45 protein-coding genes and 2 pseudogenes (1 of these 47 running past the window's edge) are annotated in these 57,671 nt (G+C 72.3%); 19 read left to right on the top strand and 28 right to left on the bottom strand.

Annotation, left to right across the window (positions count from 1 at the left end):
• The 6 genes from ACWD0J_RS24715 to ACWD0J_RS24690 form a co-directional block, all read right to left on the bottom strand.
• Positions 1–928: the 5' portion of a sugar ABC transporter ATP-binding protein gene (locus tag ACWD0J_RS24715; RefSeq protein ID WP_451498007.1), read on the bottom strand. Its footprint begins 590 nt before the window's first position; the window shows 928 of its 1,518 coding nt (coding positions 1–928); its start codon is at positions 926–928; its stop codon lies beyond the left edge, outside the window.
• A gap of 224 nt (positions 929–1,152) precedes the next feature.
• Complete coding sequence (locus ACWD0J_RS24710) at positions 1,153–2,334, bottom strand: ROK family transcriptional regulator (RefSeq protein WP_451498006.1); 1,182 nt, start codon at positions 2,332–2,334, stop codon at positions 1,153–1,155.
• 339 nt (positions 2,335–2,673) lie between these two features.
• Positions 2,674–3,351, bottom strand: a complete 678-nt coding sequence (locus tag ACWD0J_RS24705) for a GntR family transcriptional regulator (protein WP_451498005.1) — start codon at positions 3,349–3,351, stop codon at positions 2,674–2,676.
• A 161-nt stretch (positions 3,352–3,512) separates the two neighbouring features.
• Positions 3,513–4,460 (bottom strand): beta-ketoacyl-ACP synthase III, encoded by a 948-nt coding sequence (locus ACWD0J_RS24700; protein ID WP_451498004.1) that lies wholly within the window; start codon positions 4,458–4,460, stop codon positions 3,513–3,515.
• Between the two features lie 148 nt (positions 4,461–4,608).
• On the bottom strand, positions 4,609–4,743 hold the full coding sequence (locus ACWD0J_RS24695; RefSeq protein WP_286065688.1) for an MFS transporter small subunit: 135 nt from the start codon (positions 4,741–4,743) through the stop codon (positions 4,609–4,611).
• Positions 4,712–6,046, bottom strand: coding sequence for an OFA family MFS transporter (locus ACWD0J_RS24690; RefSeq protein WP_451498003.1), 1,335 nt, complete (start codon positions 6,044–6,046; stop codon positions 4,712–4,714). The genes ACWD0J_RS24695 and ACWD0J_RS24690 overlap by 32 nt, the downstream gene beginning before the upstream one ends.
• A gap of 231 nt (positions 6,047–6,277) precedes the next feature.
• Between ACWD0J_RS24690 and ACWD0J_RS24685 the strand changes: the two genes are divergently transcribed.
• Genes ACWD0J_RS24685 through fdhD form a run of 5 tightly spaced genes read left to right on the top strand, consistent with a single transcriptional unit; the run spans position 6,278 to position 12,774 of the window.
• Complete coding sequence (locus ACWD0J_RS24685; protein ID WP_451498002.1) at positions 6,278–7,249, top strand: 2-dehydropantoate 2-reductase; 972 nt, start codon at positions 6,278–6,280, stop codon at positions 7,247–7,249.
• A 24-nt stretch (positions 7,250–7,273) separates the two neighbouring features.
• Positions 7,274–9,199, top strand: coding sequence for a molybdopterin oxidoreductase family protein (locus tag ACWD0J_RS24680; RefSeq protein ID WP_451498001.1), 1,926 nt, complete (start codon positions 7,274–7,276; stop codon positions 9,197–9,199).
• Positions 9,200–9,237: 38 nt separating this feature from the next.
• Positions 9,238–11,061, top strand: coding sequence for an NAD(P)H-dependent oxidoreductase subunit E (locus tag ACWD0J_RS24675; RefSeq protein WP_451498000.1), 1,824 nt, complete (start codon positions 9,238–9,240; stop codon positions 11,059–11,061).
• Positions 11,058–11,918, top strand: a complete 861-nt coding sequence (locus tag ACWD0J_RS24670; RefSeq protein ID WP_451497999.1) for a 2Fe-2S iron-sulfur cluster-binding protein — start codon at positions 11,058–11,060, stop codon at positions 11,916–11,918. Before ACWD0J_RS24675 ends, ACWD0J_RS24670 begins: the two co-directional genes overlap by 4 nt.
• 7 nt (positions 11,919–11,925) lie before the next feature.
• A complete protein-coding gene (fdhD, locus tag ACWD0J_RS24665; protein ID WP_451497998.1) occupies positions 11,926–12,774 on the top strand; it encodes a formate dehydrogenase accessory sulfurtransferase FdhD in 849 nt (282 codons plus the stop codon).
• 72 nt (positions 12,775–12,846) lie between these two features.
• Here the strand turns inward: fdhD and ACWD0J_RS24660 are convergent, their stop codons facing one another.
• Positions 12,847–13,407, bottom strand: a complete 561-nt coding sequence (locus tag ACWD0J_RS24660) for an isochorismatase family protein (protein WP_451497997.1) — start codon at positions 13,405–13,407, stop codon at positions 12,847–12,849.
• A 467-nt stretch (positions 13,408–13,874) separates the two neighbouring features.
• Here ACWD0J_RS24660 and ACWD0J_RS24655 point away from each other — a divergent pair, with 467 nt between their 5' ends.
• A complete protein-coding gene (locus ACWD0J_RS24655; RefSeq protein ID WP_451497996.1) occupies positions 13,875–15,734 on the top strand; it encodes an exo-alpha-sialidase in 1,860 nt (619 codons plus the stop codon).
• Between the two features lie 11 nt (positions 15,735–15,745).
• The gene (locus ACWD0J_RS24650; protein WP_451497995.1) at positions 15,746–16,975 is read left to right on the top strand and encodes a DUF4185 domain-containing protein; all 1,230 of its coding nucleotides are present in this window, start codon (positions 15,746–15,748) and stop codon (positions 16,973–16,975) included.
• On the opposite strand, the gene ACWD0J_RS24645 is transcribed toward ACWD0J_RS24650, so the two are convergent.
• Positions 16,911–17,924, bottom strand: coding sequence for a bile acid:sodium symporter family protein (locus ACWD0J_RS24645; RefSeq protein ID WP_451498020.1), 1,014 nt, complete (start codon positions 17,922–17,924; stop codon positions 16,911–16,913). The genes ACWD0J_RS24650 and ACWD0J_RS24645 overlap by 65 nt on opposite strands.
• Before the next feature lie 211 nt (positions 17,925–18,135).
• Here ACWD0J_RS24645 and ACWD0J_RS24640 point away from each other — a divergent pair, with 211 nt between their 5' ends.
• The 4 genes from ACWD0J_RS24640 to ACWD0J_RS24625 all read left to right on the top strand — a co-directional run bounded on the left by ACWD0J_RS24640 (position 18,136) and on the right by ACWD0J_RS24625 (position 23,077).
• Positions 18,136–18,999 carry a LysR substrate-binding domain-containing protein gene (locus ACWD0J_RS24640; protein ID WP_451497994.1) on the top strand — a complete coding sequence of 288 codons (864 nt, stop codon included), beginning with the start codon at positions 18,136–18,138 and terminating at the stop codon, positions 18,997–18,999.
• A 457-nt stretch (positions 19,000–19,456) separates the two neighbouring features.
• Entirely contained in the window at positions 19,457–21,283 is a 1,827-nt protein-coding gene (locus ACWD0J_RS24635) for an AMP-dependent synthetase/ligase (RefSeq protein WP_451497993.1), read from the top strand.
• Between the two features lie 100 nt (positions 21,284–21,383).
• A complete protein-coding gene (locus ACWD0J_RS24630) occupies positions 21,384–22,220 on the top strand; it encodes an aldo/keto reductase (RefSeq protein WP_451497992.1) in 837 nt (278 codons plus the stop codon).
• A gap of 161 nt (positions 22,221–22,381) precedes the next feature.
• Entirely contained in the window at positions 22,382–23,077 is a 696-nt protein-coding gene (locus ACWD0J_RS24625) for a glycoside hydrolase family 75 protein (RefSeq protein WP_451497991.1), read from the top strand.
• Between the two features lie 13 nt (positions 23,078–23,090).
• Here the strand turns inward: ACWD0J_RS24625 and ACWD0J_RS24620 are convergent, their stop codons facing one another.
• From ACWD0J_RS24620 to ACWD0J_RS24610, 3 genes are all read right to left on the bottom strand, one after another.
• Positions 23,091–23,792, bottom strand: coding sequence for an SDR family oxidoreductase (locus ACWD0J_RS24620; RefSeq protein ID WP_451497990.1), 702 nt, complete (start codon positions 23,790–23,792; stop codon positions 23,091–23,093).
• A 206-nt stretch (positions 23,793–23,998) separates the two neighbouring features.
• Positions 23,999–24,892 carry a class I SAM-dependent methyltransferase gene (locus ACWD0J_RS24615; protein ID WP_451497989.1) on the bottom strand — a complete coding sequence of 298 codons (894 nt, stop codon included), beginning with the start codon at positions 24,890–24,892 and terminating at the stop codon, positions 23,999–24,001.
• Between the two features lie 312 nt (positions 24,893–25,204).
• Positions 25,205–26,923 carry a glycoside hydrolase family 6 protein gene (locus ACWD0J_RS24610; RefSeq protein WP_451497988.1) on the bottom strand — a complete coding sequence of 573 codons (1,719 nt, stop codon included), beginning with the start codon at positions 26,921–26,923 and terminating at the stop codon, positions 25,205–25,207.
• Positions 26,924–27,737: 814 nt separating this feature from the next.
• Between ACWD0J_RS24610 and ACWD0J_RS24605 the strand changes: the two genes are divergently transcribed.
• Positions 27,738–30,656 carry a glycoside hydrolase family 48 protein gene (locus ACWD0J_RS24605; protein WP_451497987.1) on the top strand — a complete coding sequence of 973 codons (2,919 nt, stop codon included), beginning with the start codon at positions 27,738–27,740 and terminating at the stop codon, positions 30,654–30,656.
• Between the two features lie 245 nt (positions 30,657–30,901).
• A complete protein-coding gene (locus tag ACWD0J_RS24600) occupies positions 30,902–33,559 on the top strand; it encodes a cellulose binding domain-containing protein (protein ID WP_451497986.1) in 2,658 nt (885 codons plus the stop codon).
• 51 nt (positions 33,560–33,610) lie between these two features.
• On the opposite strand, the gene ACWD0J_RS24595 is transcribed toward ACWD0J_RS24600, so the two are convergent.
• The 5 genes from ACWD0J_RS24595 to ACWD0J_RS24575 form a co-directional block, all read right to left on the bottom strand.
• On the bottom strand, positions 33,611–34,279 hold the full coding sequence (locus ACWD0J_RS24595) for a hypothetical protein (protein ID WP_451497985.1): 669 nt from the start codon (positions 34,277–34,279) through the stop codon (positions 33,611–33,613).
• Positions 34,280–34,454: 175 nt separating this feature from the next.
• Positions 34,455–36,347: a rhamnogalacturonan lyase gene (locus tag ACWD0J_RS24590; protein WP_451497984.1), complete on the bottom strand. Its 1,893-nt coding sequence runs from the start codon at positions 36,345–36,347 to the stop codon at positions 34,455–34,457.
• A 133-nt stretch (positions 36,348–36,480) separates the two neighbouring features.
• Positions 36,481–37,236, bottom strand: a complete 756-nt coding sequence (locus ACWD0J_RS24585; protein WP_451497983.1) for a class I SAM-dependent methyltransferase — start codon at positions 37,234–37,236, stop codon at positions 36,481–36,483.
• Positions 37,237–37,240: 4 nt separating this feature from the next.
• Positions 37,241–37,546 carry a 4a-hydroxytetrahydrobiopterin dehydratase gene (locus tag ACWD0J_RS24580; protein ID WP_451497982.1) on the bottom strand — a complete coding sequence of 102 codons (306 nt, stop codon included), beginning with the start codon at positions 37,544–37,546 and terminating at the stop codon, positions 37,241–37,243.
• 86 nt (positions 37,547–37,632) lie between these two features.
• Positions 37,633–38,778: an ADP-ribosylglycohydrolase family protein gene (locus ACWD0J_RS24575; protein WP_451497981.1), complete on the bottom strand. Its 1,146-nt coding sequence runs from the start codon at positions 38,776–38,778 to the stop codon at positions 37,633–37,635.
• A gap of 50 nt (positions 38,779–38,828) precedes the next feature.
• Here ACWD0J_RS24575 and ACWD0J_RS24570 point away from each other — a divergent pair, with 50 nt between their 5' ends.
• Complete coding sequence (locus ACWD0J_RS24570; RefSeq protein ID WP_451497980.1) at positions 38,829–39,662, top strand: helix-turn-helix domain-containing protein; 834 nt, start codon at positions 38,829–38,831, stop codon at positions 39,660–39,662.
• On the opposite strand, the gene ACWD0J_RS24565 is transcribed toward ACWD0J_RS24570, so the two are convergent.
• Positions 39,644–40,069 carry a hypothetical protein gene (locus ACWD0J_RS24565; RefSeq protein WP_451497979.1) on the bottom strand — a complete coding sequence of 142 codons (426 nt, stop codon included), beginning with the start codon at positions 40,067–40,069 and terminating at the stop codon, positions 39,644–39,646. The two genes, ACWD0J_RS24570 and ACWD0J_RS24565, sit on opposite strands and share 19 nt — an antisense overlap.
• Positions 40,070–40,366: 297 nt before the next feature.
• On the opposite strand from ACWD0J_RS24565, the gene ACWD0J_RS24560 reads away from it, so the two are divergent.
• From ACWD0J_RS24560 to narJ, 3 genes and pseudogenes are all read left to right on the top strand, one after another.
• Positions 40,367–41,230 (top strand): helix-turn-helix domain-containing protein, encoded by an 864-nt coding sequence (locus tag ACWD0J_RS24560; RefSeq protein ID WP_451497978.1) that lies wholly within the window; start codon positions 40,367–40,369, stop codon positions 41,228–41,230.
• A 215-nt stretch (positions 41,231–41,445) separates the two neighbouring features.
• A pseudogene (locus ACWD0J_RS24555) lies at positions 41,446–41,574 on the top strand (SAM-dependent methyltransferase); the annotation flags it as partial.
• Positions 41,575–41,693: 119 nt separating this feature from the next.
• Positions 41,694–42,191 (top strand): nitrate reductase molybdenum cofactor assembly chaperone, encoded by a 498-nt coding sequence (gene narJ, locus ACWD0J_RS24550; RefSeq protein ID WP_451497977.1) that lies wholly within the window; start codon positions 41,694–41,696, stop codon positions 42,189–42,191.
• 28 nt (positions 42,192–42,219) lie between these two features.
• Here the strand turns inward: narJ and dnaK are convergent, their stop codons facing one another.
• The 8 genes and pseudogenes from dnaK to ACWD0J_RS24510 all read right to left on the bottom strand — a co-directional run bounded on the left by dnaK (position 42,220) and on the right by ACWD0J_RS24510 (position 52,795).
• Positions 42,220–44,109 (bottom strand): molecular chaperone DnaK, encoded by a 1,890-nt coding sequence (gene dnaK, locus ACWD0J_RS24545; RefSeq protein WP_451497976.1) that lies wholly within the window; start codon positions 44,107–44,109, stop codon positions 42,220–42,222.
• Positions 44,110–44,251: 142 nt separating this feature from the next.
• The gene (locus ACWD0J_RS24540; protein ID WP_451497975.1) at positions 44,252–45,010 is read right to left on the bottom strand and encodes a glycerophosphodiester phosphodiesterase family protein; all 759 of its coding nucleotides are present in this window, start codon (positions 45,008–45,010) and stop codon (positions 44,252–44,254) included.
• A gap of 7 nt (positions 45,011–45,017) precedes the next feature.
• Positions 45,018–46,406 carry a hypothetical protein gene (locus ACWD0J_RS24535; RefSeq protein ID WP_451497974.1) on the bottom strand — a complete coding sequence of 463 codons (1,389 nt, stop codon included), beginning with the start codon at positions 46,404–46,406 and terminating at the stop codon, positions 45,018–45,020.
• Between the two features lie 142 nt (positions 46,407–46,548).
• Positions 46,549–46,977, bottom strand: coding sequence for an OsmC family protein (locus ACWD0J_RS24530; RefSeq protein ID WP_451497973.1), 429 nt, complete (start codon positions 46,975–46,977; stop codon positions 46,549–46,551).
• Positions 46,978–47,041: 64 nt separating this feature from the next.
• Positions 47,042–48,845, bottom strand: a pseudogene (locus tag ACWD0J_RS24525) (vWA domain-containing protein).
• A complete protein-coding gene (locus ACWD0J_RS24520; RefSeq protein ID WP_451497972.1) occupies positions 48,842–49,903 on the bottom strand; it encodes an ATP-binding protein in 1,062 nt (353 codons plus the stop codon). Before ACWD0J_RS24520 ends, ACWD0J_RS24525 begins: the two are co-directional and overlap by 4 nt.
• Before the next feature lie 258 nt (positions 49,904–50,161).
• Positions 50,162–52,282: a phage holin family protein gene (locus ACWD0J_RS24515; protein ID WP_451497971.1), complete on the bottom strand. Its 2,121-nt coding sequence runs from the start codon at positions 52,280–52,282 to the stop codon at positions 50,162–50,164.
• Positions 52,283–52,363: 81 nt separating this feature from the next.
• Positions 52,364–52,795: a hypothetical protein gene (locus ACWD0J_RS24510; RefSeq protein WP_451497970.1), complete on the bottom strand. Its 432-nt coding sequence runs from the start codon at positions 52,793–52,795 to the stop codon at positions 52,364–52,366.
• An 83-nt stretch (positions 52,796–52,878) separates the two neighbouring features.
• On the opposite strand from ACWD0J_RS24510, the gene ACWD0J_RS24505 reads away from it, so the two are divergent.
• Together ACWD0J_RS24505 and ACWD0J_RS24500 are read left to right on the top strand one after the other, a co-directional pair.
• Positions 52,879–53,652 carry an MBL fold metallo-hydrolase gene (locus ACWD0J_RS24505; protein WP_451497969.1) on the top strand — a complete coding sequence of 258 codons (774 nt, stop codon included), beginning with the start codon at positions 52,879–52,881 and terminating at the stop codon, positions 53,650–53,652.
• Complete coding sequence (locus tag ACWD0J_RS24500; RefSeq protein WP_451497968.1) at positions 53,649–54,275, top strand: DedA family protein; 627 nt, start codon at positions 53,649–53,651, stop codon at positions 54,273–54,275. The genes ACWD0J_RS24505 and ACWD0J_RS24500 overlap by 4 nt, the downstream gene beginning before the upstream one ends.
• A 164-nt stretch (positions 54,276–54,439) precedes the next feature.
• Here the strand turns inward: ACWD0J_RS24500 and ACWD0J_RS24495 are convergent, their stop codons facing one another.
• From ACWD0J_RS24495 to ACWD0J_RS24485, 3 genes are all read right to left on the bottom strand, one after another.
• Positions 54,440–55,504: an MBL fold metallo-hydrolase gene (locus ACWD0J_RS24495; protein ID WP_451497967.1), complete on the bottom strand. Its 1,065-nt coding sequence runs from the start codon at positions 55,502–55,504 to the stop codon at positions 54,440–54,442.
• Positions 55,501–56,745, bottom strand: a complete 1,245-nt coding sequence (locus ACWD0J_RS24490; RefSeq protein WP_451497966.1) for an aminotransferase class I/II-fold pyridoxal phosphate-dependent enzyme — start codon at positions 56,743–56,745, stop codon at positions 55,501–55,503. The genes ACWD0J_RS24495 and ACWD0J_RS24490 overlap by 4 nt, the downstream gene beginning before the upstream one ends.
• A 251-nt stretch (positions 56,746–56,996) precedes the next feature.
• Positions 56,997–57,671, bottom strand: a 675-nt coding sequence (locus tag ACWD0J_RS24485) for a hypothetical protein (protein WP_451497965.1), incomplete at its 5' end; no start/stop codon positions are given.

Below are 57,671 nucleotides of genomic sequence, written 5' to 3'. Positions count from 1 at the left end.
GGGCTCCGTAGATCGTCTCCAGGATCTCGGAGCGTCCCGAGCCGACGAGTCCGGCGAGGCCGACGATCTCGCCGGGACGGATGCTCAGGTCGACAGGCTCGAACTCGCCCTCGCGGGCCAGCCCTCGCACCTCAAGGACCGGTGTGCCGCCGGGCTCGGACGCCGGCCGGTCGGGGAAGACGTACTCGACGTTGCGTCCCGTCATCAGCGCGACGACCTCGCGGGTCGGCGTCGACTTGGCGGGCAGTCCGCCGGCGACGGCCCGCCCGTCCTTCAGGACGGTCACCCGGTCGCCGATCCGGCGGATCTCCTCCAGCCGGTGGGAGATGTAGACGACCGCGACGCCGTCGGCGGTGAGGTCGCCGACGATCCGGAACAGGTTGTCGACCTCGTCCGGGTCGAGGGCGGCGGAGGGTTCGTCCATCACGATGAGCCGTACGTCGTGCGAGAGCGCCCGCGCCATCGACACGATCTGCTGCTGCGCGGCCGACAACTCCCCTACCAGCCGCGTGGCTTCGATCTCGGCGTGCCCAAGTCGCCCGAGCAGCGCTGCGGTCGACGCCCGCGCGGTCTTGCCCCGGACGACGAACCCGGCAGCCGTGGGTTCGTGGCCGAGGTGGACGTTCTCGGCCACCGACAGGTGTTCCACCAGGTCGAGTTCCTGGTAGATGGTGGCGATGCCGAGGCGCATGGCGGCGATCGGCGAGCGGAGCGTGACGTCCTCGCCGCGCCAGCGGATGGTGCCGGTGTCGGGCTGGTGGGCGCCGGCCAGCACCTTGATGAGGGTGGACTTGCCGGCCCCGTTCTGGCCGAGCAGGCAGTGCACCTCGCCGGCCTGGACGTCGAGGTCGACGCCGTCGAGGGCCCGGACTCCGGGGAACGACTTGGTGATGCCGGACATGCTGAGCAGCGGTGGTTCTGATGCCATGTGTGGTTCCCCTCGGCTGGCGTGCGGGCCGTTTCAGGGCAGGGCGGAGCGAGCTGCCGTACTGGTGAGCCGTACGAGGTCGGTGCGGTGGGTCGTGGCGGGACGGGGCCGGGTGCCGTGTGCGGACGGTCTGGCGGGCCGTGCGAGGACGGTGCGGGGTGAGCCGTGCGAAGAGGGTGTCGTCGGGCCGTACGGATGTGCCGGATGCCGTACGAGGCCGGCGGCTACGCGGGTGAGAAGAGGTGGTCGCTGATGAGGCGGGCCGCGCCGATGACTCCGGCGGTGGGACCCAACTCCCCCAGAACGATGGGCAGGTTGCCGGTCGCCAGCGGCAGCGACTGACGGTAGACCTGGGTGCGGATCGCGGCGAGCAGGGTGTGGCCGAGGCCGGTCACCCCGCCGCCGATCACCACCAGGCCGGGGTTGAAGAAGCTGACCAGGCCGGCGATGACCTGGCCGACGCGGTCGCCGCCCTCCCGGATCAGGTCGAGCGAGGTGGCGTCGCCCGCGGCGGCCGCGGCGGCGACGTCGACGGCGGTGAGGCCGCCGCTCGCCTCCAGCCGGGTCGCGAGCTCTGCCGAGCGTCCCTGCTGGGCCGCGTCCGTGGCGTCCCGGGCGAGGGCCGCCCCGCTGAAGTGGGCTTCCAGACAACCCCGGTTGCCGCAGGCGCACGGACGTCCGCCGGGCACGGCCTGGATGTGCCCGATGTCGCCCGCGCTGCCCGTCGTCCCGCGGTGGACCTCACCGCCGGCGACGATGCCGCAGCCGATGCCGGTACCGATCTTGACGCAGAGGAAGTCGCCCACGGAGCGCGCGACGCCCGCGTGCATCTCCCCCATCGCCATCAGGTTCACGTCGTTGTCGACCATGACCGGGCAGCCGAGGTCCTGGCTGAGGGCCTCCCGTACGGGGAAGCCGTCCCAGCCCGGCATGATCGGCGGAGCCACCGGGACGCCCTCGGGGAAGCGGACCGGTCCCGGGACGCCGATACCGGCGCCGTCGTAGCCCTCCGCGAGCCCGGTGGCCCTCAACTTCTCGGCCATGGACAGGACTTGTTCGAAGACCGCGACCGGGCCCTCGCGTACGTCCATGGGCTGGTTGAGATGCCCGAGGATCTCCAGCTCGGCGTTGGTGACCGCGACGTCGACCGAGGTCGCGCCGATGTCCACGCCGAGGAACCGCAGGCGCGGCGCCAGCCGGATGTTGTGGGAGCGGCGCCCGCCGCGCGAGGCGGCGAGTCCGTCGGCCACGACCAGACCGGTCTCCAGCAGCCGGTCCACCTCCACGGCCAGCTTGGACCGTGAGAGGTCGACCTGATCACCCAGCTGCGCGCGGGAGTTGGGACCGCCGTCACGCAACAGCTTGAGCAGCTTGGCCTGATGGGCGTTCGCGGGTCGTGCCGTCATGCGTCTCACGAGCCCCTCCCCGCCTCAGTCGGCCGCCTGCTGTCGTGCTTTCGAGGGGAACGTAGCAGCGGCTGCCGGGACTGGGAAGAAGCTGTGCAGAGATTGCCGCCAACTTTCTCCACTCACAGGACAAAGACCCGACGGACTCTGGCGCCCCCGCCCCGGCACCGCAGGATGGGCATGACGCCCGGGCCGGCCGTGGCCGGGGGGCGACAGCGCCTTGGACGAGTCGGTGATACCGCCGGCGGCCGAGGGGATCGCCGGCCGGGCGTCGCGCACCTTCGCCGCGTGGGCGCGGGCCCACGCGGACGCGTCCTGAACGGCGGACTCCCGGCGGGCCTACGCCCCTTGGCGGGCGTGGTAGGAGCGACGCGTGTGCTCGGTGTGCTCGCGCATCAGCCGGGTGGCGCCCTGCTCGTCACGGTCGGCGATGGCGGCGATCAGGTCCCGGTGTTCGATCCAGGACTGGCTGCCGCGCTGCCGAGCGACCGGCGTGTAGTACCAGCGCACCCGCCGGTCGACCTGCGCGGCGAGTTCGGCGAGGACTGCGTTGCCGGCGAGTTCCATGATCTTCGCGTGGAAGCGGGCGTTGAGGGCGACGGCGGCGTCCACGTCGTCGGCGGCGACCGCCAGCATGCCCTGCGCGAGCAGTTCGTCGAGGGCCTCGATGCCGGCCTTGTCCGCGTTCGCGGCGGCCAGCCGGGCCGCCTCGGCCTCCAAGAGCGTCCGTACGGTGAGGAGTTGGTCGGCCTCTTCCTCCGTGGGCTCGTGCACGAAGGCGCCCTGGGCGGGCCGCAGATCGACCCAGCCCTCGGTGTTCAGCCGCTGCAGCGCCTCGCGCACCGGCTGCCGGGAGACCCCGAGGTGCCCGGCGAGTTCGCTCTCGACCAGGTGCTGGCCGGGCTGCAGGGCGCGGGTGGTGATGAGTTCGAGCAGCGCCTCGTAGACACGGTCGCGCAGCGGACCCGGGCGTTCGAGCCTCGGCACCGCCCCCTGCGGCAGTCCTGTCGACAACATCGCGCTCCCCCTCCTCGGCGGGCCGTGCACCACAGCCGTGCAGCGGTGCCACCGGACACCCAGTATCGATTGTCTTTCGTCTACAGTCTACGGCGCACAGTAGCCAGGCAATCGGGGAGTCGGCCTCGTCACATCACGTTGTAGCGGACCGTCGGGGCACGTCAGGGGCAGCGGACGACCTGTCCGGCGTACGAGAGGTTCCCGCCGAAGCCGAACAGCAACACCGGATCGCCCGTGGCGACCGCGCCCTGCTCCAGCAGCTTGGAGAAGGCGAGCGGGATGCTGGCGGCGGACGTGTTACCTGATTCGGTGACGTCGCGGGCGATCACGGCGTTGACGGCGCCCAGCTTCTCGGCGAGGGGTTCGATGATGCGCAGGTTCGCCTGGTGCAGGACGACCGCGGCGAGGTCCGCGGGGGCCAGTCCGGCGCGCTCGCAGGCCCGGCGGGCGATGGGCGGCAGCTGGGTGGTGGCCCAGCGGTAGACGCTCTGCCCCTCCTGCGCGAACCGCGCGGGCTGTCCCTCGATCCGCACCGCGTGCCCCATCTCGGGCACCGAGCCCCACAGCACCGGTCCGATCCCGGGCTCCTCACCGTCCGCGCACGCCTCCACGACGGCGGCGCCCGCCCCGTCGCCGACGAGCACACAGGTCGTGCGGTCGGTCCAGTCGGTCACGTCGGACATCTTGTCGGCGCCGATGACCAGGGCCCTGGTCGCGGCGCCCGCGCGGAGGGTGTGGTCGGCGGTGGCCAGGGCGTGGGTGAAGCCGGCGCACACCACGTTGATGTCCATCGCGGCGGGCGACGGGACACCGAGCCGCGCGGCGACGCGGGCCGCCATGTTCGGGGAGCGGTCGACGGCGGTCGACGTGGCCACCAGCACGAGGTCGATGTCGCCGGGCGTGAGGCCGGCCGCCGCGAGTGCCTTGGCGGCGGCGTGGGCGGCGAGGTCGTCGACGGGTTCGTCGGGGCCGGCGATGCGGCGCGTACGGATGCCCACCCGGCTCCTGATCCACTCGTCGCTGGTGTCGACCAGGCCCGCCAGTTCCTCGTTGGTGAGCACCTTGGCGGGCTGGTAGTGGCCGACGGCGGTGATGCGCGAGCCGATCATGGGTGGATCCCCTCATTGCCTCAGGTAGCGGGATCCACCAGTCTGATCAGTGACTCGCGGGTACGGCGGCAGGTGATGCCACAGGAATCGGGCGCCCCGGTTGTCAGCTTCCGTCAGACTCCCGGACGCCCGAACACGTCCCGCGCCCTCACCCGGTGAACAGTTGTGTCGCCTTTCGTACGAGTTCGTAGACGCCGTAGGCGAGCGGTGCCCCCACCCACAGCCACGCCAGGGCGATCAGCCCGCGCCGGCTAGGCGGACTCTGACTGCTGTCGCTGGACATCGACGGCCTCCTCCCTCGGTGCGGGGATGTGGTGACGGGCGTGGACGGGCCGGACGAACTCGTTGGCGACGAAGCCGACGACGAGCAGCCCGATCATGATGACGAAGGACAGACCGTACAGGGACGCGCCGTGCTTGCCCGCCTCCTCCTGCCGGTCGGCGATCCAGTTGACGATCAGCGGGCCGAGGACACCCGCCGTGGACCAGGCGGTGAGCAGCCGGCCGTGGATCGCGCCGACCTGGTAGGTCCCGAAGAGGTCCTTGAGGTAGGCGGGGACGGTGGCGAAGCCGCCGCCGTAGAAGGACAGGATCACCAGCGCGGACAGGATGAACAGCGGCTTCGACGAGTCGCCGAACAGGGCGATCAGCGCGTACATCATCGCGCCCACGCCCAGGTAGACGCGGTAGATGTTCTTGCGGCCGATCAGGTCGGAGGTGGACGACCAGCCGATCCGGCCGGCCATGTTGGCCGCCGACAGCAGGGCGACGAAGCCGGCCGCGGCGGACACCGACACGGGTGTGGAGGTGTCCGCGAAGAAGTCCCTGATCATCGGCGCGGCCTTCTCCAGGATGCCGATGCCGGCGGTGACGTTCATGCAGAGCACGACCCACAGGCACCAGAACTGCGGCGTGCGCACGGCACTCCGGGCGGAGACCTGCGGGCCCGCGAGGACGCCCGGCGCCCCCTCGACCGGCTTCTCCGTGCGCGGCACCCGCACCAGCAGCACACCCAGCGTCATGAAGACCGCATACGAAAGACCGTGGACCAGGAACGCGAGCGCGATCCCCGAACTGTCGCCGCCGAACGACTCCAGCATCTGCGCCGACCAGGGCGAGGCAATGAGCGCGCCGCCGCCGAAACCCATGATGGCGATGCCGGTGGCCATGCCGGGCCGGTCCGGGAACCACTTGATCAGCGTCGAGACGGGTGAGATGTAGCCGATGCCCAGGCCGATCCCGCCGACGAACCCGTAGCCGAAGACGATCAGCCAGAACTGCTCGGTGGCCGCGCCCAGCGCGGAGAGCAGGAAGCCGGACGAGAAGCAGACCAGCGCCACGGTCATCGCCCAGCGGGGCCCGTTGCGCTCCACGAGCGTGCCGCCGAACGCGGCCGACAGGCCGAGCATCACGATGCCCAGCTGGAAGGGGAGCGCGCTCTGGGTACCGCTGAGTCCGAGGGCGGACTCCAGGGGCGGCTTGAACACGCTCCAGGCGTACGCCTGGCCGATGGAGAGGTGGACCGAGAGCGCGGCGGGCGGGATCAGCCAGCGGCTCCAGCCCGGGGGTGCGACGGGGGGACTCATGATCCCGAACGGTAAGAACGAAGACGGGAGTTGAGAAGGCGGCACGTCGACGGTATTCGATGAACGGTATCCAGCACGCGCCGAACGGTCGTACCGGCCGGCTTCCGGGACCGCTGCCCCCAGCCTCCGCTGCGCGAACCCTTGCTGCCCGAACTTCCATACTGTAGACAATATTTCGTCGACAGAGTTCGACAGTTCCTCGGTACCCTCGACCGAACGGAGCTCCCTCGCATGAAAGTCGCAGTACTCGGCGCCGGTGCCATCGGTGCCTATGTCGGTGCCGCGCTCCACCGCGCGGGCGCCGACGTGCACCTCGTCGCCCGTGGACCCCATCTGGCGGCCATGAGGCAGCACGGCGTACAGGTGCTCAGCCCGCGCGGCGACTTCACCGCCCGCGCCCACGTCACCGACGACCCGGCCGAGATCGGCCCGGTCGACTTCGTCTTCCTGGGCCTGAAGGCCAACTCGTACGCGGCGTGCGGGCCGCTGATCGAGCCCCTGCTGCACGGCTCCACGGCGGTGATCGCCGCCCAGAACGGCATTCCCTGGTGGTACTTCCACCGGCACGGCGGCCCCTACGACGGCCACCGCGTCGAGAGCGTCGACCCGGACGGGGCGGTCAGTGCGGTGCTCGCGCCCGAACGGGCCCTCGGGTGCGTGGTCTACGCGGCCACCGAACTCGAAGGACCGGGTGTCGTACGGCACCTGGAAGGCACCCGGTTCTCCGTCGGCGAGCCCGACCGCACCGAATCGGCGCGCTGTCTCGCCTTCAGCGAGGCCATGCGGGCCGGCGGGCTGAAGTGCCCGGTCGAGCCTGATCTGCGCAACGACATCTGGCTCAAGCTGCTGGGCAACATCTCCTTCAACCCGATCAGCGCGCTCGCCCGCGCCACCATGCGGCAGATGTGCCTGCACGGCGGCACCCGCGAGGTCATCGCGATCATGATGACCGAGACGCTGGCGGTCGCCGAGGCCCTCGGCTGCGAGGTCGGCGTCTCCATCGAACGCCGGCTCGCGGGCGCCGAACGGGTCGGCGACCACCGCACCTCCACGCTCCAGGACCTGGAGCGCGGCAAGCCGCTGGAACTCGACGTGCTGCTCGCGGCCGTGGTCGAGCTGGCGGAGATCACCGGCGTCCCGGTGCCCACCCTGCGCACCGTGCACGCCATCTCGGACCTGCTCGCGCTGCGAAGCGCCGCATGAGGAACGCAGTATGAGGAGCGCCGTATGAGGAAACGCGATCGGACCCCGAAGACCTACACCCGGCTCACCCACCCCCTCGTCCGGGACGCGCGCGACGAGCCGTTCCGGCAGGCGAGTTGGGAGGAGGCCCTGGACCGCGCGGCCCGGGGCCTTGAGACGGCGCGCGGCGCGTTCGGCATGTTCTCCTGCGCCCGCGCCACCAACGAGATGAACTACGTGGCGCAGAAGTTCGCGCGGGTCGTCATGGGCACCAACAACGTCGACTCCTGCAACCGGACCTGTCACGCCCCGAGCGTGGCCGGTCTGTCCGCCGCGTTCGGCTCGGGCGGCGGGACGTCGTCGTACGAGGAGATCGAGCAGACCGACGTCATCGTGATGTGGGGCTCCAACGCCCGTTTCGCACACCCGATCTTCTTCCAGCACGTATTGAAGGGCGTGCACAACGGCGCTCGACTGTATGCGGTCGACCCGCGACGGACGTCCACCGCCGAGTGGGCGGAGAGCTGGCTCGGCCTCGACGTCGGCACGGACATCCCGATGGCGCACGCGATCGGCCGCGAGATCATCCGTGCGGGGCTGGCGAACGAGGCGTTCATCGAGCGGGCGACCAGCGACTTCGAGGAGTACCGGAAACTCGTCGAGCCGTGGACCCTGTCGCTCGCCCAGAAGGTGACGGGTGTACCGGCCGCGGCCATACGGGAGTTGGCGCACGCCTACGCGCGTGCCGAGCGCGCCCAGCTGTGCTGGACCCTCGGCATCACCGAGCACCACAACGGCACGGACAACGTCCGCGCACTGATCAACCTCTCGCTGCTCACCGGCCATGTGGGGCGCTACGGCTCCGGGCTGCAGCCCCTGCGCGGGCAGAACAACGTGCAGGGCGGCGGCGACATGGGAGCCATACCCAACCGGCTGCCCGGGTTCCAGGACATCCTCGACCCCGGCACCCGGCGGAAGTTCGAGTCGGCGTGGGACACCGTCATCCAGCCGCACTACGGAATGAACCTCACGGAGATGTTCGAGGCGATGGAGGACGGCACGCTGAAGGCGGTCTACTGCATCGGCGAGAACCCGGCACAGTCCGAGGCGGACGGCGAACAGGCCGTACGGCGCCTTGAGGCCCTGGACTTCCTCGTCGTGCAGGACATCTTCCTCACCAAGACGGCCGAGTTGGCGGACGTCGTGCTGCCCGCGACCGCCGGCTGGGCGGAGACCGAGGGCACCACCACCAACAGCGAGCGACGGGTCCAGCGGGTACGGCGGGCCCTCACCCCGCCCGGTGAGGCGCGCGAGGACATCGACATCATCTGCGAACTGGCGGCGCGGCTGGGCCACGAGTGGAAGTACGCCGACTCGGAGTCCGTGTGGAACGAACTGCGCTCGGTCTCGCCGGACCACTACGGGATGACGTACGAACGCCTGGAGGAGCATCAGGGCATCCAGTGGCCGTGCCCCGACACCGACGGGATCGAACCCGCCTATCTGCACGGCCGGTTGTGGCAGACGGACCCCGTACGGCGTGGCAGGCCCGCCCCGTTCGGGCTGGTGCGGCACGATCCGCCGGTCGACCTCACCGACGAGGAGTATCCGATTCGGCTCACCACCGGGCGACGGCTCGACTCCTACAACACCGGTGTGCAGAGCGGGAGTTTCGCGTCCCCGTTGCGGCGCGGCGAGTTCATCGAGCTGTGCCCGGAGGACGCCGAACGGTACGGGGTCGTGGTCGGCGAGGAGGTACAGGTGGCCTCGCGGCGCGGAGCGGTCGTGGCGCCGGTGTGGATCGACACCGCCCTGCGGCCCGGGCTGGCCTTCATGACCATGCACTTTCCCGACGAGGTGGACACCAACCGGCTGACGATCGAGGCGAACTGTCCGATCGCGGGGACGGCGGAGTTCAAGGCGTCGGCGATCCGGATCGAGAAGCTGCCGATCACGACGACCGTCGGCTGACGTCAACGGCCCAGTCCGCTCAAGAGTGAGGTGACCTGGTGGATCTGCACTTCGGTGACAGCAAGCCGACGGACGAGGAACGGGCGGCGGTCGACGCGCTGCTGGGTCTGCCCGAGTCCTCCTGGGAGGGGGCCGACCGGTCCGACGCCGACCTGCGGTGGGCGCGCGGCGGGCGCGCGGCCCGGGACCGGCGCGACCTGCTGTTGCCGGGGCTGCACGCGATCAACGACCGGGTCGGCTGGATCAGCGAGGGCGCCCTGGACTACCTGTGCCGGCGGCTGACGGTGCCGCCGGCGGAGGCGTACGGGGTGGCCACCTTCTATGCGATGTTCTCCGTCAAGCCGCGTCCCGCGACCGTGCTGCACGTGTGCACGGATCTCGCGTGCGCGGCGGCCGGGGCGGCCGAGCTGTGCGCCGGGATCGAGTCCCGGCTGGGACTCGGCAGCGGGGTCTCGGTGGAGCGCGGCCCCTGTCTCGGCCTGTGCGAACGGGCTCCGGCCGCGCTCGCGGTCAAGGCCGGCGATCCGGTGCGTACGGCGGTCTCGGCGCCGGCGACCGTGCGCGACGCCGTACTCGCCGCGAGCGCGCCCGACTCCGCCCCGCAGGAGCCGCCGGCGCAGACGGCGGTGCCGCAGGCGGGGGACCCGGCGTTGACGCTGCTGCGCCGGGTCGGTGTGGTGGATCCGGCCGGTCTCGACGACTACCGGGCGAACGGCGGCTACACCGCGCTCCGGCGGGCCTTCGAGCTGGGTCCCGCCGGGGTGATCCGTGAGGTGACGGACTCCGGCCTGGTCGGGCGGGGTGGCGCCGCCTTCCCCACCGGCCGCAAATGGCAGGCGACGGCGTCCCAGCCCGACCGTCCGCACTACCTGGTGTGCAACGCGGACGAGTCCGAGCCGGGCACCTTCAAGGACCGCGTACTCATGGAGGGCGATCCGTACGCGCTCGTGGAGGCGATGACGATCGCCGCGTATGCGACCGGGGCGCACCGCGGATACCTGTACCTGCGCGGTGAATACCCGCGGGCGTTACACCGTATGCACTATGCCGTCGACCAGGCACGGGCCCGTGGGCTGCTCGGTGACGACATCCTCGGCCAGGGCTACGCCTTCGACATCGAGATCCGGCGAGGCGCGGGCGCCTACATCTGCGGCGAGGAGACGGCCCTGTTCAACTCCATCGAGGGCTACCGGGGCGAGCCGCGCTCGAAGCCGCCCTTCCCCGTGGAGAAGGGCCTGTTCGGCAAGCCGACGGTGGAGAACAACGTGGAGACCCTGGTCAACGTGCTGCCGATCCTGACCATGGGCGCCCCCGCGTACGCGGCGATCGGCACGGGGAAATCCACCGGACCCAAGCTGTTCTGCGTGTCGGGCAGTGTGCACCGGCCGGGGGTCTACGAGCTGCCGTTCGGCGCCACGCTGGGCGAACTGCTGGAGCTCGCGGGTGTCCGCGGGCCCTTGCGCGCCGTCCTCCTCGGCGGGGCGGCCGGCGGCTTCGTCAGGCCGGACGAACTGGACATCCCGCTCACCTTCGAAGGCACCCGGGAGGCGGGCACCACGCTCGGCTCGGGGGTCGTGATGGCCTTCGACGACACGGTCCCGCTGCCCCGGCTCCTGCTGCGCATCGCCGAGTTCTTCCGGGACGAGTCGTGCGGGCAGTGCGTGCCGTGCCGGGTCGGGACGGTGCGGCAGGAGGAGGCGCTGCACCGGATCTCGGAGCGTACGGGCGCCGCAGCGGCCGATGACATCGCCCTGCTCAGGGAGGTCGGCCGCGCGATGCGGGACGCCTCGATCTGCGGTCTGGGGCAGACCGCGTGGAACGCCGTGGAATCCGCCATCGACCGTCTGGGGGCGTACGAATGACCGTGACACCGCTGGGGATACCGCGCCGTCTGCTGGAGTTCACGGTCGACGGGGAGGCCGTCAGGGTTCCGGAGGGGTCGACGATCCTCGACGCCTGCCGGGCGGCCGGGAAGGACGTCCCGACGCTCTGCCAGGGCGACACCCTCGCCCCGAAGAACGCCTGCCGTCTGTGCGTCGTCGAGGTGGAGGGCGCGCGCACCCTGGTCCCGGCCTGCTCCCGCAGGGCCGAGCCCGGCATGCAGGTGCGCACCGACACCGAGCGGGCCCGGCACAGCCGCAAGATCGTCCTGGAGCTGCTGGCCTCCTCGGTCGACCTGTCGACGACACCGGAGGTCGCGGGGTGGCTCAAGGAGTACGAGGCGAAGCCGGACCGCTTCGGCCCGGACGCGGCCCGCCTGGAGGAGGCACCGAGGATCGACAACGAGCTGTACGTGCGGGACTACGGCAAGTGCATCCTCTGCTACAAGTGCGTCGACGCCTGCGGCGACCAGTGGCAGAACACCTTCGCGATCTCCGTCGTGGGGCGCGGTTTCGATGCCCGGATCGCGGTGGAGCACGACGGGCCGCTCACCGAGTCGGCGTGCGTGTACTGCGGCAACTGCATCGAGGTGTGCCCGACGGGGGCGCTGTCGTTCACGTCGGAGTTCGACATGCGGGCGGCGGGTACCTGGGACGAGTCGGCGCAGTCGGAGACGACCACGGTGTGCGCGTACTGCGGAGTGGGCTGCAACCTGACGCTGCACGTGCAGGACAATGAGATCGTCAAGGTCACCTCGCCGCACGACAACCCGGTGACCCACGGCAATCTCTGCATCAAGGGCCGTTTCGGCTACCAGCACGTACAGAACCGGGGCTGATCAGGACATGGGACGAGTCACGGAACGACGCAAGGTGATCCGCATCCGGGACGGGGTGGTCTCCAGCCGCCCGGACACGCTCGTCGCCGAGGAACCGCTGGAGATCAGACTCAACGGCAAGCCACTCGCGATCACCATGCGCACACCGGGTGACGACTTCGCGCTGGCCGCCGGTTTCCTGGTGAGCGAGGGTGTCCTGGCCACCGCATCCGATCTGCTGAACATCGTCTACTGCGCGGGGGCGACCGCGGACGGTGTGAACACGTACAACGTGGTGGACGTGAAGACGGCTCCGGACGTCGTGATGCCGGACATCACCCTGGAGCGGAACGTCTACACCACCTCGTCCTGCGGCCTGTGCGGGAAGGCGAGCCTCGACGCGGTGCGCACGACAGCCCGCTGGCCCATCGCCGACACTCCCCCGGTCCGCGTCGGCCCGGAGCTGCTCGCGGGCCTCCCCGACCGGCTGCGCGCCGCCCAGCGCGTCTTCGACCGGACGGGGGGCCTGCACGCGGCGGCCCTGTTCACCGAGGAAGGCGAGCTGGTCGACGTACGGGAGGACGTGGGCCGGCACAACGCGGTCGACAAGCTCGTCGGCCGTGCCCTGCAGAACGGGGACCTGCCGCTGTCCCGCTCGATCCTGCTGGTGTCGGGCCGGGCGTCCTTCGAGCTGGCGCAGAAGGCCGTGATGGCCGGTATCCCGGTGCTGGCGGCCGTCTCGGCGCCGTCGTCGCTGGCCGTGGACCTGGCCGCGGAGACCGGGCTGACCTTGGTGGGCTTCCTGCGGGGCAGCTCCATGAACGTGTACGCGGGCGAGGACCGTGTCGCCCTGCGGGCCGCGGCCTCCCGGGGCTGACCCGGTTCCCCGCGACACGGCGGCGGGGCCCCGACCGGCGGGGAGCGCCCCCTGCGCCGCAGGGGCCCCGCCTCAGTCCTGCCGCACCGAGCCGGCGGTGAACCGTACCTGATCCCCCGTCACCACCGTACCCAGCCGCGGGAAGTCGAGGCGGACGGACGCCTCGTGCTCGGCTGCCGTGAGCGCGGTCATGGCGTCCTCGACGAACACGAGGTCGTAGCCGAGGTCGCCGGCCGCGCGGGCGGTGGACTCCACTCCGAGGTTGGTGGCGATGCCGCCGAAGACCAGGGTGGTGACACCGTGCCGGCGCAACCGGTCGTCGAGGCCGGTGCCCTGGAAGCCGCCGATGGTCCGTTTGACGATCTCCAGGTCGCCGTCGTGGAACAGTCCGGCGGCGAGACCGCTGCCGGGCGGCTGCTCGGCAACCCCGGGGCGCTCGACGCGCACCAGGACGACGAGCGCGCCGGCCGAGCGGAACCGGGCCGCCAACTCCTCGGACACGGCAAGGACTTCGAAGCCCTTACGGGGCTCGGACGGCAGGGCGAGGATGCGCTCCATCAGGTCGACGAGTACGAGGGCGGTGCGGGCGGGATCGAGCGAGAGGCCGGAATCGGCGGGGTGCGGTGCGGTCATGACGGAACGTTATCCGCCGTCAGCCCTCCGTACCGGGAATCCGGGTCAACGGTCCCATGAACGGGTCGCGTTCGGCAGGCGACAACGGCGCGAGGAGTGCGGCGTCGGCCTCACGGGCGGGCTTCCTCGTGCGCTGCGCGGCCATCGGCGTCACCCTTCCCGTCGTCCGAAGGCCGCCGGGGCCGCCGGGGCCGCTGAGGCGCCGAGGTCGCCGATGCCGCCGAGCCGGTTCCCCTCGACGGTAGATCGCCGGCGAGGTGGCGGGCCGTGGGCGCCGGGACACAGCGCCTCCGCCTCGGACCGGCGACCGCGCGACACGGCTCCGCTTCGCCCACGGATCGTGTCACGGGGCGGCCTCGGCACGGTGCCGCCGCGGCCGTGACGCGCCCGCCGCGCCGGCTCACGCCACTGACGGTCCGTCAGACATAGCATCTCCTGATGTTCGGACCGGAAAAGGCAGGTGCCTCATGTCGGCATGGTTCCACGCACGTCTGAGACCCGTCCTGGCAGCGGTCGCCACCACGGTGGCGATGGCCGCCTCACCCCCTCCCGCGCACGCCCGGCCCCACGCGGCCTCGGCCGCTTTCCAGCAGCAGGTCCTCTTCAAGGCCTCCGAGGACCCCGGCTACGCCTGTTTCCGCATCCCGGCGATCGTGCGGACGGTCGACGGCACACTGCTGGCGTTCGCCGAGGGCCGGGTCCGCGACTGCGGTGACGCCGGCGACATCGACATCGTCCTCAAGCGCTCCACGGACGGCGGCCGCACCTGGGGCCCGCTCCAGGTGGTCAACGACGGCGGCGGCGACACCCACGGCAACCCCGCCCCGCTCGTCGACCGGACGACCGGCCGCATTCTGCTCGCCGAGACCTACAACTCCGGCCGCGCCGACGGCACCTGCCCCATGCCCTGCGGCCGGACCCCGCATCTGCAGTACAGCGACGACGACGGACTGACCTGGTCGACGCCGCGCGATCTGAGCCCCGAGATCCGTCCCGCGCGGTGGAACGCCTGGTACGCCACCGGCCCGGTGCACGGCATCCAGCTCGTCCGCGGCCCGCACGCCGGGCGGCTGGTGTTCGGCGTCAACACCGAGACGTGGGACGGGGGCCGGGTCACCACCCAGCACGCGGCCCTGGTCGTCAGCGACGACGGCGACCACTGGAGGATCGGCGCGACCGACTCCTGGCCGGTCCCCGCGGACGGCACGTTCCGGCAGAAGCCGTCCGAGCTGACCCTCGGCGAACGCGCCGACGGCTCCCTGCTGGTCAGCGGCCGGGAACAGAACGGCACCGACCCCGGCCACCGCACCCAGGCCGTCAGCCTCGACGGCGGCGACAGCTTCACCACCCCCTTCACCGCCCTCCCCGACCTGTACGCACCCCAGGTCCAGTGCGCCACCCTCCCCCTCGGCGAGCGTCTGCTGCTGTCCTGCCCCGGCGACCCCGACCGCCGCCGGACCATGATGATCCGTTCCTCCTACGACGGCGGCACCACCTGGGACAGCGTCGACCGGGGCACGGTGGTGACCACGGACTGGTCCGGCTACTCCGACATGGCGCCGGTCGACGACGCCACGGTGGGCCTGCTGTACGAGGGCGGTGCCGTCGACGCCCGCGACGAGATCCGCTTCGCCCGGTTCACCGAGGACTGGCTGCGACCGCGCCGGGACCCCGATCCGACCACCGCCGACCTCGCCCCGGGCGCCCCGCCCGCGGCCGTGCTCGGCGGGGCCCGGCCGACGGCCGGCGTGACCGGCGGCGCCCTGGAGTTCGACGGCGCCGACGACGCCGTACGCCTGCCCCACCGCGCTCGGCTGCTCCTCGGGACGAGGGACTTCACGGCGTCCCTCTGGTTCCGGTACACGGCGAAGAGCGGGGAGCAGCCGCTGCTGTGGATGGGCGGGACCGGCGCCAGTCAGCCGCAGATCTGGCTGCGCGCGGATCCCGCCGGCAAGCGGCTGCACGGCGGGATCACCGTGCGCGACGGGGCGACGGCCGTCCGCACGGCGTCCGTGAGCACCGCCGCCGCCCACAACGACGGCCGGTGGCACCGTCTGGTCCTGCGCCGGGGCGGCGGGCGGCTGACCCTGTTCGTCGACGGTACGGCGGCCTCCACCGCGGACGTGGCCGGTTCCGTCAGCCGCAACTCGCCGTTCGGGGTGCACATCGGGCAGCGCATGGACAGCCGGGCCTTCTTCACCGGGGCGATCGACGAGGTCCGGGTCGTCGACCGGGCGCTCACCGACGCGGAAGTCGCCGCGGGGACGGCACCGTTGGCGGACACCGTTCTGTGGCTGCCCATGGACCGGGTGAGCGCGAACCGCTAACGTCCCGGAGCGTGCCCGAGATCGGATCAGCACGACAGCGCACGGGAGCCGGGGCCGGCCTGCTGCTGGCCCTGGTTCTCACGGCCGTGCTGCTCATCGCCCTCCCGGACGACGACGATCGACAGAATGCCGACGACTGTATACCGCATACCGTCGCCTCCTGGTCGGCCGACAACCGTCTGAACACCGAGTTCGCCCGCTACGGCGACGACGCCGCCCGCACCGACGACTGGACCGGCGGCGACGGCACGCACTCGGTCCGGCTCCCGGACGGCCGGCTGCTGTGGCTGTTCTCGGACACCTACCTCGGCCGGGTGCACGGCCCGCCGAACCCGGTCGGCGAGTCCTACGCCTGGCGCGACGGCACCGCGCCACTGGTGCGCAACTCGGCCGTCGTGATGCGCGACGGCCGCCTCGAGACCACGCTGCCCGCGCCCCTCTTCCCGGACCCGGGCCCGGGCCAGTGGCGCTGGCCGGTCGCCGCCCGGGTCGAGCCCCGCTCCCCCGGCTCCTCCGAGCAGGTGCTGCGGGTGCTGCTGTGGGTGCGGACCGCGGGAGCCGCGCCCTGGGTCTACGGGGTGCCCACCGCCACCGAGGTCGCCACGCTCTCCCTGCCCGACCTGCGGGTGGAGTCCGTGGTGGAGGTCCTGGACCAGCGGCTCGTGCGGGATCCGTCCCGGCGGGTGCTGTTCGGCACCACACTGGTCGACGAGGACGGCTGGACGTACGTCTTCGGCGGCGACGACGGTCAGGCGGCGTCCCGGCCCGCCTCGCAGGCGTACGTGGCGCGGATACCCGAGGGCGGGCTCGGGGATCCGGCCGCCTGGGAGTACTGGGACGGCTCCGCCTGGGCGGCGCGGGCCCGTCCGGGCGCGGTGCTCGGGGACGGGCGGCGCACCGGGGTGGGCAGCGCGTTCTCGGTGGTGCGCCAGGACGGGACGTACGTCCTGTTCACCATGGCGGCGGGGGCGCGCGGGCTGACCACGGTGACGTCGTACTGGGCGTGCTCCCCCACCGGCCCCTGGCACGGCCCGGCGAAGGACTTCACGGCCGCGCTGCCGCCCGGGCAGGTCGCCGCGTACAACCCGCAGACGCACCCGGAGCTGAGCGACGGCGGGCGGGTGGTGCTCAGCTACGACGTCAACTGGCTGGAGCCCGCCGGGGCGGCGGCGCAGCTCAATCGGAACGTGTCCCTGTACCGACCGCGGTTCGTGAGTCTGCGTCTGAAGCCGGCGAGGTGACCTCCTCGCGTGCGTCGCGCGAGCGGCGCTTGGCGATCACCGCGCACACCATCAGCTGCATCTGATGGAAGAGCATCAGCGGCAGCACGGCCAGTGAGGCGTGCGCGCCGAACAGGACGCTCGCCATGGGCAGCCCGGAGGCGAGGGACTTCTTCGAGCCGGCGAACTGGATCGCGATCCGGTCCTCCCGGCCGAAGCGCAGCGCCTTGGCGCCGTACCAGGTCACCAGGAGCATCACGGCGAGCAGGACGGCCTCCACGGCCATCAGCCCGGCCAGTCGCAGGGGGCTGACCTGGTGCCAGATGCCCTGGACCATGCCCTCGCTGAACGCGGTGTAGACGACGAGCAGGATGGAGCCGCGGTCGACCAGGCCGAGGGCCTTCTTGTGCCGGGTGACGAAGGCGCCGATCCAGCGGCGCAGCAGCTGCCCGGCGAGGAAGGGCACCAGCAGCTGGAGCACGATCTTCAGGACCGAGCCGGCGGAGAACCCGCCGCCGCCGCTGCCGAGCAGGGCCGCGGCCAGCAGCGGGGTGACGACGATGCCGGCCAGGGAGGAGAAGGAGCCGGCGCAGATCGCGGCGGGCACGTTCCCGCGGGCGATGGAGGTGAAGGCGATCGACGACTGGATGGTCGACGGGACGAGGGTGAGGAAGAGCAGTCCCTGGTAGAGCGGGTGGGTCAGGAACACCGGGACGAGTCCGCGGGCGGCCAGACCGAGCAGCGGGAAGACGACGAACGTGCAGGCCAGGACCGTGACGTGGAGCCGCCAGTGCTTGAGCCCGTCGAGCGCCTCCCGGGTGGACAGGCGGGCGCCGTACAGGAGGAAGAGGAACGCGATGGCGGCCGTGGAGGCGCCGGAGGCCACGTCGGCGCCCGTTCCGCGCGCGGGGAGGAGGGCCGCGAGACCCACCGTCCCGAGCAGCAGCAGGATGTACGGGTCGATCGGCATCCAACTCGGCCAACGCAGGCGTTTCACGGTGCTCCACTTGCTTGTCGCTTCGCTTGTCGCTGTGGGTGTCAACAGGGGTGTCGCTGGGGGCGGGCTCGGTCTCGGTGGTCCGGGGCCACGGGTCCCCCTCTCATCGTGCTCCCTCACACGGCGATCGGGAATCCGGCATACCGCTCTGACTGTCATCACGTTCCGCGATAGCGTGGGGCGCGTGTACGACCCCTCCCAGCTGCGTACGTTCCTGTCCGTGGCCCAGACGCTGAGTTTCACCCAGGCCGCCCGGCGTCTCGGCCTGCGCCAGTCCACCGTCAGCCAGCACGTGCGGCGGCTGGAGGACGCCACCGGGCGGCAGCTGTTCAGCCGGGACACCCACTCCGTGGAACTGACGGAGGACGGCGAGGCGATGCTCGGTTTCGCACGGCGGATCCTGGAGGTGCACGAGCAGGCGACGACGTTCTTCACGGGTGCGCGGGTGCGCGGCCGGCTGCGTTTCGGCGCGTCGGAGGACTTCGTGCTGACCCGGCTGCCGGAGATCCTGGAGGCCTTCCGCTACGACCATCCCGAGGTCGACCTGGAGCTGACGGTCGAACTGTCGGGCACGCTGCACGAGCAGCTGGCGGCCGGGAAGCTGGACCTGGTGCTGGCGAAGCGGCGCCCCGAGGACCCGCACGGCCGGCTGGTGTGGCGTGACACGTTGACGTGGATCGGCGCGGAGCGGCTGCGGCTGGACGCGGACCGTCCGGTGCCGCTGATCGTGTACCCGCCGCCGGGCATCACCCGGGCGCTCGCCCTGGAGGCGCTGGAGCGGCAGGGGCGGGCCTGGCGCATCACGTGCACCAGCGCCAGCCTCAACGGGCTGATCGCGGCGGCCCGCGCGGGCCTCGGCGTGATGGCCCACTCGCGCGGCCTGGTCCCGCCCGGCCTGGTGCGCGTCCCCGAGCGGGCGGGGCTGCCGGAACTCGGCCGGGTCGACTTCGTCCTGGCGCACGGGGGCCGCCGGACGGCCGCCCAGGGCGCCGCGGACGCGCTGGCGGCGGCGATCCTGGCGGGCGGGGACCGGCTGCACCGGCGCTGAGGGGACGGCGCGGCGCCCCCGGCCGGGACGAACCGGGCAGCCGCCCGGGCGGCCGGCTCAGGCAGGCGCACCGACCCGACGCGCCCTTGCCGACGCCGGGGACGGGGGCCGGGGGCGGGGACTGCGGCGCGCGAGCAGAGACGGCGGCGCGAGCGGAGGAGTGACGGATGCGGCCGTGCGGACGCTGAGAGAGGTGAGGGCCGCGCGCGCCGCGCGCAGGCCCGCCGACGGGGCACGCGGGTGTCATCGAGTCGTACAGATTCGGTGGAGATTACGGTACCGAAACTTACTCAGCCGTCAGTTTCCTGTCCGACCCTTCCCCATGTGAGCGCATTTCGCGTCACTGACCAGCGCATACGTGAACACTGCTCGTGTTCGGCCCCCTCCCGCCCTGTTCCCGGGTGGGGTAGCTTTCACGGCGCTGTGGGGGAGCGCCACAAGAAGCGGGGAGCGGGGTTTGCGCGAGTTCACCAACCCTCCGTTGGCGTTGGCACCGCCGGTGGGCGGTCTGGCCGACGTCGTCTTCGAGCATGCCCGGGAAGACCCGCTGCACATCGCGCTCGGCCGCAAGGGCGAAGACGGCCGGTGGCGTGACGTGACCGCCGCCGAGTTCCGCGACGAGGTCCTGGCCCTGGCCAAGGGCCTGCTCGCCCAGGGTGTCCGCTTCGGCGACCGGGTCGCGATCATGTCCCGCACCCGCTACGAGTGGACGCTGTTCGACTTCGCGCTGTGGACGATCGGCGCCCAGGTGGTGCCGGTCTACCCCACCTCCTCGGCGGAACAGTGCTTCTGGATGCTGTACGACGCCGAGTGCACGGCGGCGGTCGTGGAGCACGAGGACCACGCGATGACGATCGCCACCGTCATCGACCGGCTGCCGCGGCTGGGCCGGCTGTGGCAGCTGGACGAGGGCGCCGTGCGGGAGCTGTACGACGCCGGCGTCCACCTCGACGACGAGGTGGTGCACCGGCACCGGCAGGCGGTCACCCCGGACTCGGTCGCGACGATCCTCTACACGTCCGGCACCACGGGCCGCCCCAAGGGCTGCGTCATCTCGCACGGCAACTTCATGTACGAGGCGGACACGGTCATCCAGCGCTGGGAGCCGGTGTTCCACTCCAGGAAGGGCGACGAGGCGGCGACCCTGCTGTTCCTGCCGCTCGCGCACGTCTTCGGACGGATGGTCCAGATCGCCGGGATCCGCGGCAAGGTGAAGTTCGGCCACCAGCCGCAGCTGAACGCGGCCGCCCTGCTGCCGGACCTGGCCGCCTTCAGGCCGACGTTCTTCCTCGCCGTGCCGTACATCTTCGAGAAGGTGTTCAACTCCGCCCGCCGCAAGGCGGAGAAGGACGGCAAGGCCGGAGCGTTCGAGAAGGCCGTCGAGGTCGCCGTGAAGTACGCGGACGCCGTGGAGGCGAAGGCCTGGGGCATCGGACCGGGACCGTCGGCGGCGCTGCGGATGCAGCACCAGCTCTTCGACAAGCTGGTGTACTCCAAGGTGCGGGCCGCGATGGGCGGCCGGATCCGGCACGCCATGTCGGGCGGTTCGGCGATGGACCGCAGGCTCGGCCTGTTCTGGGCGGGTGCGGGCGTGCACATCTACGAGGGGTACGGCCTCACCGAGACCGCGGCCGCCGCGACCGCGAACCCGCCCGAACGCACCCGCTACGGCACGGTCGGGCAGCCCATCCCGGGCATGACCGTGCACATCGCGGACGACGGGGAGATCTGGCTGCGCGGCGAGAACGTCTTCCAGGGCTACCTCAACAACCCCAAGGCCACCGACCAGGCGCTGCACGACGGCTGGCTGGCCACCGGCGACCTCGGCGCCCTCGACGTGGACGGCTACCTCACCATCACCGGCCGCAAGAAGGAGATCCTGGTCACCTCCGGCGGCAAGAGCGTCTCCCCCGGTCTGCTGGAGGAGCGGGTCCGCGACCATCCGCTGGTCGCCCAGTGCATCGTCGTCGGCAACGACCGGCCGTACATCGCCGCGTTGGTCACCCTGGACCAGGAGGCCGTCGAGCACTGGCTGGCGATGCGCGGCAAAGCGCGGATGCCGGCGGCCCAGCTGGTGCGCGACGCGGACCTGGAGGCCGAGGTCAGGCGCGCCGTGGTCGCCGCCAACACGCTGGTCTCGCAGGCCGAGTCGATCCGCACCTTCCGCATCCTGGCCCAGCCCTTCACCGAGGAGCACGGACTGCTGACGCCGTCGCTGAAGCTCAAGCGCAAGGCGATCGAGAACGCGTACGCCAATGAGGTCGAGGCGCTGTACCGAGCCTGAGGTTGTTTCCGGCGGATTCTCCGGTCAGGAATGCATCAGGGCTCGTGATCGTTGACGATGGGACGTGACATCTGTCGACAACCGTAAGGATCAAGAGCTCGTGAGCAGCAAGGTCCCCCCGATCATCCTCAACAACGGCGTCGAGATGCCCCAGCTGGGCTTCGGCGTCTGGCAGGTGCCGGACGACGAGGCGGAGCGGGCCGTCTCCACCGCGCTGGAGGCCGGGTACCGCAGCATCGACACAGCGGCGATCTACGGCAACGAAGAGGGCACCGGCAAGGCCATCGCCGCCGCCGGCCTTCCCCGCGAGGACGTCTTCGTCACCACCAAGCTCTGGAACAGCGAGCAGGGCTACGACTCCACGCTGCGTGCCTTCGACACGTCGCTGGAGAAGCTCGGCCTGGACTACGTCGACCTGTACCTGATCCACTGGCCGATGGCGTCCGCGGACAAGTACGTCGACACCTACAAGGCGTTCGAGAAGCTGCACGCCGACGGGCGCGCGCGGGCCATCGGTGTCTCCAACTTCCTGCCGGAGCACCTGGAGCGGCTGATCGGCGAGACGTCGGTCGTTCCGGCGGTCAACCAGATCGAGCTGCACCCGCACCTGCAGCAGCACGCCTCCCGTGAGTACCACGCGGCGCAGGGCATCGCCACCGAGGCCTGGTCGCCGCTCGGCCAGGGCAAGGGGCTGCTGGAGGTTCCGGCGGTCGTGGCCATCGCGCGCAAGCACGAGCGGACCCCGGCCCAGGTCGTGCTGCGCTGGCACCTCCAGCTCGGCAACGTGGTGATCCCGAAGTCCGTGACGCCGTCCCGGATCAAGGAGAACATCGAGGTCTTCGACTTCAGCCTGGACACCGAGGACCTGGCGGCGATCAGCGCGCTGAACGAGGACCGCCGTCTGGGCCCCGACCCGGCGACGTTCGACGCGGGCTGACCCTCTCGGCCGCATCTGCCGGCCTCGCGCCCCGGGATCGCCCACGGTCCCGGGGCGCTGTCATGTCCGACCCCCGTACGGACGATTGACCCGATCATGCCGAGGGGGCACCGTGGACGCCGCCAGGTAAGGAAACTCTCCTTAAGACAAGGGTCCCCACCGTGCGTACCCGATCGCTGACCCTCTCCGTGGCCTGCTCGGCCGCCCTGCTCGCCGCCGGGGTCCTCCCCGCGACCGCCTCCGGCAGGCCCGCACCGACGTCCGCCCGGGAGGGCACGGTCAGCGCGGCCGACCTGCTCGCCGAGGTGACCTCCTGCTCCCAGATCTCGAACGGCAGATACCGCACCGACCTGGACAGCGCGCCGACGGTCCCCGTGTGCGGCAAGCACGGCGCGGTGTTCTGGAAGGCCGACATGGACATCGACTGCGACGGCCAGCGCACCGAGCGCTGCAACGAGAACACCGATCCCTGGTTCCAGGACGACACCGCCTTCCACCAGTCCGACGGCAGGCCCCTGAGGTCGGACACCCTGCCCTACGTCGTCGTGCCCGGCGCGGGCGGCATCTGGGACCCTGCGCACGCGGGCATCCGCGGCGGTGGTGTCGTCGCGGTGATCCACGACGACCAGGTGCGGTACGCCGTCATCGGCGACACCGGCCCCGCGAAGATCATCGGCGAGGCCTCGTACGCCACCGCCGAGGCCCTCGGGATCGACCCGGACCCGGCGACCGGCGGCACCGACTCCGAGGTGACCTACATCCTGTTCCGCGACTCCCGGGTGTCCCCCATCGAGAGCCACGGCGCGGCGGTGTCCCTCGGGAACCGGTTGGCGCAGCAGTTCCTCCGGGACAACTGACCACGCTGGGGCGTCAGTTGGGCTGCCCGATCGGCCGTACGACGACCGTGTTGATGTCGACTCCGGCGGGCTGCCCGACGGCCCACACGATGGAGTCGGCGATCTGGCCGGCGGTGAGCAGATGACCGGGCGGCAGACTGCCGTAGCTGTCCCAGAAGGGGGTCTCCACCCGGCCGGGCGCGATCAGCGTCACGCCCACCCCGAAGCCGGTCACCTCACGGCGGGTGTTCTCGGCGAGACCGGTCACCGCCCACTTCGTCGCCCCGTAGATGTTGCCCGGCGTGGGCACGAACCCCGCCTCGCTGCCGACCAGCACGATCCGCCCCCGGGTCTCCTTCAGCGCGTCGACCGACGCCCGGATGAGCAGCGCGGGGCCGAGCACGTTGGTCAGCACCATCTCGGTCCAGCCGGCCGGGTCGCCCTCGGCGACCGAGTCGTGGGTGGCGAAGCCGGCGTTGGCGACGACGGTGTCCAGTCGACCGTATTCCTTGAGCGTACGGTCGACAGCCGACCGTATGTGGTCGTAGTCGGCCGCGTCGCCGACGCACGTCATCAGCTCGTCGGGGTCGCCGAGTTCCGCGGCGAAGGCGCGCAGCCGCTCCTCGCCGCGGCCGGTGACGACCACCCGCTGCCCGGCGTCCAGCAGCCGCCGGGCGACCGCGGCGCCGATACCGCTGCCTCCGCCGGTGATGAGCGTGACCGGAGAGTCGGTCATGCGTTCCCCCTGTTGCTCCTCGGTGTGCCCTGATGTACCTCGGTGTCCTGGACGGACGGAGGGAGTCCATCAGTTGAAGCACTCTCGAAGTCAAGGGCGTCGGAGGCGGTCGGCGGTCGGCGGTCGGCGGTCGGCGGTCGTCGGTCGGCGGTCGTCGGTCCGCGGTCGGCGGTCGGCGGTCCGCGGTCGGCGGTCCGCGGTCGATCTCAGTCGGTACGCACCGCCGTGTACACCGTATGCACGGCGAGCAGGAAGACGTCCGGCCGTCGGTGCACGCTCGCCGGGTCGTCGGGGTCGAGGAGCCGGTCGAGGGTGGCGCGGTCGGTGGCGTCCAGGTCGTCGCCGCAGGCGTCCCGCAGGCGGGTGAGGGAGGCGGCGACGTGGGCGCGGGCCCGGTCGGTGGTCGGTGCGGGCAGGTCGAGCAGGAAACTGCGCGTGCCGGTGTGTCGGAGGCCCGCGGCGGCCATCAGCGCCGGCCAGTCCTCGGTCTCGGTGACCGCCCCGGGCAGGTCCGCGCGCATGCGGGCGAACCGCTCCGCCTCCAGCGCGTCCAGCCGGGCCTGCAGTCCGGGGCGGCCGATGCCGATGTCGCGGGGCAGGAAGCGGGCGGGCAGACCGCCCTCCAGGAGCGCGAGGGTGCCGCCGGACGCGAGCCGGGCGGCGAAGGCGGCGAGGGCGGCTCGCTGGTCGCCGAGGTGGTGCAGGCTCCGGCTGGCCCACAGCAGGTCGGCGGGGTAGTCCAAGTCGTCCAGTACGCCGGGCAGTTCACCGGCGAGGGTGCCGAAGCGGTCGGCCACGCCGAGCCGGGCGGCGCGGGCGCGGGCCCGTTCCAGCAGCGGCTCGCTGCCGTCCACGGCGATGACCCGGGCGCCGGGGAAGGAGTCGGCGAGCAGGCAGGAGACGACACCGGGTCCGCTGCCCGCGTCGACGATCAGCCCGGGCTCGGTCTGCTTGTGGCCGAGCCATGCGAGAGCCCTCTCGTACAGGGGCGTGAACAACTCCGCCTCGGACTCCAGCAGCGGAGCCATCTCGTTCCAGTCGGGGTGGGTGTGGCCGTGGTGGTGGTCCTGGTGGTGATCCGGGTGGTGGTCGTGCGCCATGGTGGTCAGCCTCTCGTCGCGATGCGGCCAGCGTGCGCCGACGCACCGCGAGGGGGCCACCGATGTTGCCACGACGGCAAAAACGAGATGCGTCCCGTGCACCGGTCCCCGGGACACCGGACACCAGACAGGGAACACGGAACACGGGAGGCCGCCGCACCACGGCACCCGCCCCCGCGTCACGGGGCAGCGCCGCTGTATCCGGCGGTGTCCCTGGGCGGGAGCGGGCGGACGGGAACTGTTGGGCCGTGGTGCTCGCGATCCGCCGGGGTCCGGCCCGTCAGAGCCGGCCCCGGCGCATCGCCTAGGGTGTTACAGCGCCGGGTAGGCGTTCTTCATGAGCTCCTGGAACTGTGCCGAGAACCAGTGTCCCGAGAGCGGGGAGTTCGGCAGGGCACCGGACAGGTTGTTGCCGTTGCGCGGGTTGCCCGTGTAGGTCGGGTCGCACATCCGGTCGAAACCCTTGCCCTCGTCGTTCGGGATGGCGCTGCTGGAGCCGTCGGACTCACCCGGGGGCTTCATCCAGACGTACGCGTCGATCCCGGCGGCCGGGTTGGCCTGCGGGCGCTCGCCGAGGCCGGCGCCGGCCTGGTTGCACCAGTTGCCGATGTGGATGCGGCGGTCGTAGCGGCCGCCGTCGACGTAGGTGTCCACGGTGGTCGTGGCGCCCGGCGCGGCGGGCCGTGCGGTGCCGCCCCAGCCGTTGCGGGAGGTGTCGATCAGCATGCCGATGCCCGAGTTGAAGCCTGCCGTGACCAGCTGGTTGCGGAAGCCCTGGGCGAAGGTCAGCTCGTCGACGTACCGGTTCCAGTCGACCCACTTCGACTCGCGGACGGACTTGCCGGCCACGTTGTCGTTGATGGTGAAGTTGTTCTCCTTCAGGGCGCTGTAGTTGGCCGTGTTGGTGATGAAGCCGTGGACGTCGTTGACGGTGGCGCCCTCGGTGGTGGCCGCCTCCTTGAACAGGGCGGCGCTGGGGGCGAAGTTGTCGTCCCAGCCGATCCAGCCGTGGTGTCCGGCGTCGATGTAGTTGTAGACGTTGGGCGCGTCACCGAGCTTGTTCAGGGCGTATCCGACGCCCTTCTGGTAGTTGCCGTTGGCCTTCATCACGTCGCACTGCGGCGTGGCGGTGGGCCGGCTGCCGGTGTTGGTGACGAGGTTGGGCAGCGAGTCGATCTCGATGGTGGTGACGATCCGCAGCCCCGCGTACTTGGCGTCGGCGAGGGTCGCGGCGATCGGGTCGATGTACTGGGTCTTGTACTTGTCGATCTCCGTCGGGCCGAGTTCGCCGTTGGAGGCGAGGGCGGCGCAGTCACGGCCGGGCAGGTTGTAGATCACCAGCTGGACGACGAGTTCGCCGGAGCCCTTCTGGGTCAGCGCCGCGTCGAGGTGGTCACGCAGGCCCATGCCGCCGTTGACGCCGTTGATCGCGGCGATCCGGTCCAGCCAGACACCGGTCGGCTGGTTGGCGATGCGGCTGCCGCCCGGTTCGGCGGCGGCCTTCGCGGACCACTCCGGGTTCACGTACACCTTGGCGCCGTTGTAGGGGTTGTCGACCCGGTTGGCACCTCCGGGGTCCGGCGGGTCCGTGGGACCGGGGCCGCTGCCGCCGTCGTCGACGTTGCAGGTCACGCCGTCGAGGGTGAAGGTGGCCGGGATCGCGTTGGTGCCGCTGTAGGTGCCCTGGAAGCCGAAGCTGACCGAACTCCCGGTGGCCAGCGGGGCGTTGTAGCTCTCGTTGGCGGCGGTGACGGCGGCTCCGCTCTGGCTGAGCTTGGCGTTCCAGCCGCTGGTGACCTTCTGGTTACCGGCGTACGACCACTTCAGCGACCAACCCGACTTGGCGGTGCTGTTGTTGGTCAGGGTCACGTTGGCGGTGAAGCCGGTGGCCCACTGGTTCTGCACCTTGTAGTCGACGGTGCAGGGGACGGCGGCGGTGCCTACGTCGTCCGGTACGACGGCGAACGCCGTCCCGGAGGCCCCGGCGACCAGCGCCAGGGCAGCGAGCATCGCGGTTCTGGTACGACTCATGAGTGCGGGTTCCTTCTCGGTTGCGAATAACTCAGTTGCGGGTGTCAGCCGTTGAGGGCGCGCAGAATCACGCGGCCCGGTGCCGTACGCGGTGGGCGTACCGTCGTCACTGGAGTTCAGGGGTGGTGCACGGGTCAGGCGGCGGGCGGTGCTCCGAGGTGCACGCCTGCTGCCACAAGCCCAGGCCCGGCCTGCGGTACACGTCGTCCTCGCGGACATCGGTGGCGAGCAGGTGCAAGCCGGCGGCGTTTCAGGCGTGCCGACCGTGGGTCCGGTGCGGTTCGAACGACGGTGTCGTGCCATGCGCCTTGACCTTCGTCACCAGGTCCGTGACGGCGCCTGTGCGGTTCGCCGAAGGTGGGGTACCGACTGCTCGTGGCGGCCGTGTTGCGGGTGATCCGCACGGTGCCTCGGAAGCCGGTGTCCCACTGGCCGGTGACGGAGTGTTCCACCGTGCGGACGGGTACGGCGCCGGACGCCGTGACCACCGGCACCGTCACGGACCCGAGGAGGGGGGACCGCGCCGGCGACGGCTGGAAGTGTTGAACGCGGGGGGTGTCGCATGAGCGACTCCTTGCAGATCAGGCGCGTCGTGACGGACGCGTCGACTGATGGAACCGCTCCCACTGGTTCAACGAAGCTAGCGCCAAGTCACGGCAAAGAACAGAGGAGGTGCTGACTTTCCCTCAACACCGATCGTCGAATCTTTTCGACTCTTCAAGCACCTTGACCGCTCTCGGCCCCGTCCTCACTATGGGAGCGCTCCCACTGGTTCAAGCCTTGACATCTCCGAGCCGCAAGGAGGAACCAGCACATGCCCCCGAGAAAGAGACGCCGGGCCGCTCGGCGTATGTGGACCGCTGTCGTGGCGGCCCTCGCCCTTCCGTTCACGATGCTCAGTACGGGTTCAACTCCTGCCCAGGCGGCTCCACTTCAGTGCAGCGTCGACTACAAGACCAACGACTGGGGCTCCGGTTTCACCGCGGACGTCACGATCACCAACCGCGGTACGGACGCCATCAGCGGCTGGACCCTGACGTACGGCTACTCCGGCAACCAGAAGCTCTCCGGCACCGGCTGGAACGGCGCCTGGTCGCAGTCCGGTCAGGCGATCACGGTGCGGAACGCCTCGCACAACGCCACGATCGCCGCCGGTGCCGCCGCCTCCGCCGGCGCGCAGTTCACGTACAGCGGCACCAACGCCGCGCCCACCAACTTCGCGGTCAACGGAACCAGTTGCGTGGGTGCGCACCAGCCGCCCATCGCCGTGCTGACCAGCCCCGCCGCGGGCGCGGTCTACACACAGGGTGACGCGGTCCCGCTGGCGGCGACCGCCGCGGCGGCGGACAACGCCACGATCAGCAAGGTGGAGTTCTACGACGACACCACGCTGCTGGGCACGGACACCAACGCGCCCTACTCACTGTCCGCCACCGGCTTGGCCGTGGGCAGTCATTCGCTGCTGGCGAAGGCGTACGACAGCCTGGGCGCGGCCGCGGAGTCCACGCCGGTCGGCATCACGGTCGCCTCGGGTCCCACCGTGGTGGCCTCCACCAACCAGCTCGCCGTCCAGCAGGGCAAGGCGATCAGCTACGACGTGAAACTGTCGACGCGGCCGTCCGCCAACGTGTCCGTGACGACCGCGCGGACCGGGGGCAACTCGGGTCTGTCGGTGACCGGCGGGGCGTCGCTGACCTTCACGCCGTCGAACTGGAGCACCGCGCAGAAGGTGACGGTCACCGCCGACTCCTCCGGCACCGGTGCGGCGACCTTCGAGTCGACGGCCACCGGTCACGGCAAGGCCTCGGTGACGGTCACCCAGATCGCGGCGTCGAAGGAGTACGACGCCCGGTTCCTGGAGCTGTACGGCAAGATCACCAACCCGGCCAGCGGCTACTTCTCGCCCGAGGGGATTCCCTACCACTCGGTCGAGACGCTGATCGTGGAGGCGCCGGACCACGGTCACGAGACCACGTCGGAGGCGTACAGCTACCTCCTGTGGCTCCAGGCCATGTACGGCAAGGTCACCGGCGACTGGACGAAGTTCAACGGCGCCTGGGAGATCATGGAGAAGTACATGATCCCCACCCACGCCGACCAGCCGACGAACTCCTTCTACAACGCCTCCAAGCCGGCGACGTACGCGCCGGAGCTGGACACGCCGGGCGAGTACCCGGCGAAGCTGGACCCGGCGGTCTCGGTCGGACCGGATCCGATCGCCGGTGAACTGAAGTCCGCATACGGCACCGACGATGTCTACGGTATGCACTGGCTGCAGGACGTCGACAACGTCTACGGCTTCGGCAACTCGCCGGGCAAGTGCGAGGCGGGTCCGGCGGACACCGGACCGTCGTACATCAACACCTTCCAGCGCGGCGCGCAGGAGTCGGTGTGGGAGACGGTGCCGCAGCCGACCTGTGACGCCTTCAAGTACGGCGGACGGAACGGCTACCTGGACCTGTTCACGGGTGACGCGTCGTACGCCAAGCAGTGGAAGTTCACCAACGCCCCGGACGCCGACGCGCGTGCGGTGCAGGCCGCGTACTGGGCCGACAAGTGGGCGGACGCCCAGGGCAAGGGCGGTGACATCTCCGCGACCGTCGCCAAGGCCGCGAAGATGGGCGACTACCTGCGCTACTCGATGTACGACAAGTACTTCAAGAAGGTCGGCAACTGTGTCGGGCCCACCTCGTGCCCGGCCGGCACCGGCAAGGACGCCTCGCACTACCTGATGTCCTGGTACTACGCCTGGGGCGGTGCCACCGACACCGCGGCAGGCTGGGCCTGGCGCATCGGTTCCAGCCACGCGCACGGCGGCTACCAGAACCCGCTGGCCGCCTACGCGCTGAGTTCCTACGCCGATCTGAAGCCCAAGTCGGCGACGGGACAGGCCGACTGGGCCAAGTCGCTCGACCGGCAGCTGGAGTTCTACCGCTGGCTGCAGTCGGACGAGGGTGCCATCGCGGGCGGCGCGACCAACAGCTGGGCGGGCCGGTACGCGACGCCGCCGGCCGGGAAGTCGACGTTCTACGGCATGTACTACGACCAGCAGCCCGTCTACCACGACCCGCCGTCCAACCAGTGGTTCGGCTTCCAGGCGTGGTCGATGGAGCGGGTGGCCGAGTACTACCAGCAGTCGGGTGACGCCGACGCCAAGGTCGTCCTCGACAAGTGGGTCGACTGGGCGCTGGCCCACACCACGATCAATCCGGACGGCACGTACCGGGTTCCCTCGACGCTGCAGTGGTCGGGCCAGCCCGACACCTGGAACGCGTCGAGTCCGGGTGCCAACAGCGGACTTCATGTCACCGTCGCGGACTACACCAACGACGTCGGGGTGACCGCCGCGTACGCCAAGACCCTGACGTACTACGCGGACCGCTCCGGTGACACCGAGGCCGCCACGACGGCCAAGGCGCTGCTCGACGGCATGTGGGACCACCACCAGGACAGCCTGGGCATCGCCGTCCCGGAGACCCGCGCCGACTACAACCGCTTCGACGACGGCGTCCACGTCCCGTCCGGCTGGACCGGGACGATGCCGAACGGCGACGCGATCAACGCCTCGTCCACCTTCGAGTCCATCCGTTCCTTCTACGAGGACGACCCGGCCTGGTCGAAGATCGAGGCCTACCTGGCGGGCGGAGCCGCGCCCTCCTTCACGTACCACCGGTTCTGGGCCCAGGCGGACATCGCCCTGGCCATGGGCTCGTACGCGGAGCTCCTCGAATAGTCCCCGCCGGGCGCTCCGCGGGTCGGGCGGTGCGAACGCTGCGGGCCGTGTGCGGCTGGTCGCGCAGTTCCCGTGCCCCTGTGTGGGGCGCGGGGCAGCACCGCCCCTGCGAGGGGCGCCTGAAGCTCCGCGTGCGTGGCCCCGTCACCTGACGACGGGGCCTAGCCGGGCGGCCCCCACCCGCACTGGGGGCCGCCCGGCCATCGCGCCTTTCCACTCCCCCTCCTGCCCGGAAAGGACCACCCGTGCGAAGAACCCGCATCCTCACGGCCGTTCTGGCGCTGGCGGCCGGCCTGCTCGCGGGCACGCCGCCCGCGCTGGCCGCCGAGCCGGCGAAGCCGGTGATCGCCGCCGACACCTACACCTGGAAGAACGCGCGGATCGACGGCGGTGGTTTCGTCCCCGGCATCGTCTTCAACCGCGCGGAGAAGAACCTGGCCTACGCCCGCACCGACATCGGCGGCGCCTACCGCTGGCAGCAGTCCACGAAGACCTGGACGCCGTTGCTGGACTCGGTCGGCTGGGACGACTGGGGGCACACGGGGGTGGTGAGCCTGGCCTCGGACTCCGTGAACCCGGACCGGGTGTACGCGGCGGTCGGCACGTACACCAACAGCTGGGATCCGGGGAACGGGGCGGTCATGCGTTCCGCGGATCGCGGCGCGAGCTGGCAGAAGACGGACCTGCCGTTCAAGCTGGGCGGCAACATGCCCGGCCGGGGCATGGGCGAGCGCCTGGCGGTCGACCCGAACCGGAACAGCGTGCTGTACCTGGGCGCGCCGAGCGGCAAGGGTCTGTGGCGGTCGACGGACTCCGGCGTCACCTGGTCGCAGGTGACGAACTTCCCCAACGTCGGCAACTACGCGCAGGATCCGAGCGACACCAGCGGTTACGCGAGTGACAACCAGGGCGTCGTGTGGGTGACCTTCGACGAGTCCACGGGCACGTCGGGCACGGCGACCAGGACGATCTATGTGGGGGTCGCCGACCAGGCGAACGCGGTGTACCGGTCGACGGACGCGGGCGCGACCTGGACCCGGCTGGAGGGGCAGCCGTCGGGATACCTCGCACACAAGGGTGTACTGGATACGAAGAACGGCCATCTGTACATCGCATACAGCGACAAGGGCGGCCCGTACGACGGCGGCAAGGGCCGGCTGTGGCGGTACGCGACCGCGACCGGCACCTGGACGGACGTCAGTCCGGTCGCCGAGGCCGACACCTACTACGGGTTCAGCGGGCTGACGGTGGACCGGCAGAAGCCCGGCACCCTCATGGCCACCGCCTACAGTTCCTGGTGGCCGGACACCCAGATCTTCCGGTCCACGGACAGCGGCGCGACCTGGACGAAGGCGTGGGACTACTCGTCGTATCCCACCCGCGCGAACCGCTACACGATGGACGTCTCGTCCTCCCCGTGGCTGACCTGGGGCGCGAACCCGTCGCCGCCCGAACAGGCGCCGAAGCTGGGCTGGATGACGGAGTCGCTGGAGATCGACCCGTTCGACTCGAACCGGATGATGTACGGGACGGGCGCGACGGTCTACGGCACGGAGAACCTCACCAACTGGGACGGCGGCGGCCAGTTCGCCATCAAGCCGATGGTGCAGGGCCTGGAGGAGACGGCGGTCAACGACCTCGCCTCTCCCCCGTCGGGTGCCCCGCTGCTCAGCGCGCTCGGTGACATCGGCGGGTTCCGGCACACGGACCTGGCCAAGGTCCCGTCGATGATGTTCACCTCCCCGAACTTCACCTCCACGACCAGTCTGGACTTCGCCGAGGCGAACCCGAACACGGTCGTCCGCGTCGGCAACCTCGACTCGGGCCCGCACATCGCGTTCTCGACGGACAACGGGGCCAACTGGTTCGCGGGGACCGACCCTTCGGGTGTGAGCGGTGGCGGCACGGTCGCGGCGGCGGCCGACGGCAGCCGGTTCGTGTGGAGTCCGGCCGGCACCGGCGTGCACTACGCGACCGGGTTCGGCACCTCCTGGGCGGCCTCCAGCGGCATACCGGCGGGTGCGGTCGTCGAGTCCGACCGGGTCGACCCGAAGACCTTCTACGGCTTCAAGTCCGGGAAGTTCTACGTCAGTTCGGACGGCGGCGCCACCTTCACGGCGTCCTCGGCGACCGGTCTGCCGAGCGGTGACAGCGTGCGCTTCAAGGCGCTGCCCGGCACGAAGGGCGACGTGTGGCTGGCGGGCGGCGCGAGCGACGGCGCGTACGGGCTGTGGCACTCCACCGACGGCGGTGCGACCTTCACCGAGCTCGCGGGCGTCGAAGAGGCCGACACGATCGGTTTCGGCAAGGCGGCCGCGTCGGCGTCGTACCAGACGCTGTTCACCAGCGCGAAGATCGGCGGTGTCCGCGGGATCTTCCGCTCCACCGACAAGGGCGCGACCTGGACCCGGATCAACGACGACGCCCACCAGTGGGGCTGGACGGGTGCGGCGATCACCGGTGACCCGCGGGTGTACGGCCGGGTGTACGTGGCGACCAACGGCCGCGGGGTGATCTACGGCGACAGCTCCGACGCCGGCGGCGGCACGGACCCGGGGCCGGGCCCCGATCCCGGTCCGGCCGGCGCCTGTTCGGTGACGTACAAGGTCACCAACCAGTGGTCGGGCGGTTTCCAGGCGGACGTGCAGCTCACCAACACCGGCTCGTCGGCCTGGAACGGCTGGTCGCTCGGCTGGACCTTCGGCGACGGCCAGAAGGTCACGCAGGCGTGGAACGCGCAGACCGCGCAGTCCGGTACGGCGGTGACGGCGAAGAACGTCGGCTGGAACGGGACGGTGGCGGCGGGCTCGTCGGTGGGCTTCGGCTTCACCGGGAGTCTGTCGGGCACGAACACGAAACCGGCCGCGTTCAAGCTGGGTGACCAGAACTGCGCGGTGGGCTGAGGCCGTGAGCGCCCCCGTCCGGACCGGCGCCCGGACGGGGGTCCGCCGCGGCTACCTGACGCTGCCGGTGAAGATCGTCGCCTCCGACTCGAAGTCCGGGGCGACCTCCACCTGCAACAGCTTCTCGCCCTTGGGGAGTTCGCAGCCCCAGGGCACGTTGAGGGACCGGCCGGCCAGCAGCCGGGTGTCGGGGCCGCCGCCGAGGCCCGCCTCGGTGTCGAAGATGGCCTCGCTGCTGTGCCCGTCCTCGCCGTACGAGCAGTTGACGGTCAGCATGGTGGCGTCGAGGGTCTGGTCGCCGCCGTTCTTGAGCTTCACCGTGAACTTCACGTACGGCATGTCCTCCGGTGACGCCCACTCGCTCGACACCCCGCGGGTGAATCCCGACAGGCTGACGTCCACGTCGTTCTCGTAGGTGACGATGTCGTCGAAGGCGTAGACGCCGTCGCCGGTGTCCTCGGGCGCCGGTGCGGACGGGTCTTGCCCGGCTGCCGCGGCGGTGTCGTCGGCGGACAGGGTCCTGGTGACGGTGACCGTGGGCGCGGGCTTCGCCTCGTCGCCGACCTCGGAGCCCACCACGGCGCCGGTGGCGATGATGGTGACGACGACGGCCGCTCCCACCCCGAGGACGATCGCGTTGGCGGGGCCCTTCTTCTGCTGCGGCGGCATCGGCGGGGGCGGGAAGCCCGGCATGGGTGGCTGCGGGAAGTGCTGGCTCATGGTGCCCCCAGGGATGGTGCTGTTGAAGTGCGAATCATCCCCCGGGAAGCCGTGCATACGGAATTCTCGTGATGAAAACGTGTTCATGATGAATGAATCCCGCGCCCCGCGATCCCGGGGGCCGGGGGCGGGGTGCGGGATCCGCGGTGCTCGACAGCTCACGGGCGGGAACGGCTCACGGGGTGTAGACCGTCGGCCGGGGTGCCGTGGCCATGCCGCCGCCGATGAAGAAGCTCGGGTGCGGCGGCTGATTGTATGCAGTATTTTGCCAGGCGAGTGCCGTGCGGTACATCGTGTCGTGCAGCAGCGTCGTGATCCTGGTGCTGGTCTCGACCGGTGTCGAGTACACCCGCAGGGCCGTGTTGTTCGACGTCGGCCAGACGACCTCCTCGCGCCAGTCGCCCAGGATGTCCCCGGACAGGGACGGGGTGGCCTTGGTGCCGTTGTTGGAGTGCACACCGGAGCCGGTCAGCAGACGGGTGTCGCCGGAGGTGCCGTACTTGTCGACGCGGGTGCCGTCGAGGAGTTCCCGGACGGGGTCGCCGTCCCACCAGCTCAGGAAGTTGACGCTGGAGGGCTCCCGGCCGAGGGAGGCGCCGGTCGCGGAGCGCAGGGTGGTGTCCGAGGCGGACCAGGCCTCGGCGCCCGGGCTGCCGGCGTGGATGTCGGCGGCGACCCCGCGGCCGTTGTCGGCGCCGGAGGCGGTCTGCCACAGGACCTGGCCGGTGCGGGCGTCCGCCATCCACGAGCCGGGCTTGCTGGTGTCCTCGGACACCTTGAAGTACTCCAGGCCCGCCCGCGACGGGTTGAGGTCCCCGACGTGTCCCGCGTCGCCGTGGCCGAGCTTGGTCGTCCACAGGCCGTTGCCGTTGTCGTCCACGGTCATGGCGCCGTACACGATCTCGTCCTTGCCGTCCGCGTCGACGTCGGCGACGGACAGGCTGTGGTTGCCCTGGCCGTCGTAGCCCTTGCCGCTGTTGGTGGAGGAGGAGGTGTCGAAGGTCCAGCGGCGGGTGAAGGCGCCGCCCCGCCAGTCCCAGGCGGCGATCACCGTGCGGGTGTAGTAGCCGCGCGCCATGACGAGCGAGGGCCGGGCGCCGTCCAGGTACGCCGTGCCCGCGAGGAAGCGGTCGACGCGGTTGCCGTACGAGTCGCCCCAGGAGGAGACCGTGCCGCGCGCCGGGACGTAGTCGACGCTCTGCATCGCCTTGCCCGTCTGGCCGTTGAACATGGTCAGGTACTCGGGGCCGGAGAGCACGTAGCCACCGGAGTTGCGGTGGTCGGCCGAGGAGCTGCCGATGACCGCGCCGGTGCCGTCGACCGTGCCGTCGGCGGTCTTCATCGCGACCTCGGCCTTGCCGTCTCCGTCGTAGTCGTACGCCTGGAACTGCGTGTAGTGGGCGCCGGAACGGATGTTGCGGCCCAGGTCGACGCGCCACAGGCGGGTGCCGTCGAGCTTGACGCCGTCGACGACCGTGTTGCCGGTGTAGCCGGACTGGGAGTTGTCCTTGGCGTTGGTGGGCTGCCACTTGAGGACGAAGTCGAGGGCGCCGTCGCCGTCGAGGTCGGCGACCGAGGCGTCGTTGGCCTCGTACGTGTAGGCGACGCCGTCGGGGGTGGTGCCGCCGGCGGGCGGGGTGATCGGAACGTCCTTGTAGCCGGTGCGGAGTTGGACCGCGTGGACGGAGTCGGCCTGTTCCACGCCGCCGACGACCGCGCGGACCGTGTAGTCGGCCTGGGCGGGGGCGCCGGAGTGGAAGTAGTTCGTGGAGCCGCTGACCGGCGTGGAGTTGACCTTCGTACCGGACCGGTAGACGTTGAAGGACACGTCGTTCGGGTCGGTGCCGAGCCAGCGCCAGCTGATCAGGTTGCCGGCGTCGGTGTGCACGCTGACGACACCGCGGTCGAGCTTCTCGACCTGGCGGGCGGTGGCGGCCTCGGCGGAGTCGACGCCGATCATGGCCGTGAGTCCGGCGCCGACGAGAGCCGAGGCGACGAGGGCCGCGGGCAGGAGCACGCGGCGTCTGCGGTGCGTGCGGGGGGCGGAGTGCGGGGGCGGGTGCTGCACGGCGGACCTCCTGGGGGGACGGGCGGGTTCCGTTCTCCTCAGTCGCCGCCGCGCCGCCCGGGGTTGCCGTGTCACTCCCCCTCTCCCCCGGCCGGTCGCGGACGGTCGGCCCGCGTCGGCGTCGCCGCGGCACTCAGGAGGGACGGCCGTCGCGCTTCCTGAACGCCAGCACCGTGAACACGGGGTCGGCGCGCGGACGGTCCTGGTCGGGAAGGTCCGCGAGGCGCGCGGCGAAGCCGTCGGCGCGCGGGTCGCCGGGCGGGAGCCGGGTGAACCAGCCGCGCCGCAGGTCCGCGACGGTGCCGCGGGGGCTGCGGCCCTGGCCGTGCCCGGGGAAACGGGCCCGGCCGGCGGGGAGCAGGCCGTGGGCGGCGGCGTACGCCGTGACCGCCCTGGCGGTGTCCTGGGCGGGCCGGCGCGGACGCGGGGCGAGCACGGCGTCGATGTCACTGCCGACGTCGTGCGCGGCGGCCTTGTCGACCGTGGTGACGTACACGCCGCCGGGGCGCAGCACGCGGGCGCACTCGGCGACGACGGTCCGGGCGTCGTCGGCCGTGTCGAGCAGGTGCAGCAGCCACACACTGGTGACGGCGTCGAACGTCCGGTCGGGGAACGGCAGTCGGCGGCTGTCCGCCAGGACGATGGCCCCGGGCAGGCGTACGGCGGCCGTGCGGGCCATGCCGTACGTCAGGTCCGCGCCGGTCACCCGCAGGCCGGGGCGGGCCGCGGCGAGCCGCCGGGTGACGCTCCCGGTGCCGCAGGCGACGTCGAGGAGCCGGCGGGTCCGTTCGGGGATCAGACGGAGCACGGTGTCGGCGGCCGCGGCGGCTCTGGGTTCACCGCCGCGGGTGGCGTCGTAGGCGTCGGCCTCCTTGTCGTAGTCCAGCACCGCGTCACCGGGCTCCGTGGCCGGGGGCGAGGTCCTCCACCTTCCGTGCCAGCTCGAAGTCCAGCTCGGTGACGGCACCGCCGGCACTGTGCGTGTGCGCGCTCAGGGACACGGTGTCGTAGCCGAGGGTGAGGTCGGAGTGGTGGTCGAGCTGTTCCTGGACCCGGGCGATGTGGACGACCATCGCGGTCGCGGCGAAGTGCGTGCCGAGCCGGTAGGAGCGGGTGAGCCGGTCGCCGTCGAGCGACCAGCCCGGCAGCTCCGCCAGCCGGTCCTCGATCTCCTTCTGGGACAGGGGTTCGACGGGCATGGCCTCGTTCCTTCCTGGACGGCGGGGTATGTCCTCAGCCTGCCACAGCCGTGCCGTCGCGGCCCTGGCCAGGACGGTGCCGGGGGTCAGGCGGGGACGCCCTGGGCCGCGAGGTCGTCGGCGAGCACGGCGATGCGGGCGCGGCCCTCGACCCGCTGGACCCACGCGTGCGGCAGGGCCTGGTCGCCGTGGCGGGCGCCGAGCAGGTTGCCGCAGAGGGAGCCGGTGGAGTCGCTGTCGCCGGAGTGGTTGACGGACAGCAGCAGGGCGTCCTCGACCGGCATCGGGAGCAGCGCGCAGTACACGCCGATGGCGAGCGCCTCCTCGGCGACCCAGCCCGCGCCGAGGGACTCGACCTTCTCCGCCGTCGCCCCTGTCGGGTCCGCGGCGAGTTCGACGGCCTGGCTGAGGGCGGCCGAGGTCTCCTCGTGGCCGGGGTGACGCTCGAGCGTCCGCAGGGCGCGCAGCACCGAGCCCTGCATAGAGTCCCCCTCGACCAGGTTCGCCACGATCGCGGCGAGCGCGCCGGCCGCGTAGTAGCCGGTGGGGTGGCCGTGGGTGATCTGGGCGGCGCGGGCGGCCAGGGAGAAGGCCACGTCGTCGCGGTGGACGAGACCGAAGGGCGCCGAGCGCATGACCGCGCCGCAGCCCTTGGAGTCGGGGTTGACCTCACCGGGTCTGCCGTCGAGGACGAGCCACGGGTCGGGGGCGTACCCCTGGGCGACGCCGGACAGACAGGCGTTGCCGGGGGCGCGGCGGGCGTACAGCCAGCGCTCGGTGACCAGGCCGCCGACGGGAGCGTCACCGTCGGGCGTCGCGGCCGGCGCCGGGCCCGCCGCCGCGCCCTGCCCGGTTCCCGGGGGTGCGGCCTGCTCGGGGCCCGGCTTGGTCTGGGTCTCCAGCCACCGCTCGTACGCCCGGCGCATCAGCAGGCTCCATCCGTCGCTGACGCCCTTGTCCGGTGCTCGGTGCCGTTCCCCCTCCCGGTCCTGGATGAGGGCCTCGGCGGTGAACAGGGTCATCTGCGTGTCGTCGCTGATGAGGCCCACCGCGCCGTGCGCGCCGGGCACCGGGCCGCTCACGCCGCGCGGTCCGTGGGTCGCGCGGATCCGGTCGAGGGAGGAGAACTCGACCGGATAGCCGAGGGCGTCGCCGACCGCCCCGCCCAGGAGGCAGCCGCGCACTCGGGCGCGGTACACCGCCACCCTCTCCAAGGTCCACGGCCCGTTCATGCGCCCACTCCCCGACTCCAGGTGACCGTTCCTCGACTACGGTCGTGTGTATGACCATTGTCGCGTCCGGTGGCACCGCGCCGTCCAGCACCCCCCAGGGCCGGGGCGTCGGCCCGCTGCTGCGGGCCTGGCGGGAGCAACGTCGGGTGAGTCAGCTGGAGTTGGCGCTGCGGGCGGACTCCTCGGCCCGGCACATCAGCTTCATCGAGACGGGCCGTTCCCGGCCGGGCGAGGAGCTGCTGCTCAGGCTGGCCGAGCACCTGGACGTGCCGGTGCGGGAGCGCAACGCGCTGCTGCTGGCGGCCGGTTACGCGCCCCGCTACCCGGAGACCCCGCTGGACGACCCGGCGCTGGACGCCCTGCGTGAGGGCGTGGAGCGCCTGATCCAGGGCTACGAGCCCTATCCGGCGCTGGTGGTGGACGCGCTGTACAACGTCGTCGCGGCCAACCGGGGCATTCTGATGCTGCTGGACGGCATCCCGCAGTCCCTGCTCACGCAGCCGCTGAACGCGATGCGGCTGACCCTGCATCCGCAGGGGCTGGCGCCGCGCATCCGCAACCTGCGGGAGTGGCGCGGGCATCTGCTCGCGCAGATGGAGCGGCAGATCGCCCTGCACCGCTCGCGGGAGCTGCGGGCGCTGTACGAGGAGGTCGCGGCGTATCCGGTGCCGGAGCAGGGTGCGCAGGAGGAGCCGAGCGCCGAGCCGGTCCCGTACTTCGCGCTGCCGATGCGGATCGAGCACGAGGGGCGGACGCTGTCCTTCATCTCGTCCATCGCCACCTTCAACACCCCGATGGACGTGACCGTCGCCGAGCTCGCCATCGAGACGCTGCTCCCGGCCGACCCGACGACGGTCAAGCACCTTCACTCGCTGTTGTCCTGACGGACTCTCAGGGCGGCGTACTGGAGCAGGGCGAACCCGGCCACGGTGAGCGCCTGGAGCACCGTCCACACGGTGCCCGCCGTGGTGGGCGACAGCCAGAGGCCGAGGGCGGCGAGACTCAGCGCGGCCCAGGCGAGGTTGACCTCCACCACCGCCCGGACCGGCAGCGCGGCGGGACGGGCGCGGGCGGCGAGCAGGCCGACGGCCGCCGCGTACACCGTGAGGATCATGCCGAGGACGAGCAGCAGTCGGGTGCCGGTGCCGAGGAAGTCCCCCAGCGGGCCGGCGGCGGCGAGGTAGGCGACCCCGTTCGCGCCGGTCACCACCGCGTCCAGGGCGAGGAAGCGGCGCAGCGTGGCGTGCGGGTCGCAGGTCCGGGCGAGCAGGGTGAGCGGGGTCACGGACATGACGCGTCACCTTTCGTCGAGGTCGGATCGGGGCAGCGGGATCCGGTTCCGGGATCCCCGGTGGCTGCCGTTCGCGGGACCCGGATCCCGGGCCGGAGTGCGCCGGCCCGGAACCCGGTGCCCTCACGGTCCCGCGTGCCGCCGGCGGCGTCGATTACCCCCGGGGTCATGCGCGCGGGCCGGTCCGCCGCCCGGCCGGCGTGGTGTGTGACGCGGTCCCGGCCCGGAGAGACTGATGAGACCGGGAGCGGAACATGACACACTGCACGCGGACTTCGACGCGTAGGGAGGCGTGGCGTGAGTGAGCGGCGTCCCGCGCCCACCGTGGGTCAGGTGGTGCTCGGCAGACGCCTGCAGGAACTGCGGGAGGCGGCCGGCCTCGGACGGGAGGAGGCCGCGCGGGTACTGCGGGTGGCCCCCGCGACGGTTCGGCGGATGGAGATGGCCGACGTCGCGCTGAAGATCCCGTATGTACAGGTGCTGCTGGAGACGTACGGCGTCACCGCGGACGAGACGGCCGCGTTCGTCGCGCTGGCCGAGGAGGCGAACCAGCCGGGCTGGTGGCAGCGGTTCCACGATGTGCTGCCGGACTGGTTCAGCCTGTACGTGAGCCTGGAGGGCGCCGCCCGGATCATCCGCTCCTACGAGCCGCACTTCGTGCCCGGTCTGCTGCAGACCGAGGACTACGCGCGCGCGGTGCTGGAGGCCGGGACGATCGGGCAGGCGGGGTCGGAGACGATCGAGCGGCATGTGTCGCTGCGCATGGCCCGGCAGCGGCTGCTGGAGCGGCAGGACCCGCCCCACCTGTGGGTGATCATGGACGAGACGGTGCTGCGGCGGCCGGTGAGCATCCGCGGCGAGGTCATGCGCGACCAGCTGGACAGGCTCCTGCGGTTCGCCGAGCGCGACCGGGTCACGCTGCAGGTCGCGGAGTTCGAGGAGGGCCCGCATCCGGGCACGTACGCGCCCTTCTCGCTGTTCCGTTTCGCCGAGCCGCAGCTGCCGGACATGGTGTTCACCGAGTACCTCACCGGCGCGCTGTATCTCGACTCCCGCAAGGAGGTCGCCACGCATCTGGAGGTCCTGGACCACATGTCGGCGCGGGCGGCCTCGGCGGAGCGCACGAAGGAACTCCTGCGGGAGCGCCGCGAGGACTTCTGAGCGACGTACGGCACCCTCTGGCACCCGGCCGGGGAGAAGTCCCCGCATGACCGGATCCGACGCCGCGCCCCCCTCCTGCCGACACCAGCCGGCCGCACCCGGCCCGGGTCTGCGACCGGTGGCTGGGCGGCACGGACAACGACCCGGTGGACGAGGAACCGGCCCGCCGGATCCTCGCCGTGGACGCCACCGTGGTCACGACGTATGTGCACGGCTTCGAGGGGCTGGAGCTCCTCGGGCCCGGGGTGGTCCCGGTCTCCGGGTGGCGGCCGGGGCCGGGGGACGTGGCGGCGCAGGCGCAGGGCATCGTGCCGGTCTGCGCGGGGGTCGCCCGCAGGCCCTGACCCGTACGGGTGCGGTGAACGGGTGCGCTTCCTCGTCCGGCCCTAGGTTCGAAGCAGCCACGGGCGGGTGCGGGAGCGCCGCGCCGGCGGCGGACCACCGACGACGCGCAGGAGGCCCGATGCCCTCGGACGCGGTGCTGTACCAGGCGGCCGCGCTGTGCCTGACGTACCCGGACGACGACTTCCGGGCCCGGCTGCCGCTGCTGCGCGAAGCGGCCCCGCAGCTGCGGGAGTTCACCGACCACGCGGCGGTGACCCCGGCACCGGAACTGGCCGCGCACTATGTGCGGGTCTTCGACGCCGACGACCGGCAGAGCCTTCATCTGGGCCGGTGGCGGGACGGGGACCCACGGCGGCGCGGCATGTCGCCGGTCCGCCTGGAGGAGGTCTACCGGGCGCACGGACTGCGGTGCGCGGACGGGGAACGGCCCGACTTCCTGCCCGCGGTCCTGGAGTTGACGGCCCGCACCGGTGACACGGACCTGCTCACGGGGCACCGCGACGGCCTGGAGCGGCTGCGGTCCCGGCTGACCGGCCTCGGTACGCCGTACGCCACGGTCCTGGACGCCGTGTGCGCCGCGCTGCCGGCCCACCGCAGCGGGACGGCGCGCCCGTGAGCGGTGCCGATTCCGGGCTGGGCGGGTCCTAGGCCGAGTCCCCCTTGGGGTCCTTGGGGTCCTTCTCGTCGTCGACGATCTCCGCGTCCACCACACCCTCCTCGTCCGACGTGCTCGGCTGCTCGGACGTGTCCTCGGTGCCGGCGCCGGCACCAGCGCCGGAGGCGGATGCGGAGGCGTACATGGCCTGGCCCATCCTCTGGCTGACGGAGGCGAGTTTCTCCACGCCGGTGCGCAGGGCGGTCGTCTCGGCGTTCTGCTCCAGGAGCTGCTTGAGCTCCGCGACCGCGGAGTCGACCTCGGCCCTGGTGTCGGCGGGCACCTTGTCCTCGTTCTCGCGGACGAACTTCTCGGTCTGGTAGACGAGTTGTTCGGCCTGGTTGCGGGTCTCGGCGGCCTCGCGGCGTTTGCGGTCCTCCTCCGCGTACTGTTCGGCCTCCCGCATCATGCGGTCGATGTCGTCCTTGGGGAGGGCGGAGCCGCCGGTCACGGTCATCTTCTGTTCGCGGCCGGTCGCGAGGTCCTTCGCCGAGACGTGCATGATGCCGTTCGCGTCGATGTCGAAGGCGACCTCGATCTGCGGGACGCCGCGCGGGGCGGGCGGCAGACCGGTGAGGTCGAAGACACCGAGCTTCTTGTTGTACGCGGCGATCTCCCGTTCGCCCTGGTAGACCTGGATGCCGACCGAGGGCTGGTTGTCGGCGGCGGTGGTGAAGATCTCCGAACGGCGGGTGGGGATCGTGGTGTTGCGTTCGATGAGCTTGGTCATGATGCCGCCCTTGGTCTCGATGCCGAGGGACAGCGGGGTGACGTCGAGAAGCAGGACGTCCTTCACGTCACCGCGGATGACGCCCGCCTGGAGGGCCGCGCCGACGGCGACGACCTCGTCCGGGTTGACGCCCTTGTGCGGGTCCTTGCCGGTGAGTTCCTTGACCAGGCCGGTGACGGCGGGCATCCGGGTCGAGCCGCCGACGAGGATGACGTGGTCGATCGCGGACAGCTTCACTCCGGCGTCCTTGATCGCCTGGTGGAAGGGGGTCCTGCAGCGGTCGAGGAGGTCGGCGGTGAGTTCCTGGAACTGGGCGCGGGTCAGCTTCTCGTCGAGGTGGAGGGGGCCCTCGGCGGAGGCGGTGATGTAGGGCAGGTTGATCGTCGTCTCGGAGGAGCTGGACAGTTCGATCTTGGCCTTCTCGGCGCCCTCGCGCAGGCGCTGCAGGGCCATCTTGTCGTTGCCGAGGTCGATGCCGGACTGCCCCTTGAAGCGTTTCACGAGGTGCTCGACGATCCGCTGGTCCCAGTCGTCGCCGCCGAGACGGGTGTCGCCGTTGGTGGCCTTGACCTCGATGACGCCGTCGCCGATCTCCAGCAGCGACACGTCGAAGGTGCCGCCGCCCAGGTCGAAGACGAGGACCGTCTGCTCCTCGCCCCGGTCGAGGCCGTAGGCGAGAGCGGCGGCGGTCGGCTCGTTGATGATCCTGAGAACCTTCAGGCCGGCGATCTCCCCGGCCTCCTTGGTGGCCTGCCGCTGGGCGTCGTCGAAGTACGCCGGTACGGTGATCACGGCGTCGGTGACGTCCTCGCCGAGGTAGGACTCCGCGTCCCGCTTCAGTTTCTGCAGCACCCGCGCGGACAGTTCCTGCGCCCGGTAGCGGGTGCCGTCGACGGAGCCCTCCTGCGGGAACCGCCAGGCGGTGTCGCCCATGTACCGCTTCACGGAGCGGGCGGTGCGCTCGACGTTCGTCACGGCCTGCCGTTTGGCGACCTCCCCGACGAGCACCTCGCCGTTCTTGGCGAACGCCACGACCGACGGTGTGGTCCGGGCCCCTTCCGCGTTGGCGACGACGGTGGCTTCGCCCCCCTCCAGCACCGCCACCACCGAGTTCGTGGTCCCGAGATCGATTCCGACCGCACGTCCCATCGCTGTCCCCTTCCGCCGGCAGGGAGCTTCCCGCACTCCAGCACAAAACTTGAGTGCGCTCTTGTCAAGGGCGCCTCCCGCGGAGGGACGGGTACCCCGGCCAGGCGGGCGGGTACCGGGTTCGGGGGACGGGTTCCCCGGTTCAGGGGGACGGGTGCCCGAGCGGGTGTTCGTCGCGGCGGGCGCCGCGCAGGGCGAGGGCGCGGCGGGGGCGGTCGGTGACCAGGACGTCGACACGCGGATCGGCCAGGAAAGCCCGCATCGGCAGGTCCTCGTTGACGGTCCACACCAGGGTGAACAGGCCGTGCCGGGCCGCCTCGCGCAGGACGCCGGCGCGGGCCAGCCGGTGGTGCACGGCGACTCCGGTGGCGCCGCAGGCGCGGACCCGCCGCATCGGCAGCAGCTCGCTCAGCCGGGTGCGGGTCAGCCGGGCCGGGGCGATCTCCTTGCGGTCGCGGCCCAGGGACAGGGCGGTACGGACCCGGGGGAAGCTGCGGGCGATGGCGGCGACGGAACGGTCCTCCAGGGTGGTGGCGACGAAACCGTCCACGCCGAGCAGGGCGACGGCCCGGTCGATCACCGCACGCTCGTACCCGGTCTCCTTCAGGTCCAGGTGTCCCACCAGTTTCCCGGCGATCAGGGACATGACGTCGTCCACGGCCGGGACGGCGTACCCGGCCCGCTCGCTGAGCTCGGCGTGGGTGAGCGCCGACAGGGGCGGGCCGGCGGGCCCGACGCGGGGGTCGTGGTAGACGACGAGGACGCCGTCGGCGGTACGCCGGATGTCGAACTCGACGTACTCGGCGCCCGACCGGATCGCGTCCTCGTACGCCTGTCGGGTGGCGGCGGCGGCGTGTTCGGATCCGCCCCGGTGTGCGGACACGGCGGGTCGTGGCGGCATCGTCTCGTCAGCTCCCGGACGGGGATCGGGGCGCGGGCACCGGGGCGGGCCGGCCGTCGGGCGGGGACAGGAGGGAGCCGGAGCGTCTGCTGACGCGGCGGAGCAGGACGTATCCGATCAGGACGAGGACGACGAAGGGAAGCCAGGCCAGCGCGTACGCGGTGCCGTAGGTGTTGAGGTCGAGGATGGAGCGGTCGGAGCGGACGTCGGTGCCGTTGACGCCGAAGAACGTCAGCAGCAGGGTCGGCGGCAGCGCGATCAGGGTGGCCGCGGCGACCAGGGCGGAGACGGTGCGGTCGCGGCGGTCGTCGCGTTCGGCGAGTTCGGCGTCCAGGGCGGCGGAGCGGGCGCTGATGACGGAGGTCAGCCGCTCGACCATGCGCGCGGAGTTCTCCAGGCTGTCGCGGATGCCGAGGGTGTCGCGCAGGGAGGACTGGAAGGCCTCCATGAGCATCTCCGGGATTAGCAGGCTGTCGACGTAGGCCTCCACGCCGAAGGCCAGGTCCAGCTGGAGTTCGTTCACTCCGGCGGAGAGCCGGGAGATGAGGGAGCGGACCTCGTACGGCGAGTCGGACATCGGGGCCCGCTCGTTGGCGCGCATCGTCTCGAAGGCGGCGAGCCGGGTGCGCTGGAGGACGGCGAGAGCGGAGACCATGCCGACGGCGACCAGGATCAGGCCGTTCTCCACGTGCGGCGCCCAGCCGGCCTGCACGGAGACACCGCGGCCGTGGGCGGAGAGGGCGACGCCGTGGTTCCTGAGGTTGGGCGGCAGGGTGTCCTCGGCGTCGGCCGCGCGGTGCGCGGGCATCCGGCCGCGGTAGACGATCTCGTTGAGCAGGGCGGGTCTGCGGGCGGCGTCGGCGAGGTCGGCGGACAGCAGGCCGCGCAGCAGCCGGCCGCCGGGGAAGACGAGTTGGTGCACGTTCTGGCCGTAGGCGAGGGGCGCCGGCAGGGCGAGCCGTTCGTTGACGACGTCGAGCAGCGGCCGGTCGCCGAGCCGCAGGGAGCGGCGGTCGAAGCAGGTGGCCGCGAGCCAGGCGGCGAGGGCGTCGGGCGCGGTGTCGGCGGCGAACCGGCAGTCCACGACGAGGGTCACGTCGCCGCGCGGGGTGGCGAGGACCAGGAGGTCGCCGCCGGCAAGGGCGAGGCCGTGGTCGCCGTGCGGCGGGCGCAGGTCCTCGGGGGCCAGGCGGGCGGTGAGCACCGGCACGGGCAGAACGGCTTCGCTGGACCTCAGATGGGGTTCGAAGCGGCCGAAGTCGAGCCGGTCGACGAGAGCGCCGCAGGCGGTGCCCCGTGGACGGGCCCGGCCGTCGAGGCTGAACAGCAGGACGACGCGGGTCAGTTCACGGGTCGCGGAGTCGAGTACCGCCGCCCCGCTGGAGGTTCCCGCCACCGTCCCCGTCCTTCCGCCGCCGTCCGCTACCTGCCCGGGCCGGTGTCCGTTACCTACCCGGGCCGGTGTCCGTGAACCGGCCCGGCGCACGGGCCGCCCCTGCCGGCAGGGGCGGCCCGTGGCGTGTCCGTCGCGGGGCCGGTCAGGTGAGCTTCGCGGACAGCGTGATCGGTACGGCCTTCAGGGCCTGGCTGACGGGGCAGTTGACCTTGGCGTCCTCGGCGGCGGCGACGAAGCCGTCCTCGTCGAGGCCCGGCACGGTGCCCTCGACGGTGAGGTGGACGCCGGTGATGCCCTCACCCGGCTGGAAGGTGACGTCGGCGGAGGTGACGAGCTTGGTGGGCGGGGTGCCCGCTCCGGCGAGGGCGTGCGAGAACGCCATGGAGAAGCAGCTGGAGTGGGCGGCCGCGATCAACTCCTCGGGGCTGGTCCTGCCGTTCGCCTCCTGGGTGCGGGCGGCCCAGGTCACCGGCTGCTCGGCGATGGCGCCGGAGGAGTCGAAGGTGACGACCCCGTTGCCCTCGAGCAGGTTGCCTTCCCAGACGGTGTGTGCGGAGCGCGTGGTGGCCACGGTCATTCCTTTCCTAAGGTCCCGAAATCCGGGGTTCACGCCACCATACCGATCACCCTCCGGCTCAGCTCACCCGGAAGACCGGCCCCCGGGCGCTGAACGGCAGCCGCGCCCCCTGCGGGATCAGGTAGGCGTGCTCGCGGCGCACCCGCAGCGCGTCGCAGTACCCGTCGGTGATCACCAGGACCGGCGCGGCGGGCGGGAAGTCGTCCGCCCGGTGCAGGAGGTCGATGCCGGGCTGCAGCACGGTGCCGCCGCGGCCGTGCACCCGCACCCGTCCCGCGATGTCGGTGACGGGCAGATAACCCGCGTCGTGCGGGGCCGCGTCGCAGAACACCACGCGGGCGGCCGGTACGTCACGGGCCTCGGCGTACGAGGCGATCGCGCCGAGCGCCTTGCCGAGCAGGACCCGGTCCATGGAGCCGGAGGTGTCCAGCACGACGCCGAAGGTGCAGCGGGCGGTCTCCTCGGGCGGGAAGTAGCGCCCCGCGCGCGGGATGCCGGGCGTGGCGGCCTGCCGGCGTGCCGGGCGGGCGGGCGTACGTCCGTACCGGCTCCGGGCGGGGCACGAACTCGTCGAACCAGCGGGCGAGCCGGGCGTCCCACGGCAGCGGCGGATGGCTGAGCGCGCGGATCTCCTGGACCAGGCCGCCGGGCAGGAAGCCGCGCTCCTGCCCCTCGTGCAGGTCCAGACCGTGGGCGAGACCGCGCCGGTAGAACTCGTCGAGGTCGACGCAGTCGCCGGGCGCGTGCAGCGGGCCGCCCAGGATGTCGCCGCGGCCCCTGCCGCGCAGGGTGGACAGGCGGCGCATCCGCCGCAGGTCGACGGCGATGCGGTCGTGGACCTCCTCCGCGGACAGGCCGGTGAGTTCCGGGTCGTGCAGCAGGCCCGCGGGCATCGTGCCGACCCGCATCTCGGCCAGCCAGCCGTTGATGACGTAGTCGCAGGCGACGTTGAACAGGTACGGGTCGCGGGTGCCGCAGCGGTCGCCGTGCCGCAGGGCCGCGTGCAGCATCTCGTGCGCGAGGACGAACCGCCATTCCTCGTCGTCGAGTTCGCGCAGGGGATTGACGTAGATCTCGCCCGCCTCCGCGTTGACCGCGGCCACCGAGATGTCGTGGGCGCGGGCGAGTTCGGCGTCGGCGACGAGCGTGATGCCGGCCGCGACGCCGCCGAGCAGCGGGTAGGAGGACACGAACCAGCTCAGCGCGCGTTCCCAGGGGCGCAGCCGGGTGGGCTCGCCGGTCATGGAGTCGCGGCGGCCGCCCGCCAGGTCGAGGGCGGTGGACATGGTGCGGGTCAGGGCGGTCGCGAACGCCGCCTGCCAGTCGGGGACGTGCGGATCCCACGTGTTCCAGGGCACGAGGACCTGGTCGGCCTCCCCGGCGGCCGTTCCGCAGTGCTCGTACGCGCCCGGGATGCCCGCTCGCCGCCAGCCGGCGGCCAGTTGCTCCTCGTCACCGCCGGGGTAGGACGGCGGCAGATGGTCCGGCGCCCGGCCGACGGGAGAGGTCAGCAGGAAGCGGTTGACGACCGTGCAGCGGGCGGCGAGGTCGTGACGGTCGGGCTGGACGCGCTCGCCGTGCGCGGCGGGGACGTGGCCGAAGCCGAGGTGGATCAGGGCGTGGGCGATGGCCCAGGCCCAGTCCTCGGGTTCCGCGAGGCGGGTGGGGTGCAGATGCACGCGGCCGTTGGAGGTGACGCGGGCGAGGCCGTCCCGGGGGGCCAGTTCGCAGTCCTTGTCGCGGCACGTCGTGGCGTCGATCGCGGCCAGCGCCGGGTTCGCCCGCACCAGCCGCAGTCCCTCGGCGCACGCCTCGGCGGCCGGGTCCTTCTTCGGCTGAGCCCGCTTGCCGCCCCGGCTCACCGGCGTGCCTCCACCAGCCGGGGCATGTCACGGGCCGCCTCGATGAGGAACCAGGCGGGCAGCAGGGGGTTGCCGTCGGAGTCGGAGGCGATGACGCTCTGGGCGACCTCCACTGAGATCTCCGCGAGCTGCACGAGCAGCGACTTGGCGCGGTACGCGGTCTGCCGGCCGTTCGCCGACATGTGCTCCTTGCCGGCCGGGAGTTCCTTGATCAGCCGGCCGCGGAAGGACTCGGCGAGGTAGTACAGCAGGTCGCGGTCCTCCATGCGGCTCGGCCAGCGGGCGTCGCCCTTGAGGATCGCCTCGATGCCGAACCGGCTGCGCACGATCTTGGCGTAGCCGCAGAACGCGGTCGCGTGGGCGGGCGTCAGCGTGCCGTGCGCGAGGACCTTCAGGGTCTCCTCGTCGAGGCCGTGGCCGAAGGAGTGCAGGGCGTCGGAGAGCATGTGCCAGGAGCGGGGCGTGGAGAACGGCTCCTCGGTCTTCGGCGGCCTGGACCACAGGTGGCCGGGCCGGTCGGTGAGGTGGTCGACGATCCAGGGGTGGATGCCGTTGCCCGCGGCCCAGACCAGCCAGTCCCTGGGGGACGCCTCCAGGTGGACGTGGGTGAGGCGGTTGACCAGGGCGGAGGCGATCGGGCGGGCGAGGGCGTTGTCGGTGGCGCGGTTGCCGGCGCCGATGACGATGGAGCCCTTGGGGAGTTCGTAGGTCCCGATCCGGCGGTCCAGGATCAGCGAGTAGAACGCCTTCTGCACGTCCGGGGTGGCCGCGTTCAGCTCGTCCAGGAACAGGCAGTACGGCTCGTCGCGGGCGATGGCCTCCGGCGGGCAGAACACCGAGCGGCCGTCGCGGATCTGGGGCACGCCGATCAGGTCCTCGGGGGCGAGCTGGGTACCGAGCAGGCTCACGCACTCCAGGCCGAGCGATTCGGCGAACTCCCGCACCAGGGAGGACTTTCCGATGCCGGGGGCGCCCCAGACGAAGACCGGCCGCACCGTGGCGAGACCGAGCAGCAGGTCGGGCAGACGGGAGGGCGTGACCGTGACGGCTGCCTGCACGCAGCGACTCCTGGGGGTGTGCGAGAAGGGCGCGCAGGTGTGCGGCGCCCGGTACGGACAGTCTGGGCGTCGCCCCCGGCGGGCGCAGCTGGTTTTTCCGTGGCCACGGCGCCCGCGTACCTCCGGCGCCGCCGGCGGGCGGGGCGCGGTGGACCGACCGGGGTGGCCTGAATGTGCCCTGGGCACATCCGCTCGGCGGTGAGACGGTGGGTCACGGTCCTCCGTGCACACGATGCTCCTTTCGCCCATGGGGGTGCGTCAGGAGTGGCGGGGGGCGTGGGTTCGGGCGGCGCGTCGTTCGCGGCGCGCCGCCAGCGGGACCTGGGGGCCGTCCGTCTCACGCAGCCAGCGGCGCAGCACGCGGTGGATGTGCTCGGCGCCGGCGAGCTCCGCGCCGTCCTCGGCCGGGGCGGACAGGGTGAGCGGCGACAGCAGGAACGCCTTCCCCTGGGCGCCGCCGAGACCGCCGTGCGAGCCGATCTGCTCCTCGAAGGCGAGGACTTCGCCCTCGGCCGGGTCGTACCAGGAGTTGACCATGATGTCGGCGGTGTGCGGGAAGGAGTGGGTGCGGCGGACGGCGTCGGCGGCTCCGGGACCGAAGTCGGCGAGCGGGCCGGGGTTCTCGTCGAGGCCGTCGAGCGGGATCTCCGTACCGAACGGGCCGAGGACCACCCCGCCGTGCCGCTCGCTGCGCACCAGCAGGAACCCGATGCCGGGGTGGTTGGCGAGGGTCGTCAGCAGGGCGGGGTGGCGGGCGTCGATCTCCTCCTTGGTCATGCGGTGCGGCACGTCCGGGAAGGAGATCAGGCCCAGGTTGCCCGAGGCCAGCACGATCGGCTCGGAGCCGCGTGCGGGCCGGAACTGCTCGCCGCCTTCCTCGACCGGCCGGCGCAGCGCGGTACGCACGGCCGCGCGGGCCTCGGCGCCGCTGTGCGTGCGGCGCGCCCTGCGCGGCACGGGCAGCCCGCAGCCGGCCCGCACCAGGTCGCCGAGGGTGAGGCCGTAGCGGGCGCGGAAGGTCTCGCCGGGGCTCTGGCCGTGGTCGGAGAGCACCACGATCCGGTACGGCCGCGGGGCGTGCTCGGCGACCTTCTCGATCAGGGCGAGGGAGCGGTCGAGGCGTTCGAGGACCTTCGCGGCGTCGCGGCTCGTCGGTCCGGAGTGGTGGGCGACCTCGTCGTAGGCGACGAGGTCGGCGTAGACGGCGGTGCGGCCCGCGAGCATGTCGCCCATGACGGCGGCGACGACGACATCGCGTTCGACGACGGTCGCGAAGGCGCGGATGAAGGGGTAGAGGCCGCCGCGCCCCACCCGGGGGCGGGCCTTGCGCGCACGGGCCCGGGTGGACTCGACGATCTCGCGGCCGACGTCGGCGACGAAGGACAGGGCGGTGCGCACCGCGTTGGCCGGGTCGGAGAAGTAGGCGAAGTAGCCCGCCCGGGAGCGGGTCTCGCGGCTGCGGCGGCGGGTGGCTATGGACAGGACGAGGGCCTGCTGCCCGGCGCCGCCGGAGAACAGGTTGCCGCGGCTGGCGCCGTCGACGCCGAGCAGCCCGTCGTCACCGGTGGCCTCGACGGCACGGCGCTGGAGTTCGGCGGCGCTGGTGGGGCGGTTGCAGACCATGACCTCGCGGCGGTCCTTCTCGTACCAGCGGAAGGCGGGCACGTCGTGGTTGCTGCCGTGCAGGATGCCGAGCTGGCTGGCGCCGGTCTGGCTGGACCAGTCGGTGCGCCAGGGGGTGAGCCGGTGGGTGCCGCTGCGGGCGGCGCCGAGACCGTCACCGACGCCGAGCCAGCGGGCGACGGTGGGCATCAGGCCCTTGCCGACCGCGTCGAGCAGCACGTCGTGGCCGACGCCGTCGAGCTGCATGAACACCGTGCCGTGGGTGGCGGGGCAGACCGGGCCGGATCTGCGGCGGCGCTCGGCGAGACGGTACAGGCGGCGCCGGTAGGCGTCGTCGTCGCGGACGGCCAGCGCGGCGCCGGTGGCGGAGGCGACGGCGGACATCACGGCGGCCACCACGACCGCGGTCTCCGGGGCGGCGTCGCCCTGCTCGGTGGGGTTCAGCCGCAGCGCGAGCAGCAGCAGCGCGCCGTTGAGGAAGAACACCAGCAGCCCGAGCACCAGCGCGGGCACGAGCAGCAGCAGCCGTACGAGAAGGGGCCAGGCGAGGGCCGACAGGAGACCGAAGGCGCCGGCGCCGAACGCCGCGGTGACGGCGATCCGGGTGGCGCTGTCGCCGTCGGGGGACTGGAGCCGGAAGTCCGGCAGGAGACCGGCCAGCAGCAGCATCGTGAGGGTGGAGACGGCCCATACGGCGACGCTCCGCCCGACCTGACTGGCCACCCGCCGCCAACGCCCTGACCGCACGCCCCGCACACCTCACGTCCTTGGCCCGTCGCCGGTGCGGGCCTGGGCCAAGCCTGTCACACGGGTTTCACGCGACCGGCTCCCGCGGGTCTACCGCCCGTCGTACCCGGCCGTCGGCATCGACAGCCGCCGGTGCACCCGCGCCTTCATCTGGGCGTCGTACGACGGTTCCGCGCGGCCGACGGTCTCCACCCGCACCCCGCGGCGCGCGCACTCGGCGGTGAACTCGTCGACCGACGACAGGGCGCTGCGCAGCACGCGCAGGCTCGGTGCGACGAACAGGTCGCGGCCGGGCCGTACGCCCTCCCACAGGACGTCGTGGTCGCAACGGAGCGCGCACACGAGGAGTTGCCGGGTGACGACGTGGCCCCGCTCGGCGGCCCAGCGGGCGCACATCGCGTGCTGGCTGCGGGAGTCCACCAGGAAGGGGTCGTCGTCGAGTTCCCGCAGGGGCGTCAGGCTGGCGATCGCCGTGACGCGCAACGGCCCGGTCGTGCCGTAGGCACCGCGCATGTGTCCCATGGAGCCCCCCTCACCTCCGGGTTTCGCCGCCGACCCTACTCCTGCCCGTAGGCTTCGGGGAGTCGCGCGAAGGAGGCAAAGAGGTGCCGGTGGAGATCACCTGGTGGGGTCACGCCACCTGCACGGTCGTGGACTCGGACGTCCGTGTGCTCACCGATCCCCTGTTCGCCCGTCGGCTGGCGCATCTGCGCCGCCGTCGGGGCGCCCTGCCGCCGCCCGGGGCCTGGCGTGCCGACGTGGCGCTGGTCTCCCACCTGCACGCCGACCATCTGCACGTCCCGTCGCTCGCGCGGCTCGCCCCGGGCACGCGCCTGTTTGTGCCCCGGGGCGCACCACGGGCGGTACCGGGGCTGCGCCGGCTCACGCATCTGCGGGTGCGCGAGGTGGCGCCCGGTGACGAGATACGCGTCGGCGACCTGTCGGTGCGGGTGGTGCCCGCCCTGCACGACGGGCGGCGGCTGCCGCTGGGGCCGCACCGCTCCCCCGCCCTCGGCTATGTCGTCGAGGGGGAGGCCCGTACGTACTTCGCCGGGGACACCGGCCTGTTCGACGAGATGGCCAAGGAGGTCGGACCGGTCGACGTGGCGCTGCTGCCGGTGGGCGGCTGGGGACCGTACCTCGGCGAGGGGCATCTGGACGCGGGGCGGGCCGCCGAGGCGCTGGCCCGGCTGGGGCCGCGCAGCGCGGTGCCGGTCCACTACGGCACGTACTGGCCGATCGGGCTGGACGCCGTGCGCCCGCACGAGTTCCACACGCCGGGCGAGGAGTTCGTGCGCCGCGCGGCCGAGCGCGCCCCCGAGGTGGCGGTGCACCGGCTCGGGCACGGGGAGAGCGTACGGCCGGAGGCCGCCCGGTGACCTGGCTCGCCGCCTTTCCGACGACCATGCCGTTCGCGTCGACGCAGCAGGCGATCGGCTATCCCACGCTGTTCCTGCTGGTGCTGATCGGGGCGCTGGTGCCGGTCGTGCCCACGGGCGCGCTGGTGAGTTCGGCCGCCGTGGTGGCGTTCCACCAGGCGGCACCGCTCGCGCTGGTGATCGTGTTCGGGACGGCGTCGGCGGCCGCGTTCCTCGGGGACGTGACGCTGTACTGGCTGGGGCGGCGCGGGATGCGGTCGAAGAACGGCTCGCGCTGGCTGGAGGCGCTCCGCTCGCGCGCACCCGAGGACCGGCTCGCGCGGGCCCAGGAGAAGCTCGCCGGCCACGGGGTGGCGGTGCTGGTGCTGTCGCGGCTGGTGCCGGCCGGCCGGATCCCGGTGATGCTGGCCTGTCTGATGGCGAAGTGGCCGATGCGCCGGTTCGCCCGGGGGAACCTGCCGGCGTGTCTGGCCTGGGCGGTGACGTACCAGCTCATCGGGATCCTCGGCGGCTCGCTGTTCAGCGAGCCCTGGGAGGGCGTGCTCGCGGCGGTCGCGCTGACCGTGGTGATCAGCACGGCGCCGAGTGTGTGGCGGCGGATCCGCAGGCCCGCGGCCCGGTAGTCAGGAGTTCGGGGTCCGGGCGGTCAGCGGTCGGGAGTTCGGCGCGGCCCGTGTTCCCGTGGGCCGGGAGTCGCCTGGGAGTCCGGCGCGGCTCGGGGCCCGTGGGCCGGGAGTCGCCTGGGAGGCACCCGGGAGTCAGCAGGCCGGGTCCGGGTCCACGGGGGTCAGTAGCTCGGGAGTCCGGGAGTTCCGTCCAGGACGCGTGAGGCTCCCACCGGCAGGTCCCACAGGTCCTCGCGGTCCAGCCCCGCCTTCTCCCAGGCGGCCCGCACCCGGGTGAGCGGCTCCAGCACCGGCTCCGCCGACAGGACGAACGTCGCCCAGTGCATGGGGGCCATCCGGCGGGCCCCGAGGTCCTGCGCGGCCCGGACCGCCTCCTCCGGGTCGCAGTGCACGTCACTGAGCCACCAGCGGGGGTCGTAGGCGCCGATCGGCAGCAGGGCGAGGTCGATGCCGGGGTGGCGCTGTCCGATGCGGGCGAACCAGTGGCCGTACCCCGTGTCGCCCGCGAAGTAGACGCGCCGGCCGTCCGGGGCGGTGAGGACCCAGCCGCCCCACAGGGAGCGGCAGGTGTCGATGAGGGAGCGCTTGGACCAGTGGTGGGACGGGACGAAGTCGAAGCGGACGCCGTCCAGTTCGGCCGCCTCCCACCAGTCCAGCTCGGTGACGTTCGTGAACCGGCGGCGGTGGAACCAGCGGGCGAGTCCGGCGGGCACGAACACCGGGGTGTCGCGCGGGAGCCGGCGCAGCGTGGGCGCGTCCAGGTGGTCGTAGTGGTTGTGGCTGATGACGACCGCGTCGACGGGCGGCAGGTCGCTCCAGGCGATGCCGACCGGGGTGATGCGGGCCGGGGTGCCGAGGATGCGGCGGGACCAGACGGGGTCGGTCAGGACGGTCAGCCCGCCGATCTGCACGACCCAGCTGGCGTGCCCGGCCCAGGAGACGGCGACCGTGCGGGCGTCGACCCGGGGCAGCGGGGCCGGGGCGAAGGGCAGCCGGGGGATGTCGGCGAGGCCGTCCCGGTCGGGGCGGATGGCGCCTTCGCGGGCGAAGCGGGCCATGGCCTTGAGGCCGGGCAGCGGGGCGGTCAGACGGTCGTGGAAGGTCCGCGGCCACACCCGGCGTTCACCGAGCGGCCGGGGCGCGGCGGGGGGCTCGAAGGGGGTCGGGGCCGCCTGAGCACCGTCCCGGGAGGGCGTGCTCGTGGTCGACTCGGACTGCTGCGTCATCGAGGAGGCTCCCATCGCTGAGCGTCGTCGCGGAGATCGTCGAAGACCGATTCCAGAAGGGTCAACGCGCGTCGCACGTGTGGCAGTTCCAGCGGCGAGGGTGAACCGAGGCATTCCTCGTCCGTACCCCCGCCCAGCAGCCAGCCGGTGGACAGGCGCACGCGCAGCGCCCCGAGGTCGTCGCCGAAGCGGTGGCCGCCGGGCGCGGGCATACCCAGCCGGGCGGCGAGGAAGTCCTCCAGCTCCTGGGCGTCGCCGACGCCGTGCGCGGCGAGCGCGGGCCGCAGGGGGTCCAGGTCGACGTAGAGGTGGCGCCCGGCCTGCGGGGGCCGGGCGACGGCGCCCGCGGTGACCACGGCGGTGTACGCGGCGGCGGCCACGCGCGCGTGCAGGCGTACGACGGCGTCGCGGCGAGCGGTGACCGGCTCGGGTTCTTCGAGGGCGTACGCGGCGGCGGCGGCGACCGGTGTGGCGACGCGGGCGCCGAGCGCGGTGAGGACGTCGAGCACGCGCGCGTGCAGGCCGTTGCCGCCGGACTCGCTCACGGGGAAGCGGGCGACGGCGGCCGGCCAGCCGGTCGGCAGCAGCGCGCCGGCCAGATCGGTCAGGACGGTGACCCGGTCGGGCAGCATCTGCGCCGGGCTGAGCAGCACGGTGCCGTGCGGATCGTGCACGGTGTCCCGCCAGGTCTCGTCGCTCACCAGGTGCAGGCCCTCCCCGACGGCGGCCTCCAGGGTCTCGTGCAGCAGTTCGGGCGGGGCGACGGTGGCGGTGGGGTCGTCGGCGACGGACAGGACGACCAGGCGCGGGTCGCCGCCCTCGGCGCGTACCCGGCGCACGGTCTCCAGGAGTGCGTAGGGGTCCGGGACACCGCCGCACTCGGCCTGGGTCGGCACGTGGAAGGCGGGGCGTCCCAGCAGGCGTGCGTACGGCGCCCACCAGGCGGCGCAGGGCCGGGGTACCAGGACGTCACCGCCGAGCGCGGCGGTCAGCGCGAGCAGCAGCGTGGGGGCGCCGGGGGCGGCGGCCACCCGGTCGGCCCCGGTGGGCAGGCCGCGCCGGTCCCAGTGGCCGCACGCGGCGTCCAGCAGGGCGGGCCCGCCGCCGACGGGTTCGCTGTCCGCGCGGCCGGCCGCGGCGGCGAGTACGGCGGACAGTTCGGGCAGCACGGGCAGCCCGTCCTCGGGAAGCGGCGGCCCGAAGCGGACGGGGCCGTGGCCTTCCGGGTCCGTCCGCGGCATCCGTACCTCCGTGTGGGGCCCGTGGGGCTGCTCTTCTCGTCCGTCGGCCATGGCCCGTGGGTCCGGTGGCTCCTGCGAGGGCTCGTGCGGTGCGGGTCGTTCCCTCGCGTTCCTCGTACCCAGGGTGACGCGGTGCCATGAGCGCCGACGAGGGTTGCGCGGATCACACGGCGGGGCGGGCGGCCGTCGGACGGTGCCGTCGAGGGGGCGGGGAGGGGCGGGGAGGGGCGGGGAGCGGTGTGGCCGCCGGGTCAGTGGCCGGTCGCGGGCTCCTTGCGGCGCAGGCGGTGGACGGCCGCTCCGAACGCGCCCGCGATCAGCAGGCCGCCGGTGACCAGGGCGGGCACGGAGTCGGTGAAGGTGCCCCCCTCACCGGCCCGCACCCCGCGCGGGACGACCGTGCCGCCGCAGGTGTCGGTGTCGGCGTGCGGCTCGGCGCAGGGGCTGCTGGTGGCGCAGGGATCGGTGTGCGACGGGGTGCACGGTTCGCCGCTGCCCGGCTTCACGGTGAACGTCGCGCTCCACTGCTTGCCCTTCCCGCCGGGCGCCGCCGGGCAGGTGCCGTCGACGGTCCACGCGGAGTCCGGGCCGACCGCGTCCACGCCCTCCTCGAAGTTCTCGGCGGGGGCGAGGCGGGCGGTGCCGTTGTAGGCGGGGCCGGAGATCTCGTCGTCGTTGCCGGGGACGAGCTGCAGGGTGACGCTGCCCGCCTCGAAGGCCTGCGAGGTGGCGTCGATCGTGTCGGGCGGGGGTCCGCCGGTCGGATCGCAGGCGACGGAGACGGTGACGCTGCCGCCCGGGGACGCGGTGCCCGGGCTGACCTCCGCGGTTTGGCGCTCGTCAGGGCCTTGTTGAGGTCGAAGGTGGCGACCTTGGCCTTGCTGCCGGACTCGGACACCGCCTGCACCGCGGTCAGCGCGAAGGGG

The organism is Streptomyces sp. NPDC003011, assembly GCF_053591515.1.
Note: the sequence above shows the minus strand (reverse complement) of the source record. Positions and strands in the feature narration are given on the sequence as shown.

What these genes read in the sequence shown, in the direction of transcription:
- ACWD0J_RS24710 (WP_451498006.1), bottom strand. Translation starts at nt 2,334, where the DNA reads ATGACGGCACGACCCGCGAACGCCCATCAGGCCAAGCTGCTCAAGCTG.
- ACWD0J_RS24705 (WP_451498005.1), bottom strand. Translation starts at nt 3,351, where the DNA reads ATGTTGTCGACAGGACTGCCGCAGGGGGCGGTGCCGAGGCTCGAACGC.
- ACWD0J_RS24700 (WP_451498004.1), bottom strand. Translation starts at nt 4,460, where the DNA reads ATGATCGGCTCGCGCATCACCGCCGTCGGCCACTACCAGCCCGCCAAG.
- ACWD0J_RS24695 (WP_286065688.1), bottom strand. Translation starts at nt 4,743, where the DNA reads ATGTCCAGCGACAGCAGTCAGAGTCCGCCTAGCCGGCGCGGGCTGATC.
- ACWD0J_RS24690 (WP_451498003.1), bottom strand. Translation starts at nt 6,046, where the DNA reads ATGAGTCCCCCCGTCGCACCCCCGGGCTGGAGCCGCTGGCTGATCCCG.
- ACWD0J_RS24685 (WP_451498002.1), top strand. Translation starts at nt 6,278, where the DNA reads ATGAAAGTCGCAGTACTCGGCGCCGGTGCCATCGGTGCCTATGTCGGT.
- ACWD0J_RS24680 (WP_451498001.1), top strand. Translation starts at nt 7,274, where the DNA reads ATGAGGAAACGCGATCGGACCCCGAAGACCTACACCCGGCTCACCCAC.
- ACWD0J_RS24670 (WP_451497999.1), top strand. Translation starts at nt 11,058, where the DNA reads ATGACCGTGACACCGCTGGGGATACCGCGCCGTCTGCTGGAGTTCACG.
- fdhD (WP_451497998.1), top strand. Translation starts at nt 11,926, where the DNA reads ATGGGACGAGTCACGGAACGACGCAAGGTGATCCGCATCCGGGACGGG.
- ACWD0J_RS24660 (WP_451497997.1), bottom strand. Translation starts at nt 13,407, where the DNA reads ATGACCGCACCGCACCCCGCCGATTCCGGCCTCTCGCTCGATCCCGCC.
- ACWD0J_RS24655 (WP_451497996.1), top strand. Translation starts at nt 13,875, where the DNA reads ATGTCGGCATGGTTCCACGCACGTCTGAGACCCGTCCTGGCAGCGGTC.
- ACWD0J_RS24645 (WP_451498020.1), bottom strand. Translation starts at nt 17,924, where the DNA reads ATGCCGATCGACCCGTACATCCTGCTGCTGCTCGGGACGGTGGGTCTC.
- ACWD0J_RS24620 (WP_451497990.1), bottom strand. Translation starts at nt 23,792, where the DNA reads ATGACCGACTCTCCGGTCACGCTCATCACCGGCGGAGGCAGCGGTATC.
- ACWD0J_RS24615 (WP_451497989.1), bottom strand. Translation starts at nt 24,892, where the DNA reads ATGGCGCACGACCACCACCCGGATCACCACCAGGACCACCACCACGGC.
- ACWD0J_RS24610 (WP_451497988.1), bottom strand. Translation starts at nt 26,923, where the DNA reads ATGAGTCGTACCAGAACCGCGATGCTCGCTGCCCTGGCGCTGGTCGCC.
- ACWD0J_RS24605 (WP_451497987.1), top strand. Translation starts at nt 27,738, where the DNA reads ATGCCCCCGAGAAAGAGACGCCGGGCCGCTCGGCGTATGTGGACCGCT.
- ACWD0J_RS24595 (WP_451497985.1), bottom strand. Translation starts at nt 34,279, where the DNA reads ATGAGCCAGCACTTCCCGCAGCCACCCATGCCGGGCTTCCCGCCCCCG.
- ACWD0J_RS24580 (WP_451497982.1), bottom strand. Translation starts at nt 37,546, where the DNA reads ATGCCCGTCGAACCCCTGTCCCAGAAGGAGATCGAGGACCGGCTGGCG.
- ACWD0J_RS24575 (WP_451497981.1), bottom strand. Translation starts at nt 38,778, where the DNA reads ATGAACGGGCCGTGGACCTTGGAGAGGGTGGCGGTGTACCGCGCCCGA.
- ACWD0J_RS24570 (WP_451497980.1), top strand. Translation starts at nt 38,829, where the DNA reads ATGACCATTGTCGCGTCCGGTGGCACCGCGCCGTCCAGCACCCCCCAG.
- ACWD0J_RS24565 (WP_451497979.1), bottom strand. Translation starts at nt 40,069, where the DNA reads ATGTCCGTGACCCCGCTCACCCTGCTCGCCCGGACCTGCGACCCGCAC.
- narJ (WP_451497977.1), top strand. Translation starts at nt 41,694, where the DNA reads ATGCCCTCGGACGCGGTGCTGTACCAGGCGGCCGCGCTGTGCCTGACG.
- dnaK (WP_451497976.1), bottom strand. Translation starts at nt 44,109, where the DNA reads ATGGGACGTGCGGTCGGAATCGATCTCGGGACCACGAACTCGGTGGTG.
- ACWD0J_RS24540 (WP_451497975.1), bottom strand. Translation starts at nt 45,010, where the DNA reads ATGCCGCCACGACCCGCCGTGTCCGCACACCGGGGCGGATCCGAACAC.
- ACWD0J_RS24510 (WP_451497970.1), bottom strand. Translation starts at nt 52,795, where the DNA reads ATGGGACACATGCGCGGTGCCTACGGCACGACCGGGCCGTTGCGCGTC.
- ACWD0J_RS24495 (WP_451497967.1), bottom strand. Translation starts at nt 55,504, where the DNA reads ATGACGCAGCAGTCCGAGTCGACCACGAGCACGCCCTCCCGGGACGGT.
- ACWD0J_RS24490 (WP_451497966.1), bottom strand. Translation starts at nt 56,745, where the DNA reads ATGCCGCGGACGGACCCGGAAGGCCACGGCCCCGTCCGCTTCGGGCCG.